A 56,609-nucleotide genomic window follows, 5' to 3' on the forward strand; every position below is an offset into this window, starting at 1 on the left:
ATAGCATAGAGGACACACCTGTTCCCATACCGAACACAGAAGTTAAGCTCTATAGCGCCGAAAGTAGTTGGAGGATCGCTTCCTGCGAGGATAGGACGATGCGGTGCCGTACATAGAAAAGAAGTAGAGAGCAGTAGGAAGATAATCGGAGAGGTGTCCGAGTCTGGCCGAAGGAGCACGGTTGGAAACCGTGTAAGCAGAGGAACTTGCTTCGAGGGTTCGAATCCCTTCCTCTCCATCATGGACGCTTAGCTCAGCTGGGAGAGCACCTGCCTTACAAGCAGGGGGTCACAGGTTCGATCCCTGTAGCGTCCATTGACATTCATGTCAAACTTGCCACGTCGGGATAAGCGATGCCGACTTAGCTCAGTTGGTAGAGCACCGCTCTTGTAAAGCGGGGGTCGAAGGTTCGAGTCCTTTAGTCGGCATAATTTATGCGGAAGTAGTTCAGTGGTAGAACATCACCTTGCCATGGTGGGGGTCGCGGGTTCGAATCCCGTCTTCCGCTTCTATGCCGGCGTGGCGGAATAGGCAGACGCACAGGACTTAAAATCCTGCGATAGAAATATCGTACCGGTTCGATCCCGGTCGCCGGCATATATGCACCTATAGCGCAATTGGATAGAGCGTCTGACTACGAATCAGGAGGTTGCAGGTTCGACTCCTGCTAGGTGCATAGAGGTTGAAGGAATTCAAACTCTTTTTTTAAGTTTAGTGGGGCGATAAGCTCTCGATAGACTAATTCGGGATGTAGCTCAGCTTGGTAGAGCACCTGGTTTGGGACCAGGGGGTCGCAGGTTCGAATCCTGTCATCCCGATTGATTAGGGAAGCTAATCAAGACAGACCGCGGTGTAGCTCAGCTGGCTAGAGCGTTCGGTTCATACCCGAGAGGTCGAGGGTTCGATCCCCCCTGCCGCGATAGGCTCGATTTAGGACCATTAGCTCAGTTGGTTAGAGCAGACGGCTCATAACCGTCCGGTCGTTGGTTCGAGTCCAACATGGTCCATGCAGGACAAGTAAGAAAGATAATGGAGAATTACCCAAGTCTGGCTGAAGGGAACGGTCTTGAAAACCGTCAGGTCGGGAAACCGGCGCGTGGGTTCGAATCCCACATTCTCCTTAGGCATTTGAAGAAGGTGTCATAATATAATCGCGGGATGGAGCAGTCTGGTAGCTCGTCGGGCCCATAACCCGAAGGTCGTAGGTTCAAATCCTGCTCCCGCAATTGGTCGCATGGTCTAGCTGGTTAGGACGCCTGCCTGTCACGCAGGAGATCGCGGGTTCGAGCCCCGCTGTGACCGTTCATTGGGAACAATGAGATGGCTCTGTAGCTCAGTTGGTAGAGCAATGCATTGAAGCTGCATGTGTCGGCGGTTCGATTCCGTCCAGCGCCATAGGGAGAGGATCCCGAAGAAAAGCTTGCGAATGTAGTTCAATGGTAGAATTCCAGCCTTCCAAGCTGGCTATGCGGGTTCGATTCCCGTCATTCGCTTTTGTCTATGTAAGAGTAGGCAAGGGGAATACGGGCCATTAGCTCAGTTGGTTAGAGCGCTGTGTTGATAACGCAGAGGTCCCAGGTTCGAGTCCTGGATGGCCCATTAAGAAGTAGGAGAGGATTACCTCTCCTTTTTTGTTGTGTAAAACCTTTGTATTGTTTTCTTCATATAGAAAAAACTAAGAAATAATTACTGTAAATTACTGAAAGAAAATAAATTTCACAAGAGGAAACAAGCAATTTAATAATATTAAAAGCTTATTTGTCAACTTATTTGACAAGTATATAAGTGAATTAAAAAAATTTTGCAACCTTTGTGAAATCGTGGTAATCTAATATCAACGGCTTAACGCTTACATTATTTTCATGCAAACGCGCGCAGTGTTAAAATGATTGAAGGAACGCGATATGCATGTTTTAAAATCTGATTTCAAGTTTGCACCTACATAGCTACTTTGCTATTGTTAGAGTTGCTAAATAGAATTTGAGATTGGGAAAATGGAAGAAAAATTATTTAATAAAGGCTTTTTAACAATTACTATTATTAACTTTATCGTGTACTTAGTGTATTATCTGATGATGGTTATAATTGCTGTTGTTGCACACAATCAACTACATGCTTCGTTTGGGCAAGCGGGATTGGCCTCTGGGATTTATATCATAGGAACGTTAATAGCTCGGCTAATAGTTGGAAAAGAGTTAGAACTAATCGGACGGAAAAAGATTGTTCGATGGGGCGCTATTCTATATTTAATTACAACAATTGCTTACTTATTTGTACCAACAGTCGCTATATTAGATGCGGTACGTCTCTTTAATGGTTTTGCGTACGGAATGACTTCAACAGCCCTAAATGCTATTGTGACCGAATTTATTCCTGAGAAACGCAAAGGAGAGGGTATAAATTATTATGGGTTGAGTACAAGCTTAGCTGCGGCTATTGGCCCCTTCATTGGTTTATTGTTATTGAATGCAACTAGTTTTCGATTTATCGTGATATTATCGGTTATCTTAATTGGAATTTCAATGGTTGCATTGTTTGCAATTAAAATTAACAATGTGACGCTTTCACCAGAACATTTATCCGAATTGAAGTCTTGGAAGGTTTCTAGTTTCATTGAATTTAAAGTATTATTAATTGCTGGTGTAGGATTTTTGATGGGCTTGTCTTATTCGTCAGTACTATCATTTTTGGCTTCATATGCGGAAACTTTGAACTTGGTTTCAATTAGTTCATTCTTTTTCGTAGTCTATGCCGGTATTGTAACATTGACAAGGCCAATGTCAGGACGTATTTTTGATCGCTTTGGTGAAAATTACGTTATGTATCCGAGCTACTTTTTCTTAGCTCTTGGTTTAGTTGTTTTGGCATTGACTCATAATGGATTTACTTTGTTATTGTCCGGCGCATTCATTGGTTTAGGATATGGAACATTCATGTCAAATGGTCAAGCGGTTTCCTTAAAGTTAGTTTCGAGTCATCGTGTTGGTATTGCTTTATCAACATACTTCATCGGCTTGGACTTGGGGTTAGGTGTCGGACCATACGCTCTTGGTGCTTTACACGCCGTGTTGACATTCCGTGAACTGTATTTGGTTTCAGCTGTTATTCCCTTGATTTCAGCAATACTTTATCTGGTATTTTATCATCCAGATCGCATCAAAAAAAATGTAGCAACCATTCCTAGCGAGGAATTAGCTTAAAAATAAAAGCGGTATGTTTCACGTGAAACATACCGCTTTTATTTTTTAAATTGTCCAATTGTCTAAAGTTTCAACTTCATGGGTTGGCTTTTGAACCATCTGAGAAATTTGCTTAGGTGTAGAAACGCCTGAATATACGAGTAATGTGTCAATTTGTGAATTAATGCCGGCAAGAATGTCAGTATTGTAATTATCACCAACCATAACAACATCTTGTTGATTAATATGAAGCTTGTTTAACGCACCATCCATAATGGGTATTTCTGGTTTAGCTATCACAGTTGGCTCAACCTGTGTTGCAGTTTGGATGGCAGAAATTAATGAACCAGCTCCAGGTAACATGCCACGTTCATTGGGTAAATTAGTATCACGATTTGTTGCAATAAACTGTGCACCTTGTTGGATTGCTAATGTAGCGGTAGTGAGCTTTTCATAGTTGAATGCTCGATCTAGTCCGGCAACAACAAAATCAGCATTTTCGTCACTAGTTATTGTAAAATCAGCATTTATTAATGCATCCCGTAGACCAGATTCGCCTATTATATATACTCTTTTTTTGTCAGGTGAAGCAATCGTTTTAAGAAAATCGGCTGTTGCCATTGAGCTAGTATAAACTTGGTCGGCCGATGTTTCAATATCATGGTTTTTGGTTAAGTTATCAGCCACGTCTTCTGGGTTTTTGGTTGAATTATTGGTTACAAATAGGTAAGGAATATTAGCTGCCTTTAGTCGATCAATGAAACGTTTTCCAGAAGGCATCTTTTTGTTACCTTGATATATTGTGCCATCTAGGTCGATGAAGTAAGCTTTATATTTTGACATGTTTAATCTCCATTTAATATTGAATGTCTATATTATACCCATCAACATTGGTTGATATCAAACAACGAATCAACGGACTTCTCTCCCATCTCAATCTCCCTAAAATAAAATCTCCTAAAATATTTTATAAATATAGTTCGCCCGCAAGTAATTGCGGGTTTTCGTTGGTTATAGGTTAAATCTTTATCCTAATTTGATATAGAAAGGGTAAAATAGAATAACAGGGGAATAAATTATGCCTAAAAAATATCGAACACCACCATTTTTAACACCATCAGCTATTGTTTCCTTAATTGTTGCTATCAGTGCTGCAAATTTAGCAGTAAACGTTGCAACTGGTACAAGTGAAGGTGGGAAAGTATCATCAAGTGCTAGTAGTGCCATGAGCACTTCGATGATAACAAGTAGCACAACAAGTAAATCGACTAGTAGTGATGATAAATCAAGTAGTTCATCAACGTCGAGCAGCGATGACGAGTCAAGTTCAACATCGGATGATACATCAGCTGAGGATACGTCATCGACTGCTACAACTTCGGCCGCAGATACGACAACCTCAAGTGCTGCTACATCATCATCTGGTACATCATCTTCAGCAACATCGTCAAGTGATAATAATGCAACATCAAGTTCATCAAATGCAACACGTACAACAAGTAGTTCGGAGGATACCCAATAATGCTGACAGTTCTTGATTTAATTAATCATTATCTCGGATATTTTACGACAAATTCAAAAACCAAGGGTCGCATATATACTGTTGTTGGGGCCGGTGGTGTTTGGTATCTACTTTATTTAGCCTATCGTTTTTTTGTGAATGGTCGTTGGTTGCGTGGTGCATTAATTGCTGCAGTATTCTTACTATTACTTTACTTCGTCATTTTGAATATAATATATTATTTTACGAAGCATACGAGTAAGTGGGATGTTTCACCTAGGATTGAGAAATTATTAGGGGGACCTCATGAGGAAAAGAGTGAACGTGAATCGGAGACGGTTATCATGCCGGCTAATGGACTATACAGTCGACAGAATGTTATGTCAGGCACAGTGGTAAGTGACGCGCAGCAACAAGCCAATTTAGACACGCTTGCATTAGAGATGCGGCAACTTGATCTAATAGCAAATAATTACGGGCATCTTGGTGAACAAGCGCAACGACAAATTATTGCGCAACAAGGAGTAATTTACGCCAACCATCCTGGGACTTTGTTACCTTATTTTGCAATGCGTGAAAATAATGGTACGCTACAAATATTCGGCGGCATTAACCAATTACAAGCTCGAGAATTGGGTAATGTTTCTATGGTTGGTCTAACACCTACGGCTCAAGCATTGACTAATTATCGCTTGGCAATAGCTTCAGTAGTTCTTATAGGAGGGCCAAGTCATTTAGCGACACGGAGTGAGTTAGTTGATGACGTGCAGCCCTACAAAATAAAAATAGAAATAGCGTATGATCATATATAATAATACTATCGCATAAAAAAAGAGCTAATAATTGATTATAGCTCTTTTTTCATATGTATATGTTGTATTCCAGCTTCAAAGAAAGTCGCTCCAATCGCTGCAAAGCCGAGTGATTCATAAAATCCCCGGGCCTGAACTTGAGCACCAAGGACAAGATTTTGAATACCATAAGATGGTGCTAGGGTTTCAATGTATTCCATAAGTTTTCTACCTAACCCCTGTCCACGAAGAGGAAATAATGTAGCGACACGTTGTATGTGCCAAGTATCATCTGATTCTGCTAATACACGAGCAGTGGCTGCAAGTTTGTTATCAACATAAATAACGATATGGATAGCATTCTCTTCAGCAGCTTGATCATTCAATTCATCTTTAATGTCAACCCCTTGCTCAACAATAAAAACTGCTTTACGTATTGCTAGGGCATCTTCGTGGATAGGTCCGAGGCCTTGTTCATGTTTAATCTGTATTTTCATAGCATTATTATAGCAAGTTAAGTGCAAGAAAAGCAATGGGGATAACAGTGAGACGCTGGTTCAGTAGAAATTATAAACCTAAACCTTGCAAAGTTGGTATAATGATAGTTATGAAAAAATATTTAAAAAATATTTGGCATGAAACTTTGGCGCCAAAAAATTGGATTAAACAGCTGAATACTCGTACAGGTTTTTTTACGTGGACGGTTGTATTATTTACGTTAAAAACAATTTTGGCATATGGTGCTGATTTTTATTGGTTACATGTCTCCGACCCTTTGCAGATATTCTTGATGCTAGTCAATCCAATCGGGTTTACGATAATTATCTTTAGTATTGCGTTATTTATTAAGCCTAAGCAATTATACTATGGTGCATTGATTTTACTTGATGCCGCAATGACCGGCCTACTATATTTAAATGTGATTTATTTTCGTGAGTTTTCTGATTTTATGTCAGTTAACACAATGTTGGGATACAGTTCGGTTAATCAGGGTGGAAAAGCAGCTGGAGCAATTGCGTTTGGGATTCATGATGTATTTTTCTGGATTGATATTATCATCCTGATTGGCTTATTCTTAGCGCGAAAGATTCATTTTGATAGTCGTCCAATGATGCGGTTACAACCATTTAAAATTTTAACCATCGGTGTATTTATTTTTATGGCCAATCTATTGTTGGCTGACTTGAATCGCCCACAATTACTGGTTCGGCAGTTCGATCGAGAGTACATGGTTAAATACCTTGGTATAGGACCGTTTACAATTTATGATGCCATCAATACATATCAAACTAGTCAAATCCGAAAAACGGCTACGCCATCAGAATTGACAGCTGTGCAAAACTACATTAAGAAAAACTATGCTGCGATTAATCCTAAATTTTACGGAAAAGCTAAGGGAAAGAATGTAATCGTCATTCATCTGGAAAGCTTTCAACAAATGTCGATTGATCGAAAAATAAACGGGCAGGAAGTCACACCATTTTTGAATAGTCTTTACCACAGTAAGTCAACCATTGCTTTTGATAATTTTTTCAATCAAGTTGGGCAGGGAAAAACGTCAGATGCAGAAAATATGTTAGAAACGTCTACATTTGGTTTGCCCCAGGGGTCTTTATTTACTAAATTGGGTGATGATCAGACTTTCCAAGCGATGCCAGCAATTTTGAATCAACGGGCCGGCTATTCCAGTGCAGTATTCCATGGTAATATGGGTTCATTCTGGAATCGTAGTACAGTTTATAAACGAATGGGTTATCAAAATTGGGTTTCAGGTGATTATTTCGATATTACTGGAAAAAAGGCAACTTCTTGGGGTCTGAAGGATAAGTTGTTATTTCATAATTCAGTCCCTTATTTGGAACGGCTACAACAACCATTCTATGCTAAATATTTAACAGTAACTAATCACACACCGTTTACTCTAGATAAACAAGATCAAGACCCTAATTTCCAAACGAGCAATACTGGATCAAAATTAGTTGATAATTATTTCATTACTAATCATTATCTTGATCAATCTGTGAAAGAATTTTTTGCTTATCTGAAAAAATCGGGCTTATATAAAAATACAGCTGTTGTTTTGTACGGTGATCACTATGGTATTTCAAACACAGATGCCTCTTATTTAGCTTCACTATTAGGAAAAGACTCTGACGACTGGACTGATCTAGATAATGCAAACCTTCAGCGCGTACCATTTATTGTTCATATTCCTGGAATGAAAAACGGTTATGTTGACCATACTTATGGTGGTGAAATTGATGTGGCCCCAACGATAGAACATTTATTGGGCATTAGTACGAAACGTTACATTCAATTCGGGCAGGATTTATTGAGTAAAAATCATAAGCAAATTGTCGTATTTCGAAATAAAGACTGGATAACGCCAGAATATGCCAGTCTATCGGGAAGAATATGGAATACTAAGACAGGGCAAGAGATTACAACTCCAGGTAAGGCATTGCAGGCCAAGGTTGATAAAATTCAAGCATATGTGAATAAAAAGTTATCCATGTCAGATAACTTAAATCAAAAAAACTTACTTAAATTCTATACACCTGAAGGCTTCAAGACCGTCAAGGCCAATAGTTTTGACTACAGTAAAGAAGCAACCATTAAACGACTGAAGAAACAAAATAAAAAATTGGGAACAAAATCAACAAGTTTGTTTGCTCAAAATGGTAATAAGTCGACATTGAGTGATTATATTACTGATGCACCGGAAGTTGATGATGAAACGACAGATACAACCAGATTATTGCCACGAAATGCGGATGATTGGAGTAACGACGAATAATTTTTTAGAAATCAACCTGTCGTGATGACGGGAATATAAATTTGGAGTAATATATGGCAAAAATTTTAATTGCGCTCGAAAATATTGAACTCGGGGGAATGAAGCGAGCAACAACTGTCGTCGGTAATGCATTGGCAGCAAGCCATGAAGTTACCTATTATAGTTTTTCTGATTTACCACCGTTTTATGGATTGTCAGCACCTTTAGTTGTTGCTTCACCCGCGCTACGTCTAACAAGTGAAGCGCATCCATTTAAAAGATACGCCCAAGCTATTGAAAATTTCTCACTTTTAGCACAGCGCTATGATGTGGTTATTTTAGCAGGTGGACTACTATCCAGTTTTGCAGCTGTTTTGAAACCAAAGTTGCCACATACAAAACTGCTTGGGTGGATGCATAACAACATTACGACTTATAGAGATCAATACTATGCAATGATGCGCGAGGAATTTATAGCTGGCTTACGTGTTTTAGATGCGGTAGTGGTACTAACTGATTTTGATTTAGGTGGCTTTAAAAAATACAATGAACGTACGGTTAAAATTTGGAACCCTTTGACAATTGCACCTAAAGGCCCTTCTAAATTGGAGAAACACATTATATCGTTTACGGCACGTATCGCTATTCAACACAAAGGAATTGATTTTGCTGTACAATTGGCCACTAAATTACCGGATGATTGGCAATTAGCAATTGCCGGGGGTGGGATGCAGGAGGATATGGAAACCTTTGAGCAATTAATCAATGAGTACGGGGCGCATGAAAAAATAATATATCGTGGTCCATTGAAAGATAATGAATTGCGTGACCATTATCGTAACTCAAGTTTATTTCTGCAAACATCACGCTGGGAAGGATTACCGCTTGTCCTAGTTGAGGCAATGAGTTTTGGTTTGCCAATTATCGCTATGAGACAGACAGGGTCCGCAGAAGTATTAAATGAGGGTGAATTTGGGGTTTTGATAGAGAACGGTGACATTGATGGGGCAGCTATAGCGATTCAACGGCTAATCAACAGTCGTCAGCAGCAACTTGATTTAGCAGAAAAGTCCTTAAATCGTGTTCGTGATTTTCAAATCGAACCCATTTTGAAACAATGGGAAGCTTTATTTTAATTATTATATAGATATTTGTTGACAAGTAACTTGACAACTATATAATATTAACTTAGAGGTCTAATTCATGGACAAGCGCAGCCCCATTCATAAAAAAACAGCATTCGATAAGTTACAATTCGGCATTGGTGATCTTGCGCGGATGACAGGCGTGTCTACCCGACAACTGCGTTATTGGGAAAAACAAGGTTACGTTAAGGCACTGGATCGTAATGACGATCAAGAATCCCGCTTATATGGCTTTCGTGCATTCTTAAAGGTTAGCATTATTAAGCAACACATTGATGATGGCGATACCTTGCGTACAGCAGTGATTCATGCTAATGAACACATTGACAGTGCAATGATTACAAAGCATATTATGAAACAAGCATTTCAGGGCCTAGAAGACTTTCAAGGTACTGTGGCAGTAAATATGGGTTACTTTGATGACGACGAGACACAATTGCTATACGTATTTTTAGAGGATGGTAAAGCCAAGTATCGCGTTGTCGATAGTAAAAAATGATTGTCAAACAGACAGTCATTTTTTATTATGTATACTCACATTTCTGTGTTGGGCAACTGAATGAAAATAGAGAATTAGATATATGAAAAAGTGGCAGTATAATTTTATAATAACATCCCAGAATTCTGGCCAAACTGTTAAGGAACTATTGATAAAATGGTACGTGCCACAAAGAATTCGCGGCGCTTTGCGAATTAAAAAGCATTTTAGTGTGAACAATATTATTGTACCTACTAACTATGAATTACAAACAGGGGATCAGTTGCAGCTTAATTTCGATGCAGATGACTTTCGTACTAGTGAATCAAATTATCTACCCAACCATCAGAAGTCGGTAAATATCATTTTTGAAAATAAAGACTTGGTTGTTATTGATAAACCTGCAGGAATGAAAATGCATCCGCATTCGCCAACGGAAACTGATACTTTGTTGAACTATTTAGCAGGTGAGTTTATTCAGCGAAAGGTCAGTGATCAGCCTTATATGGTTCACAGGATAGATCGAGCAACTTCAGGTTTAGTAATTGTAGCAAAGAACCCCGTCGTGGTACCAATTCTAGATAGAATGTTAGCAGATAAACGGATTGTACGAACTTATGTAACGTGGGTTAGTGGCGTCGTGCAAGATAATCATGGTACAATCGCAAAACCGATAGGAATCGACGCTCGAGATGATCGAAAACGTGCCGTTGACGGGAAAGAAGCCCAAGTGGCGATGACACATTGGTGGCGAATGCATACGGTGTTTTGCAGTTCATTACTACGGGTGCAATTAAGTACGGGGCGCATGCATCAGATACGCGTGCACTTAGCTAGTATAGGACACCCTATTGTTGGGGATGAACTATACGGTGGAGTATACAATGGCCGTATGCTGCTACATTCAGCAACCATAAAAATACCATTGCCGTTTGATGAGGGAGTAAGAATGATTACAGGACCACTCCCAAGCGATTTTCCAAGACAGCTACGATAAGCAACACAAAAAGACGAACACTTGAATGAGTGTTCGTCTTTTTATCTGACATCATTATTTGACTAAGATGAAATTATGCTTTTTTAGTTTCTTTAACTTCTGTTGGTGTGCTTGCAACTTCTTCCTTTTTATCAAGGAAGTTAGCGGCAAATGCTGCCAATGCACCACCAAGTAAGTCAGCAACTAGGTAAACCCATACATGAGTAAGTGCTTTACCTTGAACAAAAATTGCTGGGGCTAATGCACGTGCTGGGTTGAATGCACCACCAGTAATTGGTAATACAACAACAATTAATACGGCCAACCAGATACCGATAATAAATGGTGCTGGTACGTTATTCAACTTAGTAACAATTGCGATTACCAAAACGAACAAGAATGTTAATACAAGTTCAAATGCAAATGCATACCAACCTGAACCATCAGAGAAGTTTGTTTGTCCAAGACCAGCTAAGGATACGAATTGTTTTACGGTCATTGATTGACCAGACAAAGCAGTAGTTACAGTTGATGATTTCAGGTAAGCTGTTACACCGCCATAGACAGCAGCAGAAGCAACAATAGCACCAAGTAATTGTGCAATCACATAGCCAATAAATGTCACCCATGGTAAACGCTTTTGAATAGCCATTGCCAATGAAACGGCAGGGTTAAAATGTCCACCTGAGATATGACCAAAGGCATAGATGGCAACGGCTAATGAAAGACCGAATGCCAAACCGACAGTGATGGCCGATTGTGTTGTAGCAGCTGAATAAACAACGCTACCAGTTCCAAAGAACACTAGCATAAATGTTCCAAGGAATTCTGCGATATACTTACGCATGAAATTTCTCCTTATATGTATGTAAAATTACCAATATCTACTATTATACACTCTTAGATTAACTGGTTGTTAAATATTAAGGAAAGGTATAACTAATGCTTTAATAATAATGCATTAATTGCAACAATGATTGTGGACAGTGACATAATTAATGCGGCAATCATTGGGTTTAGCATTATACCAGCAAATGCCAACACACCGGCAGCTAAAGGAATAGCAATAATGTTGTAACTAGCTCCCCACCACAGGTTTTGCACTTGTTTAGTATTGCTACGCTTAGCTAGATTAATAAAGTCAATAATTTTTGATAACTGATCAGCTATTAATATAGCATCAGCGGAAGCATGTGCTACTTCCGTTCCAACACCGATGGCAATACTTAAATTAGCTTGAGCTAAGGCTGGGGCATCATTAATACCATCACCAATCATCATTGTCGTACCATGTTGTTGATACTCTGAAACCAGATTGATTTTGTCTTGAGGGGATACTTGTGAATGGATATCTGTTATTTTTAACTCGTCAGCAATCTGTTTAGCAGCCAATTCGTTGTCACCTGTAATCATAACAGGTGTGATCCCTTGGTTCAATAAGGTGCGAATAAAGGCAGGAGCTGATTCTTTGAGATGGTCCCCCTGTGCTATTGCAGCTATAACGCGTCCCTCTTCCAATAAGTAAGAGATTGAGCCTTCCGTTTGTAGTGGCGTAAAAGTAATATGATTTTGTTTGAGATATTTTGCCGAAGCAAGTGTATATAATTGATCATCTATTTTACCACGTACACCATAACCGGCAATGTTTTCTACGTGTGATGCTTGTATTTTTGGCGCGTGTTGTTCTTTTGCGTAGTTAACAATGGATTGCGCAAGTGGGTGGGTAGATTGCTGGTCTAATGCGCTCATAATTCCTAGTGCTTTACTTTGATCAAAGTCATAGACACTAAAGTGCTGTACAGTAAATTTTCCAGTTGTTAATGTACCAGTTTTATCCATCAAAGCAAACTTTAAATGATTTGCTGCCACTAGTGCTTTACGATTTTTGATTAATATGCCTTCTTGTGCTGCAATCGCCTTTGTTCGATTGATGACCAAAGGTACTGCTAGACCCAAAGCATGGGGGCAGGCAATGACTAACACAGTTGCGGCAATATTAACTGCAAAACCTAGTCCGCGTAGTGGCGTCCAAATAAGTAGAGAACCAATAGCAAATAATAGAGCCACCCAAAACAACCATGCTGCGACTTTGTCTGCTAGTGTTTCAGCGCGTGATTTCTTATCTTGAGAAGATAGTAAGGTTTCTTTTAGCTGGCCAATAAATGAATCATCCCCAACAGTCGTTAATTTGACATCGAGCGTACCATTACCATTAATGGTACCACCAACCACTTGAGAACCTATTTTCTTTTCGACTAGTCGACTTTCACCAGTCATTAAAGATTCATCAACCTGGCTTACACCTTCGACTACAGTACCATCAGCAGGGAAAGATTCACCAGCCAACACACGAACAATCATGTTTGATTTTAGTGTGTCAATAGGCATATCCATCAACATATCATTATGTTTGACATGAGCAATGTTTGGCATTAATTCGCGTAACTTAGCCGTCGCATCTCCGGCTTGCATGGTCACAGACATCTCAATTCGGTGACCTAGAAGCATAATAACATTTAGTGTTGCAAATTCCCAAAAGAAATCCATAACGTGAACATGAAATAGTTGCGTCGATAGAACCGCGTAAATAGAATACCAAAAAGTAACATTCAGCCCGACGGTAATTAAGCTCATCATAGCGGGCTTTTTAGTACGAAATTCAGCGCGCGCACCATCCCAAAAAGGTTTGGAACCAATGAAGTAGAGGAGGGTAGATAATAGCGCAGATACCCAAGAACTGCCAGGAAAAGTAAAAGTAAATGGCAAATGGATACCCATGAAGGGTGTGATAATGATGATTGGAAGCATTAAGAAAAAAGCCCACCAAAAACGGCGTTTCATGTCTGACATATCCATACTGTCCATGCCGGCATGAGAAGTGTGTTCATGACTGGACATCTCCATATGATCGTGGTTCATGCTTGACATGTCATGGTGCTCATGTGATGTATCTTTATTTGTCATATTCATATGATCATGGTTCATAGTCATTTACAATCCTCACAGTTTTCGGGTAGACAGTTACAAGCAATGCTTTCCGGGGCATTTTTCACTTTTTGTGCTAGTAACGCTTGTAGTTTGACAATGTCTGACTGAGATAAGGTCATGTCAGCAAGTACATCCACTAATGTGTGGCCTATACACATGGCACACATATCGTCGATTGTGGCACGTAGTGTTTGGGTCATCGTTTCATGTTCACCTACAGTTGGTGTGTATAATCGATTGCGTGTAGCACCATCTGTACGTAACAATCCTTTTTTTAGTATTCGGTTGATCAACGTTTTAACCGTTGATGGCTGCCAATCTTTCTGGTTGTGCATAATATGAATGATTTGATTGGTGGTAGCTTCACCTAACGTCCATATCACACGCATTATTTCCCATTCACTTGTTGTTAGTAATTTATTCATACTTTTAGTCTACAACTGTAAACTAAAAAACACAACTATTTTGAATGCTTTATAAATAAAAATGATTGACAAGACAAAGTGTACTGTGTATTATAGTACACGTAGTACAGATATCATGGGGAACAATGAAACACACAAAGGAACAGTTATTGATAGGACAATTTATAAAAACCTATCAAAATTTAATAAGGAAGTGCACAGATGGCGCAAATTCAACGCAGTCAACCATTATATGAGCAGTTAATGTGGCGTATTAAAGCGCAAATTGCGTCTGGTGTATTGCATATTGGTGATAAATTACCATCAGTCCGAGAAATGGCTTTAATTGAGGGATTAAATCCAAATACAGTGGCAAAGGCTTATAAGGCTCTTGAAACGCAAAATGTGATTGAAACGGTGACTGGTAAAGGTACTTTTGTTCGCGAAAACGAGGGTATTGTAGATGATAAATTATTAGCACAATTACGTTTAAAAATGACCGAAATTGTTATTGAGGCCAAACGTGCATCTATTGATGCCAAGCAGCTGCATAGTTGGATTGAAGAATTATATGGAGAAATATCATGAGTTTAATTTTAGAAAATATTTCTAAAAAGATACACCATCATGCCATTCTAAATAATGCAAGCTTTGAACTCAAAGAGGGAGAAGTTGTTGGTCTAGTTGGGCGTAATGGTGCGGGGAAAACAACTTTATTTAGAACAATATCTGGGGAGATGCAAGCTGATTTTGGTCGTATTGGTCTAGATAATAAAGATTATATGAAAACAATTGCAGTTCACGACCAATTATTTTATATTGATATGCCAGACAATTGGCTAGCATATTACACACCAAAGCGGATTAAATCAATTTTATCTGTCGCTTATGTGAATTTTGATTCAGAATGGTACGATGAACGTTTGAATCAATTTGGACTAAACAATAATAAACGTGTTCAAAATTACTCAAAAGGGATGAAAGCGTTGTTCACGATTATTGTCAGCTTCGCTAGCCGTGCCCAATATGTTTTATTAGATGAACCGCTTGATGGATTAGACGTATTAGTTCGAGATCAGGTAAAACAGTTAATTATTGACCGTGTTACAAAAAATAATACGACTGTTCTCATTGCGTCACATAATTTGGTTGAACTTGATACTTTAGTTGATCGTATTCTATTGCTAAAAGATGGTACAATTGATCGCGCATTTGCGATTGAAAATAATAAAAACATTAAAAAGTATCAACTGGCTTACGATGGGGATGTGATGCCAGAATTTCTAAGGAACAATGGGACGATCATTGCTCAGGTTGGTCATATTGTAACCATTGTGTTTGATAATTTTGATGAAGATATTGGTATTAGGTTAGCTGGATCGGATTTCAAGTTCATAGAAGAACTACCCATTAGCAGTGAAGACATATTCCGCGCGAGCTTTGCCAACGAAGTATATGCTTGGCAGCAAGAATTAGGGGGTGAACAATGAAACAAGCACTACGGCTATATGGCAGGATTAAATCTAATCAAATTATATTAATAGCGATCCTTGGTGTTCTAGTGACTTGTTTTATTGGGGGCGTGAATACATATTATGGGAGAGCAATAACAAACATAGGAAGTGACAGCGAGTTGGGAGGCGTACTTATGGGTATAATGCTCATAGCAGCAGGCGCCGCTACGTACGCAGATCAAACAAGACACTTGAATACCTGGTTGAGTACGCAAAGTGCCTCTAGAAGGCAGTTCTTCATCAGTAAGGTGGTGTGGATGATTATTGCGCCAATTATATTGGGTGCTGCTATTGACTTATTTATGTCCATTACAATACGCTCTGATAATTTGCACAAAGTGGCGAGTAACAATTTAAACGACGGTGTGGAATTATTTTACGTGGCTAGTGTGGTGGTGTTGGTTAGTACAATTGTTGGACCAATATGGCAAAAAATCGTAGGTAGTTTTTTTGCATTAGTTGTTTGCTCATCACTATCTGTGGGTGTGAACACAATATCTATTGACTTTGGGATGAAAGAACTAGTTCAAAACGCTGAGTTCACAACGTTAGTTACATTTATCGTAGCACTGCTCTTACTGGGTGCTAGCTACTATATTGTGGGCATTATCGGGATAGAAAGTGAACACGACGCAGTACGTGTACCGGCTTTGCGGTGGCCAGTGGTTATATTTGTGTTTATCTCAACACTGTTCTTGCCACTAAATGAGAGTCCACTGACAGCAAGCTCATTCGTATTACCAGTAGTTTTGAGCGTAATCACATTCATCTTCGTATTTAAACCAAAATTATCTTGGCAAAAATAGTTGATTCAATAAAAAGGGGAAAAACATGGCATTATTGGAAGTAAAGAACGTTAATAAAAAGTATGGTAATAGAGCAGCAATGGACGACGTCAGTTTCAACGTTGAAGCTGGTCACATTGTTGGATTGATTGGTCCCAATGGCGCTGGTAAATCAACAACCATGCGTGCTATTACTGGTTTAATGAGCTACTCATCTGGACAAATCACGTTTGATGGGCAACCTGTGACCTTTAATAATCATAGTGCGCTTGATAAAATTGGTAATTTGATTGAATATCCAGCCATTTATCCGAACTTAACCGCGCTAGAACACTTGAAGTTGTATGCAATGGACACAAAAAATCCCGCTGATTTCAAAGAATTAATGCATAAAACGCAAATTGACGGGGACAATTTTGGAAAACGCAAGGCGAAAAACTTTTCATTAGGCATGAAACAGCGCCTTGGTATTGCTATTGCGCTCATCCGAAATCCAAAATTAGTTATTTTGGATGAACCAATGAACGGACTTGACCCACAATCTGTTCACGACTTGCGTGAATTAATTCGCTCATTGGCTGAAGAAGGGGTGGCTTTCTTGATTTCAAGCCATCTATTGGATGAATTGCAAAAACTAGTTGATGATGTTGTAATCATTAATCACGGTAAAATTATTCAAACGGCTACCATAGAAACTTTCTTTATTCATGACCAAGCACGTTGGACATTTGACACTAGTGATAATGAATTAGCTCTACAAATAGCACAAGATAAAAACTGGCAAGCTACAATTGACAACAGTCAGTTGCAAATTAGTGGGGCAGAAAATTTGCAGCAAGTGATCACAGCACTCAATGCGGCCAATATACAAATTCAATCACTTAATACTGCAACTGGCAATCTAGAAAAGTCACTACTTGATATGCTAGCGGCTGATAATCAGGGGGAATAACGCATGTTAACATTAATGAAGCAAGAATATTACAAAGCATTCAAGCAAAATAGATTATACATTTGGTTGATTTTGGGATTTATTTTTCCCATTGCTATCATTGGTATCTTTAAGTCAACAAGAACAGCTGGATCGATTATTAACCTTGGTCAGTCCTTAATTTATGTTGAAATGGCAGGAATCATTATTACTGCTTTGTCTATCTCCCAAGAGTTCGGTTTTGGTACAATTCGTCCATTGCTGTCACGTCGCTTTAGTCGAGGTGAAGTGTTCATCAGTAAGTTGTTATTAAATATTAGTGTTTACATTGGATTGTTTTTATCAGCTTTTATTGGCACTGTTTTGGCTACTGCTATATTTGCCCCTAAATATGATTTCTCACAAAAGTTAGGATATATAGGGAACAGTTGGCAGGGCATGATGATTTCGATTATGGATGTAGCACTTCAAATGATATTTGTGGCTGCATTAGTATTGATGGTTACTAATATGGTCAAGAGCTCAGGAGCTGCTATTGGACTTGGCGTAGTTATGATTGTTGCTACACCAATCATCTCTGTCATTTCGTTAAAATTAATTGATTTAGCACCAATCTTGAAGTGGAATCCATTCAATATTTATTTAGGTATTGCTAGTATTGGACAAGTTAAACCTAGTATAATGGCACAAATAATGGATATGTCACAAGGAGCAATGATATCAGCATACTTGATATATATTGTGTTGATGTACGGTATCGCTTATTTAATCTTTAGAAAACGCAGCGTTTAAAATTAGTAAATAATAAAAAACACGAACTCACATTACGTTCGTGTTTTTTATTTAAAAATCGGCTGAGGAAGCATCAGTATGGAATCCACCCACGCCAGTGAGTGAATCTAATGATTCAATTTCTGCTGATGTTAGAGCAAAGTCGAATACATCGGCATTTGCTTTAATGTATGTTTCATGTGTTGATTTTGGTAAAGGTAAAAATCCCTTATCCAAGGACCAACGAATTAATATTTGCGGTACCGATTTATTGTATTTTTCACTCAGACTAACGACTTGTGGTAAATCAACGAGCTTTCCTGTACCTAGTGGGGAATAGGCTTCGTTAAGCATGCCATGATCTTTATCATAGTCAACTAATTCTTGTTGGTTATCAGAAGGGTTTAAAAAGTTTTGATTAACCATGGGTGCTATGGTTTGTGTTTTAGCTAGCGCTTCTAGATGTTCAATTTGGAAATTTGACACGCCAATGGCTGTCGTTTTTCCTATTTTATATTCGTCTTCCAAAGCACGCCAAGTATCCGCGTTTGCATCAATCCAGGCATCCTTTCCTTGTTTTTGAAGGGCAGCAGGATTTGGCCAATGGATTAAATATAAATCAACGTAATCTAAGCCAAGCTTGCTAAGGGATGTGTCAAGCGCTTGTATAGCTCTTTCATATGTGTGCGCATCGTTCCAAAGTTTAGTCGTCACAAACAATTCATCACGTGGAATACCAGAATCTTTTATGGCACGACCGACAGAATCTTCATTACCATATACAGCCGCTGTATCGATGTGGCGATAACCTGCTTCTAGAGCCCAACGTACAGACTGATAAGCTTCTGTACCGTTTGCACTTTGCCAAGTTCCAAACCCAATTATGGGAATTTCGATGCCGTTGGTTAGCTTATATGTATCTACAAGGGACATGTTATTTACCTCCGTGAGCCTTTTATTATACGGTGTTGTTTTGATAGCACCAGTTACCATCAGTATAACATGTCAGCCTCACTAATTGATTTTTAGTGCACGGAGAAAAATAATTATTTTAACACTGGTTTAATGTTAGTGCAGTACAGTGATTATATTGACAATAATACTTAATTTGTCAAATTAGCGAAGCCCCCTAAAAAAGATACACTCAATCTATTATTATTCTCTCAAATTATAATTCTCTTCTCTCCCCCGTATCTTTGGATGCGGGGGTTTCGTTTTGAGTGATGAAAAAATCTAGCTGTTTCAAAGTAACTAAAAAAGCACCAAAACCTTATCGATTTTGATGCTTTTTTATACTGCTCCACTTGGATTCGAACCAAGGACCTGCGCATTAACAGTGCGTTATTCTACCACTGAACTATGGAGCAATTAGCTGAATTAATCAACTATTAAAGTATATCAACGCTGGCATATCTTGTCAACAGTTTATTGCGAAAGTAACTGCTTAATTTTTTGTAGTGCTGTTGTGAGCTGTGATTCTGATATTGTCAGTGGCGGTAACAAACGAAGCGTATTGTGCCCCGCACCCAAAGTAACAATTTTTTCATCCAATAAGTCAGCAACAACTTGCTTTACAGGTATATTTAATTCAATACCGGCCATCATACCAAGGCCACGTACTTCAACAACGTTCCTTAACTCTTTGAAGGCTGCCAATTCCTGCCAAAAAAGATTAATTTTTTCTGAAATATTAGGCAGAATTAAAGATAATTCGTCTAGCGTTGCACTAGCAGCACTCATAGCCAGTGGATTCCCACCAAATGTTGAACCATGTGCATTATATGAAAATGAACTGGCAAATTCGTTTTTAGCAAGCATTGCACCCACAGGGACACCGTTAGCCAATGCTTTGGCATTCGTAAAAATATCCGGTTGAAAATGATAATTTTCAAATGCAAACTTTTTCCCCGTGCGTCCCATGCCAGTCTGTACTTCATCAATCATGATTAAAGACTCATTATCATGAACTACTTGAATTAGTTCTGTAACAAAATCTTGATGCGCAGGAATGACACCTCCTTCGCCTTGAACAAGCTCAAGCATTACGCCAGCAACGTCTTTATTAAGGAGTTCTTTTAAACTGTTAATGTCATTAAATTCTGCATACTGGAACCCATCTAACATAGGTAATCCATAATGAATGCTATCTTGTCCAGTTGCTGACATAGCACCATAAGTACGACCATGAAAAGAGTTTTTGAAAGTAATGATTGTTTTCCGCTTAGTCACTAAACGGGCTAACTTAATTGCCGCTTCGTTAGCTTCCGCTCCTGAATTAGCAAAATAAGTGGTATAATCTTCACCACCTAATTTTGCTGCCACAGTTTCTTGCAATTCATTTTCGTATAAATTAGGCAAGTGCCAGATTTCTTTAGCTTGAGCAATAAGTGCTAACTCAACAGCATCATTATTTGCGCCAACATTATAGACACCAATACCACTGGATAGGTCGGTGTACTCATTGTTCTTACCGTCAGTCCAGGTGGCATTTTTAGTTTTCTTAAATGTTAGTGGGGCACGTTGATAGTTTGGAAATAGCGTCATGTGATATACCTCAAATTGTGACAATAGTACCGGGATGGGTGACTGTATTTGTAATATGAACAGCGCGCACGCCATGACGTGCTGCAAATAAGGCACTGTTTACTTTTGGAATCATGCCACCGGTAATCATCTGTTTTTTTTGTAATTCTTCCATCGTTTTGGAAGTTAAATTTTGTAAAACGTTTCCCTTAATTTTCACACCAGAAACATCTGTTAATAGATATAATTCGTCAGCCTTTAGATACTTAGCCAGAGCTGTCGCTGCGTGATCCGCATTAACATTTAACCACTGACCACTATTAGTAATTGCCATCGGAGCAATAATAGGAATGAGATTTTTTTCCCAAAGGTTATGAATTAATTTAGTATTCACTTGGTGAATGTTGCCAACGTATCCGAATGTGTCTTGATCAATTGTGTGACCAGTTAACAGTTGATCACTTGCAGCATTTAATCCAATTACAGATAGGCCGTTGACACGGCAAGCTTCAAGTAGCGCAGGTTGTACCTGACCAAGGAGTGCCATTTTTGTGATGTTGATACCATTTTGTGTTGTAAAACGAATACCGTTTATCTTCTGAACAGGTTCATTAAGTTGTGACATTAAGGCAGAAATAGTGTCACCACCGCCATGAACAATTGCAATTTTATAATGTTGTTTTTGCCAAAATTTGATAGTATCAAAAAAGGCAGGTGTAAGTTGAGTGGCGGCGTTGCCACCAATTTTGATGACTATTTTTTTCATTAGACTTTATCTCCCATAAAACGAACAAGATGAGAATGAATTCTCACGTTGTATAAAGTGCATTAATTTTTACATATTCGTATGTTAAATCTGAACCCCAAGCACAACCGGATTCAGTACCGGCATGTAAATCGACATCAATGTGAATGTCATGCTCCTCAAGTTTTTCTGCCATGGTATCGGCATCAAAATCTGCAGGGGCACCATTTACTAATACAGCGATTTTATTAATGCTAATATCAATAAGATTTGGGTTAAGATCGACATTGCTGGCTCCAATAGCAGCGATAATGCGGCCCCAATTAGGATCTTTACCAAAAATAGCTGTTTTTACTAATGAAGAACCGACAATTTTTTTAGCAACCATTCGCGCATCAAGAGCACTTTGCGCATGATTTACAGCAACAGCAATTAATTTAGTGGCGCCTTCACCATCATTAGCAATAGCAATCGAAAGGGCGGTAGTTACGGTGTGTAACATGTCTTTGAATTGCTCATATTCAGCTGTATGATTCTCAATCATTTTATGACCAGCTAAACCGTTTGCCATTACTAAGACAGTGTCATTAGTTGATGTGTCACCATCGATTGTAATTTGATTAAAACTTGTCTCAACATCTTCTGAAAGTGCTTGCTGTAAAAGTTTAGCATCAATGTTAATATCGGTCGTTATAAATCCAAGCATGGTAGCCATATTCGGATGCAACATGCCCGAACCTTTTGCCACACCGCTCATTGTGACAATTTTGCCCTGAATAGTGGATTGAATGGTAATTGATTTTTCCTTAGTATCAGTAGTCATAATGGCGTGCGCAAACCCGTTTGTGTCACCATCAATCTTTAACTTTTTGATGCCGTTGATAATCTTATCGATTGGCAGTACTTTGCCAATAATACCGGTAGAAGCGACGCCAACCAGGCTGGTATCGATGTTTAGTTGTTGTGCAGTAAACTCTTGCATAGATTCCGCATGTGACACACCAATGCTACCGGTGACAGCATTAGCATTTCCAGAATTAACAATAATGGCTTGCAATTGACCATTTCGAATCGTTTTTTTATCCAGTTGAACTGGAGCGGCCTGCACTTGATTCGTTGTAAAAACGCCGGCTACACTAGCTATCACGTCACTGTAAATCCAACCGAGATCTTTTGATTTGTGCTTGAGACCAACGTGTTGGCCATCCGCATGAAATCCTATGGGAGCAGCAATGTCAGCTATTGATAGTGTTGTAATTTGATTTAATAATTCTGTCATAAGGATTTTCCTAAGTATATTTTTAGACGTTAGTATAGTGAATATTATGCGTATTGAGCAATCAAATGAAGTCCTGTGCTTTCCTCTAGATCAAACATATGATTCATGTTTTGGATAGCTTGTCCAGCAGCGCCTTTGATCATATTGTCAAGAACACTAACAATGGTGAGGTATTTGGTATCAGGATTGTATGTTAGTCCGATATCAGTAAAGTTAGTACCGATAACCTGTTTGATGCTTGGTAATTGATTTTTGGGCATGACACGTACAAATTGCTTATTTGCATACGTTGCAGTGTATAATTCCTGAATTTTTTCGGCCTGGCTGTCGTCGTTTATCTTGACATAAGCACTGACAAAAATGCCGCGATTAATTGGTAGTAGGGATGTGGTGAATTGAATATGAGCAATATCGGATTGCCATTGTTGCAGTTGCTGGGTAATTTCAGGAATGTGTTGATGATGGTTGGCCTTATACATGGTGAAGTTTTCATTAACGTTAACAAAATGACTCGCTAACGTCAGGGATTTGCCAGCACCAGATAATCCGCTTTTAGCATCAATGATGATGTTATCTTTATCAAGCAGATGGTTTTGTGCAAGAGGGGCAAGAGCAAGAAGTGTGCCCGTGGCATAACAACCAGGATTGGCAATGTAGGTTACTTTATTGTCATAAAAATCTGCTAAGCTGTAGTGTGCTTGTTGAATCGCTTCGTCAGAGGTTGGTTCGTTTTTGTACCATTTTTTATAAATATCAGCGGGAAGACGAAAATCACCAGATAGATCAATGACGGGAAACTTAGCTTGAATAAAGTCCTGAGCTAAATCTTTGGAAACGCCGCTGGATGTTGCAAAAAATACAAGATCCGCTTCTTGCATAATATGCATTGGGTCGAATGTCGTAGGCGTTAAATTATACATTGATTTTAGATGCGGAAACTGTTCGCTAATGTCAGTGTTTTCTGTTTGGGTATTATGTATGGACACAACCTTAGCATTAGGGTGATTGTAAAGCAGTCGCAATAATTCAAGACCGCCGTATCCTGTAATGCCAACGATAGCAATTTTTATAATTTTGTCTGTCATGGTGTGCCCTCCTTGTGTTTGATGTTTTAAATATTAAACCAATAAGCATTTAAATACAATAAATATGCAAAACGGAATTGGATATTTTAAATTTAATGTATAAAAAAACACTTCATACGAAGTGTTAAGCTCGTGCAGGTAATTCAAGAATTGCTATATCAAGTACGTGTTCCATGCTTTTGGAACGTAATTCATTGAGGAAAAATCCGTTCTGCAGGTCAAATTTAGTATCTAAGGCGAATACAGTTAGTGTGTAGTTATGAGTCTTATCAGGAGGCATTGGGCCAATATAAGATTGATTTATGCTAGCATTGGCTGGGTGTCCTAACTTTTGCACATCATGCCAAGTTGAATTTGTACCAAATGTACCGCGTTTGGTAGCACGAAGATTTTCAGGAATATTAGTTACAGGGAGGTTTGCCGCTAACCAGTGAATCCAAGGGAAACCGCATACAGGAACGGCATCGTAGTCGATTAAACTGACAGACAATGATTGGGTACCAGCCGGCGTGTTGGATATTTCGACTGGGAAATTAGTGGTTGGCATATCATTGGTACGATAATTAGCAGGTGCATATTTTGCATACTTATCTGGTATAAAACCGTTATCAAGTGTGACATCTATTTTCATGATCATTCTCCTATTAAGTTTTTTTTGGCCTGTGCCAAACGTGTGCGAACAGCGATGGGCATTTCAGAATTATATTTACGAATGGATGAAATGGCATCAATAACAATCTTTGTGCGGGTATCTATGTCTTGTATGCCAGCAGTTTTTGAGTGTATTTCCTTTTCGAATCGTTCAATAAAATCAAGCTGGAGTTGTGTTTTATCAGCGCGGAGGGTCTCGGCTGCGGCAACTTCACCGTTAGACTCAAGGGTAGTTATAGCTACATTATACCCCTCAAAAAAGTCAGATGCATTGGTCGTATTTTTCCAAGTAATCGGTTCATTTGCTGCGTCAATATTTTTTTCTGTCGTTTTTTTCTTTTTGAAAATGTTAAAGAAAGACATAATTAGAAATCCTTTCAAGTATAAATATATAGTAATTTTTCATGTTCGTTTAATGGCGAACAAACGTTTTATCTGATACAATAAAAATAGTTTTTGGATCGGGGAAAATTATGGCAGCACATAAAACGGTATTTAATGACAAACAACGTATCTTACGGCTTTATTCAGCATTGATAAGCCATCGAGCGCTCTCAATTGAAGAAATTGAGGACATGTTTTTTATTGGCCGAAAAACTGTCCAACGCGATATCTCCGAAATCCGAACTTTTTTGCATGATTTGCAAATCGGTGAACCAATTAAATCTGAGATTATTTTTGATCGTCATTCAAAGAAATATCGATTGACTGAGATGGAAAACTTATTTAGAGTCTTCGATAAAATCAATAAAATTGATGAAGAGGAATGACGCGGTTTTGGTGTGGACGGTTATTTATTGTTTGTTAGTTGGTCAAAATCGTCTACCATATCTTTAGGACCCACTACCGAGACAATGTCTTTCTCATGTAGTTTGTAGGTTGAATCCGGTGCCACGATAACATCCCCATCATGGCGAACAGCAATAACATTTAATCCAAATTTTTTACGAATATTCAAGTTACTAATTGATCGACCATAAAAGGCGGGGTTTACAATTTGAACCTCTGCCATTGAATAGTCATCAGATAGTTCAATGAAGTTTAACATATTAGGCGCAAGAAGTTTGCGTGCCACTCGTTCGCCCATTTCGCGTTCAGGTTGTACGACGACATCTGCGCCTATTTTTGTGAGCACACGCAGATGGGTGCGATTTTCAGCCTTAGCAATAACATTCTTAGCACCAAGATCTTTGGCGTTGATGGTCGCTAGAATGCTGGCTTGCATATTATGACCAATGGCAATCACAATATGATCAAAACTAGCAATGTCTAGTTTGCGTAACACTTCATCTTCTTGAGCATCTGCAATGACAACTTGTGTTGCGATATCACGATAATCATTAACATGTTCTTCACTAATATCAATGCCTAAAACATCTTGCCCATTGGCAACCAATGTTTCTAAAAGGGCGCCGCCAAAACGTCCGAGGCCTATAATGGCATAGGTTTGTCTCATTTTTATTTCTCCTAACTATGGTTGCAAAACGCTATCCAATGATAACGGATTCTTCTGGGTATCGGAAGGGTGCTTTATCATCATGTACATTTAGAATGGAGAACATGACGGTATAGATTCCGACACGACCAATGAACATTGCAAGCATGATAATAAGTTGTCCAAAGGTTGTTAGATGTGGGGTCAGGCCAAGAGTTAAGCCAGTTGTAGCAAAAGCACTGACCACCTCAAAAATAATGTATTCTAGCCCATAATGTGCAGTGTGCTCTTGAGTAAGCATTAATAGAAATGATAAGATGCCCAAGAATGCTAGCGATACGAAAACTAATAGCAGTGCACGAACAATGTTTTCGTGTGATAAGCGACGATGCGAAAATACAACATCCTTTTTCCCACGTAAAGCAGCGTGTGTTTGTAAAATCAACACACCAAGCGTAGTGGTTTTGATACCACCAGCAGTTGATCCTGGTGTACCACCAATATACATTAACATCATGGTTAATAACACGGTTGCTGAGCTCATTGAATCGAAACCAAATTGTGCGAATCCCGCGGTACGATATGAAATAGACATAAATAATGTATCGAAAATGCGGTTTATAGGTTGAATGTCTTGAGCAGAGTTCATATTACGTTCGGTCAATTCAAACAACAACCAACCACCTACAATTAGAACACCTGTCATAACAAGTGCTAGCTTGGAGTGTAATGTTAGGCGATGTGTTGTCCGATATATGAGCAGATCACGCCAGACTAAGAACCCGAGAGAACCAGCAATAATTAGGAAGGCAATAATTAGTAGAATCCAGGGTTGATTATTATAAGCAGCTGTCCCGTGAGGTAAAATTGAGAAACCTGAATTACCAAATGCTGAAATGGCGTGGAATACAGCATAAAACATACCATGTTTCCAACCAAAGTCATTTATAAAGAAAGGCGCTAGCAACACTGCACCGATACTTTGAATAATAACTGATAGTTTAATAACATACCCAAAGACCACCCGTGTATCATAGAGGCTTTCCAAGTTATAGACTTCTTGAACCATCATTTTACTTCTTAAATCCATTTTTTTTCGGGTGGCCGTAAATAACAGCACTGAAAACGACATGAATCCTAGTGCGCCAATCTCAATCAAAACCATGATGACGATTTGACCAAAGGTGGTCCAGTGGGTTGCTGTGTCGACAACTGTGAGGCCAGTAACTGAGGCTGCTGAAGTTGCTGTAAATAAGCCATCCATGAAGGTGTGACCCACATTACCATGATAACTAAGGGGCAGCATTAGCAATAGCGCACCGACTGTAATGACTGTTAAAAAGCCTAATGACAATCGTTGTGGCATTGATATGCGTGACCAAAAAGTATGGCGTTGCGATTTGTCATGAAATTTTTGCATTTCAGCTGCAGTTGGTAAATCGATTTTTCTAGACATATTTATTTTTGTAGGGTTCTTTCTCAAAATAGATTGTTGTTTAATAGAGAGGTATATTACCTTTGTTCAATTATACACTGTGGGTTGTAAAATCGGATATTTTTGGATGATGAGCTGATTAAGATTGGCTATTTTACAGTATGATTTCACGATAATGATGACGGTTTACAAATGACGTCACTAATGTTAATATAAAATGTTCGAAAATTATGATAAAGTTGTTAGATTATTATAATTGTAACTTATATTTATCATTTCCAGATAAAAAATAAACACGAATGCCATGAATTATTTAAGGGGACATATCAAGTATGATTCGATTAATGCAAAATAAAGATCAGAGGAATAATATTAGTGTACGTATTGCTATTTATTTGACCTATATTGTACAGGGATTTGCTTTAATTATTTTAGCGCAGACCGTGCAACAATTAAGTGAATTGTGGAATGCCTCAATTGCTGGTACAACTGCTGTCGTTTCAGCAATTGGTATTGGAAAGCTAATTGCTTATCCAATTTTGGGAGAATTGTCTGATCACGTTGATAGAAAAAAATTATTAATGATGGCGATGCTCATGTATTTAATATTTTTTTCTATTTTACCATTAACAAAGAATATATTTTTCGCCGTTGTCATAACCACGCTAGCAGGACTAGCCAACGCGGCATTAGATTCTGTGGCCTACCCCACATTATTAGAAATGAATCATGGTAAATCCAGTGGGAATGTACTGATTAAAGCAATGATTTCATTGGGTGAGGGGATATTACCGATTATTTTAGTCATGTTGATTAATCAACATATTTGGTTTGGTTGGTTATTTTGGGTTGCCACGGCTATTCTGGTAGTAAACTTAATTATCATGACCTCAATTAATGCAGCTGGTTTTTACACTATTCGTACCTCAAAAGGGGGCAAGAGAGCTACCAATAAGGGTACATGGCATTGGAATATTACAAAAATATTATTTATGATTTATGGATTCAGTGCAATGTGGGTGATGATTCATTTTACTCAGTGGGTCACGCGATATTTTCACATTGTACAATCATTTTCAACGGTTAGTTCGCATGTACTAATGTCTTTTTACAGTATTGGCTCACTCATGGGCGTGGGTACTTTGTTTTTATTGACCAACCGGGGATGGATCAGCGAAAAGATATTGTTAATGATCACAGCGATAGGAACAATAATTGGATTAGTTATTGTCGTTTTGAGCCAAGAAACAATCAGTGCTAGTTTCGGTTGCTTTATTTTTGGTTTTTCAGCCGCAGGAGGAGCGCTACAGTTGGGATTGAGTCAATTAATAGCCTCAGATCCAAAGTTTTCAGGCCGTTTGACCGGTCTCTATTTTTTCTTTGGTAGTATTGCATTTTTTGTTATGCCAATTGTCACTGGTCATTTTGCCGCACAACACTTGCAAGGTGTGATGTTGAGTTTGTTGGCTGTGGCTGGTTTGAATTTGTTTATTGTAGTCTTTAATTTTTATCATTCGCGACAAGTGCAGAAACAGTAATTTCATAAACAAACACAAAAAAGCAAGACTAACATGTCTTGCTTTTTTTGTGTTTGTTATAAGTTGGACAGATATTTTTTCATCCGGTTCTGAAAATCAACTAGTGGCTCTGGTTCAGGTTGGCTCATCCAGACAGAAATAAACGATGTGAGCATTTCAATTAAGTATTCTGTGGTTAGAATGTCAGCAGCCAATTTAGGATTATATCGTGTAATTAGCGATAAATATTTGGATTTGATAAATGTAATCCAAATATTTCTAATGTATGGGCGCGTATATAAAAGGTGTAATTCTTCTTTCTTTTCGTAGAGCATCGGTGCCATGTCGTTGATGAAAACTGATATAAGATTATCATTAGTTGACAAGCTTGTTTCTACCTTGATTTTAACGTCTTTGTCAATCCGATTGATTACAGCATAAAATAAATCATCATATGAGGGATAATATTGTTTAATTTTTTGGATAGCGATACCAGAAGTTTTTTCTAGTTGTTTGAGACTAGGCTTATCTTCTCTGTTTGAATGCATATTGGCTAAGAAAGATAGTAAAATTAGCTCTTCATCATTGTCTTCACACGGATTAGTCGGTGGAATAATAAAAAAATCTAGAGGTAAATCAAACTTTTCAATAATTAAGAGCATCATTTCTGTTGTAGGGTGCCCTTTGTGACGTTCCCAATTAGAGACAGATTGAAATGAAATATATAGTTTTTCAGCGAATTGCTGTTGTGTTAGTCCGTTTTTTTTACGGAGCGCTTTAATTTTATTACCAATCTCCATAATAGTCTCCAAAATAATTCTTTGATACCATGATATAACATATTTGGAATGAATCCAATATTTTATCATAAAATGTCTGGATAATCACTAAAAAATGTCACTTTTTAAACTGCTAGTTATTGAAATTCATATAAAGCGGTTTTGTTATAATTCTACAGAGGAGGGGAGCATAATGATCGAGAACCATGAGTTTTGCCGATTGAGTGAGGCAGATATAGCCACAGTTATTGGGGGCGAATCAGAAGATATTGCATATAATCTCAGACGATTGAGATTAGAATTAGGGTACAGAAGAGCAGATTTAGCAGATGAGTTGAACATCAGCTTGTCAACAATAGCAAAATATGAGACTGGATCGAGAATACCGGACATTGATACAATAATTCAATTATCTAAAGTATTGCATACAAATGTAAATAATTTAATTTTTAAATGAAAAGATATTGGACGGGAAAGCTAGTTGTATGGACAAAATGTCTCAATTTTTAAGGAACTTATTTTATATAATATGAATATATTACGAAAGGAGGATAACTATTTATGGAAAAGTTGTCAGAACAAGAATTAGCAAAAGTTTCGGGGGGATTTCCACTATTGCCAATTGTAGGTCCAATTATCGCTGGTGGAGCAACTTATGTTGCAAAAGATGCGTGGAACCATTTGGATCAAATTCGGTCAGGATGGAGAAAAGCAGGTAATAGTAAGTGGTAAAGAATTATGTGTATAACGGATTAAGCATAATGATTGGTGTTTTTCTAGCACGTATTGGGTTAAACTTTGTCTCAGAAGAAAGTTTCTTCTACGGATGGTACGATGCAATGAAGTTTACTGGTGTAATATTTTTGTTACAAATTTTATATTTTTATTCAAGGAGAAGTAAAAATGGATTTTAAAACGCAACGTAATGTATTGAACTCGGAAAAGCTAATGATGATTAGTGGAGGTTCAACAGATGATTCTTGGGAGGGCTTTGGCTCAGGACTGCATAAAACAGTGAATACAGTTGTTTATGCTGGAACAACTGTGGCAAGAGCTCATACTAGAAGTCATCAACGATGCTTTACTGGAAACAAGTGGTAATTTTGTCTCAACGAAAAAAATAAGCTTGGTTTTTAGATAAATATCATAGCAAGTTGAGATCCTAACTATAAACATGTTTTTGTGTTTAAATTTAAGATATATCCTGTCAAACTAGTAAATCTTCATATAATTCTTTTGCAAAATCTTGCGTGGACATGATTCAATAATGTTGACTATGTTTTACTGGGGATGTTTGCTGGTATATAATTTGCATTGATGTAGGTAGAGTAATGTTGATCATATGATTGAGTGAAGTAAGGATTAAATAAATTTTAGAGGTTTTGGAACCACCATATTTTACTAAATTGGTAGGGCTGTATATACTTTATCCATTAAGGCTAAGACAATACAGAATATATGCTAGATTACAAGATTTTTTCGGTAATCTTAGTCGATAAGCATTTAAGAATAAGGTTATTCTTCAACCTTCCAAAATATAGGCATTCATCGTATATCATGTGGAATTTTACTTTAATATTTAACAATTTGAGTGTAAACGAACATAGTATTTTAACACTATAAAGGGCCACACTAAAGGGAACTATTATGTTATTTATCCGTGGTGGCCTTGTCATTGACTTAATTTTGTGGATTCATCCAAAACATGCGCATATATAAATTAGACGACAATATGGTACACATGCCCCTACTATCTAAACTGAGTCTGTAGTACTAACTTAACTAATTATTGAAAGGGTAATCAATGATATTTAATCGTGCAATAACTGTCATATCGAAAAAGGTAGGACAACTTATTGAATTAGTTTTAGTAACAGTATTAATTGATATTATTTTAGACATATCTCCGGCCTGTGTATTTATAGATAAGTCTAACGGGTGGTTCGTGTTATTGTCAATTATACTTGGGGGTGTTGTTTCATATTTTGGCTATCGTTACTTAGCATCAAAGACAACTGCTATTTTTGAACGAATTAATCTGAAAAAAATAGGATTTATTATTATCATGTTGGTCCTGACCAGAGTTCTGATGGATTTTATAATACCGGCTATATTTGGACAAAATCAAGATATTAGTTTAAATCAAACAATGATTGAAAGTATGTTTCAGCAAGGTGGGATGGTAGCATTATTATTTAAACTGAATACTGTTATTATTGCGCCAATAATTGAAGAAATTTCCTTTCGTGGCATTATATTTGAAGAGGCAAAGCCTTTAGGGGAAGTTGTACAGTTCATTTGGCCAACGTTTGTTTTTGCGGCAGTCCATGGGCCATCGACACCGGAGCAATGGACGGTTTATTTAACTGCTGGCGCATTGTTGATGGTTGTTCGCTTAGTGACCAAAAAGTTACAATATTCAGTAATGTTTCATATGGCACATAACTTGATGGCAACGGTTGGCTTGTAGAATAAGGAAAAATAATCGTGATAAGTGGGAGTCACCTTAATTTGCTCTAATCAATAGGTAAAATGATTGCAACATCCGTGTTTAGAGAACATGGTATAATATTATTTAAGGAAAATTCCGCGAACAGTTTTTGTCCGCGGAATTTTTACAACCTATATAGAAAGAAGTAGAGAGTATATGACCGAATCAACACCAGTCATTGAAATGCGACATATTATCAAAAAATTTGGTGATTTTGCGGCCAATGATGACATTAACCTACAAGTCCAACAAGGTGAAATTCACGCGTTACTTGGTGAAAACGGTGCAGGAAAATCGACGTTGATGAACATTTTGACAGGATTACTGCAGCCCACTAGCGGTGAAATTCTGATTAATGGCAAAAAAGTATCAGTTGATTCGCCTTCAAAATCTGATGCATTAGGCATCGGAATGGTGCATCAACATTTTATGTTAATTGACGCCTTTACTGTAACAGAAAATATTATTCTCGGTTCAGAAGTAACAAAAGGATTGTCCTTAGACACTAAAACTGCTGCTAAGAAAATACAAGCTTTGTCAGATCAATATGGTTTATCAGTTGATCCAATGGCTAAGATTTCTGATATATCAGTTGGTCAACAACAGCGTGTCGAAATATTAAAGACCCTTTATCGTGGCGCTGATATTTTGATTTTTGATGAACCAACAGCAGTTTTGACACCACAAGAAATCGATGAGTTAATTGTCATCATGCACAATTTAGCACAAGAAGGTAAATCAATTATCTTGATTACGCATAAACTTGACGAAATACGTGCTGCTGCTGATACGGTGACTGTCATTCGTTCCGGTAAATCAATTGATACTTTCCCAGTTGCCGGTGTGTCTTCTCAGGAATTAGCTGACTTGATGGTTGGTCGTGAAGTTAGTTTTAAAACTGAAAAAGAAGTAGCTCAACCTGGTGCAGTGATATTGTCGATTGATAACTTAGAAGTGCAAGATACACGTCGTGTTGCTGCTGTTAAAAACTTTTCGCTAGATGTGAGAGCAGGTGAAATTGTTGGTTTAGCTGGTATCGATGGGAACGGCCAAACAGAACTAATCCAGGGAATTACTGGATTAACAAAGGTACAAGCAGGACATGTTAAGCTAAAAGGAGAGGATATCACCAATAAAAAGCCGCGTCATATTACTGAAGCGGGTGTTGGTCATATTCCTGAAGATAGATTGCGTTTTGGTATGGAAGTTGAAATGACATTGTCTGAAAACTTGTCATTGCAAACGTACTATAAACAACCTATTTCAAAATCAGGTGTCTTGCAACCTGCTGAAATGGATAAATTAGCTGACAAATTAGTTCAGGAATTTGATGTGCGAGCTGCCAGTATTCATGTGACCGCGGGTTCAATGTCGGGTGGAAACCAACAAAAAGCTGTAGTTGCACGTGAATTAAATCGTGATAATGATCTCGTGATTGCTGCCCAGCCAACTCGTGGGTTAGATGTTGGAGCGGTTGAATATATTCATCAACGTTTAATCGCACAACGCACAGCTGGTAAGGCCGTATTGGTCGTTAGCTTTGAGCTAGATGAAATTCTTAATTTATCGGATCGTATTGCTGTTATTAATGACGGTAAAATTGTCGGAATAGTTGACGCTCAAGACACAAACAAACAAGAGCTTGGCTTGTTGATGACAGGTATGAGCTTAACAGAAGCTCGTGCGGCATTGAAAGAAGAGGTGGGGTCCTAATGATTGCACAAAAGAATAACCTTTCTGTGGCAATGTTTTCTGTTTTATTCGGTTTAATTGTCGGCGCATTGATTATGCTAGTATTCGGCTATAACCCAATTTCTGGTTATGTTGCGCTACTTGGTTCGGCATTTGGTTCAATGCAGGATATTGGTGGTGTATTGACGCAAATGACACCTTTAATTTTGACAGCATTAGGGTTTGCAGTGGCTTCGGCTGCAGGATTCTTCAATATTGGTTTATCAGGTCAAGCTTTAGCCGGATGGGTTGGGGCAGTTTGGTATGCTTTGAGTTTTCCTGATATGTCAGCTATCATCATGATACCAAGCGCGTTAATCATTGGAGCTGGTCTGGGTGCCATTGCTGGGTTCATTCCTGGCTGGCTACGCGCACAGTTTGGTGCTAGTGAAGTTATTGTGACGATTATGATGAATTATATTTTCTTATTTTTAGGAAATGATATCTTGCAAAATACGATGTCTAAGAATATTAAGGAGTCTGCAGAAACAACCAAACAAGTTGGTGCCAATGCATCGCTCCAGATGAAATGGTTGACTGATTTGACGCAAGGTTCAAGCATTTCAGCGGGAATATTTATTGCTTTAGCAATGATTGTTGTTGTTTGGTTTGTTATGAAGAAAACAACGCTTGGTTTTGAAATTCGTGCGGTTGGTTTAAACCCTGATGCGGCTAGATATGCTGGTATGTCAGCAAAGCGTAATGCTACAATAGCTATGGCAATATCTGGAGGTTTGGCAGGTTTAGCGGGAACCATTGAGGGACTTGGTAATTATCTGAACTTCTTTACGCAAAATGGGTCACCATCAATTGGCTTTGATGGTATGGCTGTTGCTTTACTTGGCGGTGGGTCTTATCTTGGTATACTTGGTGCTGCTGCAATTTTCTCTATATTAAAAATCGGTGGATTAGGAATGCCAATGTCTTCTGGTGTGCCATTTGAGTTGGTGGATATCGTTACAGCCTCAATTATTTTCTTTGTTGGTGTGCGCTATTTGATTCTATTAATTCAAAAGCGAATTAAAGATATGGACGAAAAAGCGGCGTTAGAGGCAGCCAATAAAAAAGCGGCAAAAGCAAATCAGCAGAAAGGCGGTGAATAAAATGTCACTCATGGCAATGTTATCACTTGTTATATCTAGCACACTAGTTTATTCAGCACCTCTGATATTCACTTCAATTGGTGGCACTTTTTCCGAACGTTCAGGTGTCGTTAACGTCGGCCTGGAAGGAATTATGGGAATGGGCGCTTTTGCAGCAGTCGTCTTTAACCTAACATTTGCTGGACAACTTGGTGCTGCCACACCTTGGTTAGGCTTGCTAGCTGGTGCCATTGTTGGGGTTGTTTTTTCGCTAATTCACGCTGTTGCTACAGTCACACTACGTGCGGATCATATTATTTCTGGAACAGTCATTAACTTGATGGCCCCAGCTTTGGGTGTATTCTTAATTAAAGTTTTATATGGTAAGGGGCAAACGGAGTCCATCGGGCGAGACTTTGGTTATGCCACGGTTCCTGGATTATCAAAAATGCCAGTATTAGGGCAATTATTCTTTGAAAAAACATCTGGGCCAGCTTGGTTAGCAATTCTTGTTGCTGGGATATCATGGTATATTATCTTTAAAACAAAGTTTGGTTTACGTCTGCGCTCGGTTGGTGAGAATCCACAAGCTGCCGATACACTTGGCTTAAATGTTGCACGTTTGCGTTATTCTGGTGTGATGATTTCTGGATTGCTTGGTGGCATTGGTGGTGCAGTTGTAGCACAGTCAATTTCATTAAACTATTCAGCTAGCACAATTGTTGGACAAGGCTTTATGGCGATGGCCGCAATGATTTTTGGTCGTTGGAATCCATTAGGTGCTTTGGGTGCTTCGTTGTTCTTTGGTTTGTCACAATCACTTGCTGTGATTGGGGCACAGTTACCAGGATTGAAAAATGTTCCTTCAATTTGGTTACAAATAGCACCATACGTACTCACAATCATTGTGCTTGTGTTCTTCTTTGGTAAAACACGTCCGCCTAAGGCTGATGGTGTGAACTATATTAAAGCAGCTTAAATCACATAAAAAAGCGAATCTTTTGATTCGCTTTTTTATTTATAAGTAAGCTGCTGTTTTCTCAGCAATTGCATTAGCTGATTTTTGTAGTAGTACCTTTTCTTCATCGGTAAGTTGTAGATCAAATTCAGCAGTTACACCATCACGGCCAATAATGGCTGGCGTAGAAATATATCCTTCAAAACGTTCATCATAGTGAGAAACGATGGCTTCTCTGCGTGCATTGGATAGAACTAATTTTGCAAGAGAAACAGCAGCATGAGCAATGGCAAAATTCGTATATTTTTTACCGGCAAAAACGGTAAAGCCCCCGACACGTGCAGCCTCTGCAACCTTATCTAGATTAATATCGTACAACTTAACTAATTCATCTGCATTTTTTCCTAATGCATTAACGGTAGACCAAGCGGCAAATTGTGAATCGCCGTGTTCTCCAAGCATATAACCACTAATTCCGCGAGGATCAATTGCTAATGTATCACCTAATGCACGTTTTAAGCGTGCAGTATCTAGGTAAGTTCCAGTGCCAAAAACTTGATTCGCTGGGAGGCCAGTTGCTTTTTGATAGATACCAGTAATAACGTCAACAGGATTTGAGATAACAATGAGCACACCATTAAAGCCTGCTTGCTTTAAGTCAGATCCAACCTGTTGTACCTCTGGGGTATTAGCTTTTAGTTCTGTAAAACGATCGCCACCAGGCTTAATCAATTCGATGTGTCCCAGAGCAGAAATAACAACTTCAGCGTCTGCTAAATCTGTTACTGTTCCAGCGTGTACTTCGACATGATGATCTAATAGACTGGCAGCATCACGAAAATCAAGCTCTTCAGATGCAAGTTTTTCTGGATTTTTATCCACTAAAACAATTTCATCTGCTAATCCTTGTGCAATAATGATGTGGGCTACCGTTACACCAACATGTCCAATGCCAACAACACCTATTTTTCTCATGTGAGTACCTCGTTAATATATTATGTGTTACAAATTAGATTATACACATAATTAGTGTAAATGAAAACAGCAGTGGTACTGTCTCAGTGTCACTGCTGTTTTGGTAGGTTAAAAATTAACTGACAAAGTATTTTAAAATTTGCGTCTCATCAAGTGCTTTTTTTTCGTCATCGCGCACATCAAGTACAATATTACCGGCATTTAAAATAATTAACCTGTTACCATATTTCAACGCATCGGCTAAATTGTGTGTAATCATTAGGGCAGTCAGATTATTTGCAGTAACTTGCTCATTTGTTGCAAGCATCAGCTGCTCAGATGTCTTGGGATCAAGTGCAGCAGTATGTTCATCTAACAAAAGTAGCTCTGGTTTAACACGTGTAGCCATTAGAAAACTTAGTGCTTGACGCTGACCACCGGACAAATCACCGGTTGCTGTATTGAGACGACGGTCTAAATTGTTGCCCATGACCTTGGTTAATGCAGCATATTCAGTCAATTTTTTTTGTGTTAATCCACGACTTCGTAATGTACGCTTGCTACCTCGCTTTTCAGCAAGAAGTAGATTTTCAGCGACTGTCATTCTAGGCGCAGTACCCATTTTAGGATCTTGAAAGACACGAGCAATGTAATTTGTACGCTTAACGGCTGTTTCATGAGCAATATTATTACCGTTATGCAAGATTTCACCAGATGCTACTGATAGGTTACCTGCAATAGTGTTAAATAGTGTTGACTTACCAGCACCGTTAGTGCCCAAAACCGTGATGAAATCTCCGTCGTAAATATCGAAATTAATTGACTTTAGTATTTGAATACTATCCCCAACTGTGACAATGACGTCTTTAAGAGAGAAAACTGGTTTAGTCATGTGGTGTAACACCTTTCTTAATTATTTTATCGAGATTCAGCGCATGACGCAGTTGCGGCAAAATCATAGCAGCAGCTAAGACGATAGCTGAAATAAGGTTGATGTCGTTAGTAGAAAAACCAAGTCGTAGGACAGCTAATAAGACTAAACGGTATAGAATAGAACCGACAATAACGGCAACTAAACGCTCATTTAATGTTAATTCACCGAAAACAACTTCGCCGATAATAATTGAAGCTAAAGCAATAACGATAATGCCAATACCCATGTTGATGTCAGCATAACCATTATTTTGTGCGATAACAGCGCCTCCGAAGGCGATAAGACCATTGGACAACATTAGTCCCATGATTGTCATGCGGTCCGTTTGAATCCCAATTGATTGTGCCATGTTAGGGTTGTCACCGGTAGCAATAAAGGCTTGTCCTAATTCGGTTTGCAAGAAAAAAATTAATCCTGCTGTGATGACAGCAATAATAACCAATCCTAAGAAAACAGAGTCAAAATATTTTGGTAAGTGCTGCAATATTTTGATAGAGAAAATCGACTTTTGATTTAGCAATGAGATATTTGCTGAACCCATAATACGGAGATTAATAGATAATGTTGCCGTCATGACTAAGATACCAGATAAAAGAATAGGAATTTTTCCTTTGGTATAAAGTAACCCAGTAATTAACCCAGCAATTGTGCCGACTAAGAAAGCGGCAATGGTCGCGATAAATGGGTCAATTCCGTGAGCAATCATCGCTACTGCTGTTGACGCACCTAAAGGGAAAGAGCCTTCAACGGTCATATCAGGAAAGTTTAAAATTCGAAATGTGAGAAACAACGCGACACCGAGCACGGCCCATAAGAGACCTTGCCCAATACTAGATACAATCATACTCATTTGAAGACTTCTCCTTTAGTTTCAGCTTCCTTAACCATGCTTGCTGGCAAATTGATACCTAGCAGTTTGGCTTGCTTTAAGTTGATGGTCATTTCGCCCTTTGTAATGGTTTTGACAGGGTAGGTTGCGGTGTTCTTACCCTTTAAGACTTGTCCGGCCATGACACCGGCTTGATAACCTATATCATACTGGCTAACGGATACAGTGGCGACGCCACCATCCTTCACCATGGTATCCACGGCAGGGATAACTGGAATTTTTTCTTGGTTGGTGACGTTAATGAGTGTTTTCATAGCACTTGCAACGCCGTTATCTTGTGGTGCATAGACAACATCAACTTGGCTGGCCATTGTTTCGGCAACTTGTTGCATATCGTTAGTTGTTGAAATAGTGTACATTTTAACAGTGTAGCCAGCTTTTTTAGCCAGTTTTTCCATGTTTTTAGCATTATATTCACCACCATGATCTGATGTTGTGTAAATAATACCTAATGTTTTAGCTTTGGGAACGACTTGTTGAACCACATCTAAATGTTGCTGCAAAGGAGAGTCACCAGAAACACCGGTCACATTATTTCCCGGGCGTTGCGTTGTTTTGACTAATCCAGACCCCGCTGGGTCTGTAATTCCGGCTAGGATAACCGGATTATTACCATCAGCTGTTTTGGCTAAGGATAAGGCAGCTGGTGTGGCAATGCCGATTGTTAAATCAGCATTCTCATTGGCAAATTTTTGTGACATTGTTTTGAGATTTGATTGGTCAGCCTGAGCATTTTGATAGTCAATCTTAATCTTTTTACCTGAGTAACCTTGAGATTTTAGTCCCGCAACAATACCATGATGAATTTGATCTAGGGCAGGGTGCGTAACTAGTTGTAAAATGCCAACAGTTGGCACGTAAGTTGATTTTTTTTCTTGTGTGTTTGGTTTGCTAGTAACAATAAATGCTACGGCTAGAAATGCAACAATAATTGTAATTGCCGACAAAAGTCGTTTGTTCATGATATTCTCCAAATCTCTCTGCTCTTCTAAACTAAAATGACCTTGGCTCGCCACGCAGGGCTTTCCAAGGTCAAAAGAAAAGTCTGCATGGCATATTCCCATACAGACCCGATTGTTGCAAAAAATAGTCGGTATGGATAAAACAAATGTTTTAAACATCAGCTTTATCCGTTACCGAAAAGCTGATTTTACCGACGCCACCAGGCGTTATTGAGTTGAACTGCTAAGTTTTGCATAATTATCTCCGAGTTGTTTATGAAATAAGAATACTAAGAATTTGATGAGTTGTCAATAGTTTTTTCAAAATAAAAACGTATCAGTATGTGTCCTTTTAAAACAGTGTAGAATGCCTAAAAAGTTTTTCTCATAAGAAAAACTGAAAGAATAAGCAATATTTATGGATATAATAAAGATAAAAATATTATGTTTATTGTCAACGTAAACATATTAACTAAAAGGGAGTTATATGAATGATTTAGTCAATACTTTTTCAGAAGTCAATAATTTAGGTCGGTTAATTCGTGGCATGCGTGAAGCACGTGGCGTTTCTGTCAATGATTTAGTCCGAGCGACAGGGTTGTCGCGTAGTATGATTTCTAAATTTGAAAGAGGGCAGACAGACATTCAGTTAAGCAGCATGATTAAGATATTTAGTGCTATGTCCTTAACCTTAGATGACTTATGTCATGCGAGACTATTTGACGAATTTTTAATGAATGAATTGTGCGAAAAAGCTTATCAATTTCAAAATGACCACATCGTGTTAAAACAAATTTTAGATGAAATATGTAGCCGTGATTTTTTAATAAGACAAGAAGAAATTTTAAAATTAATTTTGCAGACGTTGCTCAATTCTAATCGTGGTTTGCCAAGTGAAGTTGAGAATTATTTTGATAACCTAGATGGCATTTGGTCTTTCGATACTTATTTGGCATTATTGGCAGAACCTTTCTTAACTCAACGTATTCACTTACGAATTGCTAAGGAATTAGCCCAGTATCAAGGATATCGTCCCAAAATTATTAACACCGCGTATCATGTTTTTGTTCATTAGGAGGTTGTGTTTAGGCTCCGGCATCCTACAGAAAAGATCACTCTAAGGAGAATGTTGATGAAAAATATCGTTATAACGGGTGGTACTTCTGGCGTGGGATTTGCCATTGCCAAAGAAATAGCAAAAGAAGGACACAATATAATTATTGTTGGTCGTCATGAATATAAAGCCCATATAGCTCAGAAGAAGCTAGGAAATAATGTTAAAGTAGCTATCGGAGACCTATCCGACGAAGCTGAACGTGAGGGTGTGATTGATGAAATTAAAAGGTCATTTTCACATATTGACGTGCTAATTCATAGTGCAGGTGTTCTCCCACGCAATGCGAGTGAAAATATCTATGTGAATTTATTACCACATTATTATTTAACGACTAGATTACGTGGCTTATTAGCAAACAGTAGGGTGTTGATTATCACAGGACACCCACAAGCAGTAAATCTTGTACCGATTTGTGAAATACAAAGTAGCGCATTTTCTAGAGCAGCGTGGGTAATCACGCACAAAACGCTCCTAATGATCTTATTAAATCAAATGTTGCGAGATTGCAATACCACAGTTAATAGCTTTTACCCCGGACAAGTGAATAGCAATTTGATGAGATATACCAAAAAAATAGATAACACAGAAGTACCGGTAGGAGCATATTTGGCGCTTAATGCTACTTTAGAGAAAATGTCAGGCATATTTTTTGATGAAAATGGTAAAATAGTACAGCTTGATAATAAGAAGTATAATTTAAAAACAGCAGAAGAAATTTTGGCACCATACTTGAGTAAGATAACTACGTATTAGGAACTATCATATTGTGGATTAATGAATTGGATGTTATTATTCTATTGACTTAAATAGTAATAATTACTATAATTAAAAGTAATTGTTACTATTTATTGAAAAGGAAAAAATAATAATGGCAGAAAAAAATGATTTAAGCAGTGCATACCGACGATTAAAGAGTCCGAACGCGAAGACAAGAGACCGTGCTTTGAAATTATTAAAAGAAATCAAGGCTAAAAAGTCACAAAAAAGTAAATAGCTGTTCAATATGTGAAAAGGCATCGTATGTTATGATGCTTTTTTGATTGGGCGCATATTTTTAACCGTTTAGTGCATTTTTACAACCGTTTATGTTATTGAAGTAGAAAAACTAAAACAAGTGTATATAGTTATTGTTATACAGATTAAAATACAACAAATTTAAAAGGGAGGGTGAAAAACATCAAATTACATCAGAAGAGATAATCATCAAAACTATCTGATGCGTTTGTTTATGTTTTGAAATTTAGATTGATCTTAATCGTGCTAATTATTGTTTATAATTGGGGAATTGTATGAAGTGATTTTGAAAAAAGTCATTTCAGGTGATAATGTGCATGCGCCATAGAACTGTTTTTTATGGTGATTCAGTCTACATACTTGGGACACTTAATTTGAATCATAAAGTGTTCTTGTTATTGAAGTGAGTTAATGGGGAGAAGGATATGAAATGGAATCGTTATTTATTCAAGTTCATTACCTTTGCATGTGTAGTTTTATCTTCAAAATTAATGGAGATGGACAATTTTCGAAAAAGCTAGTATGTTAGATCACAATTTTACATTGATCAGCTTCGGAAAATTTGTTGCACTATAAAAAATTTTTGGAGTAGTATAGGTCCACAATTGAAAAACACAGCAAGGGGGCTGTGTTTTTCAATTGTGGTGGTCTGTGATGATGAAGAACAATTGATATTGGGGCTCATCATGTCACGCTTGTGCTCGTGTCCTATTCCTTCAACCATGCGTATGGGAATCAAAAAAACGTACCACCTTTTTTACTCAAGGGTGATACGTTTTTTTAGGTTGTGCACGCTATTGATGAATCAACGTGTTTTTAATGTGCGAAATCCAAGTGTTTTTCCCCGTGATGATACTAACTGTTCCAGTTTGTCCATAATGAATATTTTGATAGTCTTTTGGACGTAAGTTTAATATTGCACTGACCTGATAAAAATTACCGTCTTTTGTTGTAATAGGATTAGCAGGAATACTTGTAATATTGCCTGGTATCACCATGTGTTTGCTATTTTTTTCTGTTAAATGATAACGTATTGATTGATTCTCCACTATCTCTGAAATTTCATTTGCAGAGATATAAAAACTAACTTTTAAGTCAGGAGTTTTTTTGAGATTTGGATATATTTGTGCAATATTAGTTCCTTGAGGAATGCTAGTTAATTTTGTTTTGTTGATTAATAAATTGACCGTGCCGGATTCAGTAGCGATGATAGTATTTTTGCCACTTGTTTCTGTTGCAGCGTGTTGTATTTTGGTCTGTTCAATTTCTTGATTAAGCGTTTCTAATTCTTTCGTAATAGAGGCTAGTTGTTGTGATTTTAGTTCGTTGAGCTTGTTTGTGAGCGCATCTTCTGCTAAATTTGTGGAAGAAAAACCGGCATATTGTGTCTTATAGCTAGTTAACGCGTCATTTATTGAATCAATTTGTTGTTGAATACTAGTTACAGTTTCTTTTTTTAGTTTATCTACCTGTGAAATGGGCAACTCTTTTGTTTGATGTTGGTAGTCTAAGAAGGTGCTGTAGTAGGCATTTTTAGGTGATAAGCTTGTGTTTTTTATTATGGCATTAATCAGGTCTTGATACTGGCTAAGCTCTGAATTTTTCTTATTTATAGCTTCTGATATAATTATTTTTTGCTGTTTGACGCGATCTTGGTTATTGACTTGTTGCTGATGGTCTGTAGACAGACTGCGACGTTGAGAAAGATAACTTTGGTATGAAGTGGAACAACCAAAGTTATCGTCATCAGTAAATAAATTTTGATTCTGTTTTATGCTGTCTTTATAGATTATTAGTGCTTGTACATGTTCTTGCAGATTTTTAAGCGATGATTTTTGTAATTGTAAATTGGTATCTGATTCAGTATTTTGATACTGAATCAGAATATCTCCAGCAGTGATTTCCTTTTTTGTAAGTAATTCGTTTTTAATGATGGGATTATTACTTGTTGATTGTATCGTTCTAAGTATTTTGATTGGTGCTATCTCTCCAGTGCTTTTAATAACAGTTTCTTTATGAGTAAGGCAAGCAAGCAAAATAAGCAAGACCAAAAGAATAAGTGTTGGAAAAATGATGAGTGTTGTGAAATTTTGATATCTTTTAGTATAGAATTCTGAGCTTTCTAAAAGCCTCTCGTTGAACATAGTTGTACCTCCCATTATTAATGCTTTACAAGATGATAGTATTTTGATTTTTTATGTATAAGTTCAGCATGGCTACCATCTTCACTGATGATCCCTTTTTCAAGCAGAATAACGCGTTGGACTTTTTCAGCAATAGTCAGGCGATGTGCAATAAAAATGATTGTTTTATTTTTAAGCGATAATAAATTATCAATAATCTTTTTTTCAGTTGCGACATCAAGATTACTGGTTGATTCATCCAAAATAAGTATTTGAGAATTACTAAGGAGGGCTCTAGCTAAAGCGATACGCTGCTTTTGGCCTCCAGACATGCCGCCTTCCTCTGAAATTTCGGTTTGATAACTTTGTGGCATATTTTCGATGTCATCTTTAATGTCAGCAAGCTCAACAGAATGTAGGATGTCTTCTTGTGTTGTGTTTTCACGAGCACCTAGTGTTAAATTATCTAATATGCTTCCAGTAAATATGTATGGGTTTTGTGGTAGATAAAGAATATGTTGCCTTAAATTTTGTCGTTGAACGTGTTTAATGTTTTGTTCACCAATAAAAATGTTGCCAGCACTAGGAGATATAAAATGAACAAGTAGTTTGGCTAATGTTGACTTACCGGAACCGCTAACACCGACCAGAGCAATTTTTTCACCAAAGGGGATCTTAATTGAAAAGTGGTGTAATATGTTCTTTTGATAACCATATTGATAGCTGACGTCGTCAACTATAATGTTATGAGGGTTGTTATGATGAAGCTCTTGTGATTCTGATTTTTTAAACTCTGATTTTACAAGATAGACTTCGTTTAATCGTCGGTTAGCAACCGTTGCCGTTTGTAATTTCGCCTGCAAGTTAATAATATTTTGGAAAGGTTCAGTAAAGTAGCCTAGTAATGCATTATAGGTAACTAACTGACCGACACTAATTTGATTACTAATCACTAGCTTGGCACCCAACCATAAAACGAGCACATTGATAATGAGTTGAGTTGCTTGTTTAATACTATTTTGAATGGCTTCGCTTTTTTGATGGGCAAAGGATTTTTTTAAATAATCGACAAATTCACGATCAATTTTTTGGTAGCTCGTCTTCTCGCTTGTCAAAGATTTTATGGTTTCAATACCATTGATGTCTTCAATAATAGATGAGCTCAGCGTTGCATTACTTGCCATCTGTTCTTGATTCAATCGTTCAAATGGCTTCATGAAACAATAGACAATCAAGAAGTAGATAGGAAAAGAGATTAGAGATAGTAGAAAAAGTTTTGTATTTTGAATTGCTAAGACGCTCCCAACAATTATCGTGATACCTAAATCTAAAAAAAGTGAGAGAATTGTATTTGCCATGGCATCAATAATGGTGTTGGCGTCATTAAAACGCGTTACAATTTCACCTGTTCGACGTGTGGCAAAGAAATTAACAGGTAGTTCGAACAAGTGCCGTATGTATGATAGTATGACTTCAATCGATAATCGTTGTCCCATAATAGTTAACAGATAGGTGCGAGCAAAACTAAGTAGCTGTTGTAACACATAGGTGGCAATGAGTCCTAATGAAACAACGGTTAATGTGTTAGACATAGCACTAGGAATATAAGCATCAATCACTAGTTGCATATAATAAGAGCCAGCGATACTAATTAAAGTGACTAGCAAAGAAGCGACGACAATATTAGCAATTAATCCTTTTTGTCGACTAATAATTGGCAGAAAGGATAGGATACTGTTTTTATTTTCTTTAAAAGGTTTATATCTGGGTGAAGGCGACATGAACAATGCTACACCAGTCCACTCTTTAGAGAATTCTTGTAACGTCATTGCGGTTTTAGCAACTGTTGGATCTGGATCTGCAATGATAACTTTGTTTTTAGTGAATCCGTACACTACATAATAATGCAAATATTGACCTTTTTTCTCAACATGAGCGATGAACGGCAGAGGTAAATCTTTCATGTCGAATAAGGTAAGGTCAGCTTGAATAGGACGGACATCCATATTGAATGATTCAGCGGCCTTCACTAATCCTAGCGCCGTTGTACCCGATAAGGATGTTTGACAGCGTTCACGAATGTTAGCTAATGAAACATCTGAGCCGTGTCGCTTTAAAATCATAGCTAGTGCTGCTACGCCACAATCTTTTTCTTCAAGTTGTGATATATAATGAAACTTTCTCATGCTTATGCGCTCCTATAAAATAGCTTTAAAAGTTTATTTTATAGTGAGAATGGCATTTTGTTATTAATTGATCATAATTGGTTGTTATTTTGTGTTGAATGGTGGACTTTTAACCATTCAACATTTCAACATGACCGTTCGTTCCATTTATCTATAAAAACACAGCAAGTTAGTGTATATTTAATTCTATCGTTGCGCAGCGGTTAAATACCAAAATAATAGGGGGAAGTATGATCAACAGTACAGCGGTTAAGGAATTAAATGACATGGAATTAGAAAGCATTAATGGTGGTTGGTCACCACAAGGTTTTGCTATTTCCTTTGTACTTGGAGGGGCAGTGGGTGTTGGTGCCTATTCAATATATCAATTCGGTATGGACCAAGGATATCGAAATAATAAAAAATAGGATTATATTTATTAAGGAGGGTAATTACGTATGGCATTATTTAAAGAATTAAGCAACAAGGAATTGGTAAATGTAAATGGGGGAGTAGTCCCAGTAGCTGTAGTTTTGGGTGTGCCAACATTAGCACTTGGAATATACCAGGCTGGATATGCGGCAGGAAAAGACAGAGCTCAAGCTGGCTTACGTCGATGAAATATCTACTGTTGCTTTTACAGTGTCTAATATTTATCGCTTTATGTTTATTGGTAATATTAATAGGGTTAAGTGATCAACATCGTTTTGGAGCTTTATCATATCATGCTATAAATAATATGTTTGTTTTGTTGATGCTTCTCCAGTTTGTGTTATTTTTAATACCCAATAAATTATTAGGTGCATTCGAAAACAGTTTGTCCGGATATTTGAAAAAAAAATCATTATGGAAAATTGTTGTATGGACAGGAATAAGTGGTGGCATATTGTCGTTGAAGGAAATAGTTTGTAACAAATTTTAAATTTATGGTAGATTGTAAAATTAAACCGAACAATTGTACGTTAACACCAAATATTGAGGTCGTTCTCAATCACCACGAAAGGTCCTTTAGCAATTCTTCGTGTTCTATTAATTCTTGCAATCTACCATGTTTATAAGTAGGAGGGAGAAGATTGGTATGAGTTTGAAAAATAATATTGTTGGATTTAATAAGTTAGATAGTGAAGAGCTTAAAAATATTAATGGTGGGTGTTATCCGTTGTTAATTATTGGTGCACTGGCTGGAATTGCTATTAGAAATAGAATCAAAAAATAGAAAAGGATAAAATTATGCATAAAAATGACCTAATTAATTTTTCTAATTTTAGTCAACTTGATGAATATCAATTGGCTAGTGTCGATGGTGGATTTATTCCGGTTGCCGTTTGGGCATTGTGGGCTGGTGCGGGTGCTGCAGGGTTCAGTGGGGGAATCGCAGTTGGATTGAATAGAGTCAATAGAAATAACTAGAACAAATGTTTGAAGGGTGGTTGTGACAATGCTTAAAGAATTATATGAGTATAGATATTGGATATTGTTTTTGTTTGTGGGATGTATTGGATTTTTTTGTGGAATTGCAGTAGGTCTTCAACACGTTAATTCTATAGTTTAATGATCGAAAGGGTTTTAATATGACTGAATTAAATAAAAAATTGCAAAATAGTTTACACGGTTATGATATTTTGGATGCACAACAATTGTCAGAAGTGGATGGTGGTATTGCGCCACTTTTGATAGCCGGTGGAATTGTTTTGGCTGGCGGTGGAGGTTTTGCTGCAGGATATGGTTTATCTAGATGGTTAGGCTGATTTAAAAAAATTTAAATTAGCCTAACGAACTACTCTTATACAAAAAACGGACTAGTTTTATTCAGTGCGAAAATAGTATGGGAGTATTTTTTTATGTTAATTCGTTATTAACAAGATTTTAAGAGCTTTTGCAAAAAGCACTGTTGCACGTTTTAAAACATATATTTTCTTTTAGAATATTATAGTTATAGGGACAAGGTACTTTCTTATTGTGGGAATTAGCCGGATAAAGTGCAATTTAAGATGATTTAAATTTACCTGAGTGCCTATTTTATTAAGTAATTTTAAAAAGTTGAATTCTGAAGAATTACTAGAGTCAGAAGGAATAGCTCCTCTGATTGTGGCTGGTTTATGGATCGCTGGAGCAGTTGGTGGCGCCTTTGTGTGGGGATATGATAAAGGATATCAATTTGGGAAGGATTTGGCTAAATAATAATTATGACAGATGACACGAGCGCTGCAATAGCATTAGGAGCATTTATATTATATTTTGTCATTGCAGCACTGCGTTTTTTTACAGATGTAGGTATCTTAAATATTATTTCTGCAAGAGACTTAGAGCAAGCATCTCATTTTTTGCTAATAATAACTTTTGTTAATTTGATTGTATGGCCATTAAAAAAAGACAGTAAATTTTCTCTTCTTCGGTAAATAGTATTATATCGTTGTCTTTTATTACATAAAATACTATTTTATATAATTCAATTGTAAAAAAACAATCACATTACTTATTCAAATTAGACAGATGGCAAGAAAGTATATGGTTATTATAGGGGAAAACATATCAAAAGTTCTCAGGTTACTGCATTATTGTTAGTGATGTACTGTTGGGAAACTATTAATTCTAGCTATTGCAGATCATACACAAAAAAATAAAAAAGTCGGGTTCACTAAGATGGTAACAGTGAACCCGACTTTTTTAGTCACAGGAGGTTTCTTAATGCTTTTATTTTTCTTCGGGAAATTAGACAAGTTAGTTGATTATGAAGGATAATTTCATTATTGACTTTATCAATTTGTTCAATTTTATTAATATTTACAAGATAGGAACGATGGCTACGGAATAATCGATCATCCATCGCTTCGATATCTTGTAATCGACCTGTGAACTGGATACGTTTATTTTTACTCACTAAAGCGATTTGTCGTGTACCAGATATTGTTTCAAAGAATAGAATATCATTGAAGGGTATCTGAAAATGGCATTGTGAGGTATTGTAGTGAAATAAGTCTAGAGGCTTATCTTGATGCTTTTTTTCTACAAGATGAGTTAAGCATTCTTTTAATTGCTGCTTAAAATCACTTGATGATTGCGTTTTATCTATAAAGTCCAGTGCAGAAATATGATATTGGAAAGTAAGTGGCAAGAATTCAGAATGAGTCGTGACAAAAATAATAGCAGCATATGGATCATGTTTTCTAATTTCTTTAGCGACCTGAAACCCTTTTTTATCCGATCCTTTGATTTCAATATCGAGAAAGTATATGTGATGCGTTCCATTACTAAGTAAGTGCTGTGATAATTGTTCTGGCTTTGAGTAAGTGTTAATCTGTTGGCATGACCAATTGTTTTCCTGGACTAATTCGTTTAAGTAGCGTCGCAATTTTTGTTGCTGTATGATATCATCTTCTAAAATGTTGATGTGCATAAAATTTATCCTTGTGTAATCAATGTCTGTCGGAATCGATAATTGCTGTATTCGGTTTCTATGTGTGCTTGTTCATAATTACTTAAGATATGTTGCATATTGCTCAATCCAATGCCACGATTAGCTCCTTTACTAGTTACGCCATCTTGAAAAATATGGCCGATATTAATAAATTCTTGGTTAGTGGAATTTTCAATAATGAGACGGTGCTCCTGCTTAATATTATCTGTAATAAACGCAATATTAATAAACGCCACTGAGCATGCTTCGCTGGCTTCAATAGCGTTGTCTAATAAAATACCCAGCATACGAATATAATCAAAAACATCAACGTGACAAGTGGACCATTTTTGTTCAATTTCGAATTCTATATGAATACCTTTTTCTAGTGCTAAAATAATTTTATTTGATAGAATACTTTTGATTGCGGGGATGTCGATTTTTGTTAATGATCCTAAGGTGTGATTCCCATGATTTAATACATTCGGGGAGTTTTTTAATACATCTTCATATATAGAGCGAATCTGATTGATATCACCGGCTTGTATACTTGTTTCTAAACTGACAATTAGGTTGGCATAATCATGACGAAAACCATTGATACTTTTATAGAGATCTTCGATTTGTGTTGTATAGGTTGTTAAATGATCTAATTGCTGTTGCTTTTGCTGCGCTAATTGAAAGTTGAAATAATTTTGGGTAGTATTCTTAAGATAAACCAATAATGATATTAAACTAATAACAAAGAACATATTAACAGCATTTTTATATGAAGTATTGTTAAATTGGTACGTCAATAAATAAAGTATTAGGCTAATAGACAATAGTGAGTTGATAAATTTCAAACGATTGCTTTTCTGTAAATGTTGGTTTTTTCGTATAATTTCTAGATTCGGTGCAATCAGTTTGATTACACCAAACTGTATAATGCCTATGAGTATTGGCGTAGCAATGCTGTCATAGAGAGTCACAACATCGTCTACAAAAAAGTGCGAAGGCAAAAATAGTTCGCCAAATGATTGAAGTATGGTTCCTAAAGCAGATACCGTTAAAATGGCGTATAGTCCATAAAAACAGATGAGATGAATATTTTGAGTTTGTCTATTGGGAAGTACCCCCAACAGGACTAAGTACAATACTTGTACAGAGTGCCCCAGTATACTCAATGAGTGTGTTGTTACTAGAATCACTATTACAAATAAAACAAAATAGCGTAGGCTGTACTTTGTTTTACTCATCGCACAGAATATAATATATTTTATGCCTGATAAAAATAGAAAACCAAACATAACGTTAATCATTACTAATATATACATAACAAGTTCCCCCTAACTCTAGTTACATTTTACATTAAAAGATAAACGTTTACCATTAAAATCAGCTCAGTCAATTAAGTAAACCAAAAACCATTAACGTAATGTTGTTGACCGTTCAATGAGACAATATTGAAGTTTTATAGAATAGTAGAGATAATGGTTATACAAATATAATTTGAGGGGGTTAAAAGTAATGGAATTAGAACAATTCAAAAAATTAAATCAGGAAACGTTAACTAAAGTTAATGGGGGAGATTTGCTGCGTGGTATGTGCAGGATAATGAACAACGCACATTTTTTTTGAACTAAGTAGTAACTTATAAAAATATTTAGAAGGCCGCTAGTCTTTGAAAATTAGTGGCTTTTTATAATACATTAATTAGTATCAAAAATTTTCTGTTTGATATCACCCAGTAAACTAGTATAATAGCATTTATAATTACAACTTGACAAAATTTAAATGGGAGAATTATGAATAAAATATTATCTATCGGTGGGTCAGATACAAGTGGTGGCGGTGGTATAGAGGCGGACATTAGAACTTTCGAAAAATACAACATATTTAATTTGGTTGCTATTGAAAATATTGTGACTATGGCACCACAAACATGGGCAGTGACACAATATACAGTGCCAAATCATCTGTTTGCGTCTCAATTACAAACAGCAGTGGCGGTTGATCTAGCTGGCATTAAAGTTGGTATGGTTTCAGATGTTGATAATTTCAATACACTGGTTGGCTATCTAGAAAGCGTGAAGCCTAGTGCATTGTTAGTGGATCCCGTCATGGCTACAAAATTGTCAATCGATAATGATCGTACGGTTGATCTAGAGACTTATAAAGAAAAGTTATTAGCCAAAGCGGACATTATTACGCCCAATATTTTGGAAGCAGCGATGTTAACGGGAGTGGAGTCTATTAACAACGTGTCCGAAATGAAAGTAGCCGCTGAAAAGCTATCTAGCTACGGCATCAAATATGTTGTCATTAAATCAGGTAGTAGGTTTGATAATAATCTAGCTACAGACATGCTGTATGATGGTACTACTTTTGAAATATTCCAACGAGAATTGATAGCAACTGATTACAATCATGGTGCAGGCTGTACTTTTTCTGCAGCTATATTGGCGAACATTGTGAAGGGGATGCCGATACACGAGGCGGTTCTTGATGCCAAAAATTTTACATTTCAGTCGATAGAAAATGCAGTTAGAGTCAATCAATTTGTAGGCCATGTTTGGCAAGGAGAAAATGGTCATGAGACAACAAAATAGGATAGTCATAGACATTGTGTTAGTTGCTTTATTTACTAGTATTACATTTGTAGCGACCAGTATACAGGTTCCAATGCCGGCACTGATAGGAAAACCATTTGTACATTTGGGCAACTCAGCAGTGCTCCTTTCAGTACTCTTATTAGGCTATAAACGGGGTGCATTGGCTGGTGGCTTTGGATTAGCATTATTCGATGTGATGCATGGTTATGCCATGGAAGCGCCTTATTATTTTGTTGAGTGCTTCATTGTTGGTGGTGTTGCGGCCTATGTGTTTTCATTAGTAAACTATAAACAACATGGAACCAATTTAAAATTAATTCTTGTTATTCTTTCAGCTGTTTTTGCTAAATTAGTAATGACAACGGGGCATAATTTTGTGATGAGCTTATTTAAGGGGATGACACTGCAACCGGCAATAATAGCTACTATTTCATCTCTTTTTCCTACTATAATTAATTGCATTACGACATTAGTTGTTGTCTTTGTGATATATCGAGTACTAGCTGAACAGTTTAAACGATTATTTGTAAGAAATAATTTTAGTTAAACTTCGACTTAACGGTAAAAGCTATTATCTTATTATTTATAGGATAGTAGCTTTTTTGCTCATAACAGTTGTGATTAACGAACACTATTTTTTCTGACGGTGGTTTCTGAATTAACTCTAAAACGACTGAAGTATAGTAAGATAAAGATATATTTTATTAAGCATGGTGATTGCCATAAAATGAGGGGAGCAAATATGGGTAAATTTAATTTTTCATGTACCAATATTGATAATTTGAAAAGTTCATATGATTTTGTAGTTATTGGGTCGGGCGCGACGGGCATGACTGCTGCCATTCAGTCGCAAGAATTAGGGCTGGATGTGGTTATATTTGAAAAGTTAAATAGCCTAGGGGGTAATTCAATGCGCGCGTCTACTGGTATGAATGCTGTTGAAACGATGACACAATTAAAGTATCAGATAATTGACTCGCAGGAATCATTTTATGAAGAGACGCTTAAGGGTGGAAAAGGTAGTAATAATAAGGAATTATTGTCATATTTTGTGAGACATACTGAATCTGCAATTGAATGGTTGTCTTATCATAATATTGAATTAAATGAGATTGTATCGACAGGTGGTATGTCAAAAAAACGCGCTCATCAACCAACCGGTGCCACTGCAATTGGCGGTTATCTTGTAAAGGGGCTGCAACAGCAGTTAGCGGAGAAGCGCATCCCTGTCTTTAATCAGACAAAAGTCTTATCTTTAGTTAAGAATGATGGTCATATCTCGGGGGTTGAGATTGAGCACCCGCAAGCAGGGAAAAAGATTATTAATGCCAAAACAGTTCTGATTGCTAGTGGTGGGTTCGCACAGAATCGTGCCATGATGTCAGTATATGCTCCTGATTTATTAAGGTTAGGCACGACAAATCACCCCGGTGCGACCGGTGACGGTATTAAGCTTGCAACAACTGCCGGTGGTGCACTGGTAGATATGAACAAAGTACAAGTTCACCCAACTGCCCAGCAGGAAACGGATCATATTTATTTAATAGGCGAGGGATTGCGCGGTGCTGGTGCTATTTTGATCAATCATTTAGGCAAACGCTTTACTAATGAAATGGCTACACGTGATCAGGTGACTAAGGCCATTAATGACCTGCATCAGGATGGAGCGACACTGGTATTTGATCAGGGCATTTGCGAGGCATTTAAAGCAGCCGACTTTTATGTTGCCATGGGGTTAGCTGTTTCAGGAAATACAATATATGAGCTAGCGGAAAAAATAGGTGTAAACCCTAATAACTTGGAAAAAACAGTAAGTAGTTGGAACATGTATCAAAAGGCCTTTGAGGATATAGCATTTGATCGCCAGACAGGCATGGATCGTGGTATTGAGAAGTCGCCTTATTATGCAATTCACATTAAACCGGCCGTTCATTACACAATGGGCGGAATAAAGACTAATCGTTTAACTGAAGTTTTAAATGAGATAGGTGAGGCAGTACCAGGATTATTTGCTGCTGGTGAGGTGGCTGGTGGATTACATGGAGATAATCGCATTGGTGGTAATTCAATTGCCGAAACAATTGTTTTTGGTCGACAGGCGGGCCAGCAAGCTGCAAAACATGTTTTGAGTTTGTCATAAATTAAATTTTTGAGAGAAACGTGGAAAGACTATTGGTGAGGCAATAGTCTTTTTAGTATGCAACTACTAGTTGCGACCAGCGCAGCTAAAGGGATACAGAGATATTGCGCTTTTGATGGTCAAGTGAAATCTTTTACGTATAATAAAACCTGTGCACAACAAAGTGAAGGGAATTAAAATATGGAAAATATATTCAGTTATCAGCTCAATATGTTACGGGAAAAGAAAAGTTTATCGCAGGAGATTATTGCTCAAAAGTTATATGTTTCGCGTCAATCCGTTTCAAAATGGGAGCGTGGGGATGCTGAACCAGACATTGATAAACTTATTGCGTTAGCGGACATCTTTGGAGTTGATTTAAATTATTTATTGGCCGGACAACAGAGCCCAGAAGAATTATTATTGAAGTTGACGGCCGTTCGTAAAGGCTTTAAAAAACCAGTATTAAATGATGTGAATTTAGAAATTTATGGTAAGGATCGCATTGCATTATTAGGGAGCAATGGTTCGGGTAAGTCTACTATTGTAAATATTATTGCGGGCATGCTACGACCAGATGCAGGTCACATCGAAAGATTATTTGATCCCAAAGAGGATTTAAATGTTATGCCCCAAGAAAATACTTTAATAGAAACGCTTCGATTGGCAGAACATATAGCTCTTTCTGCCGGCATTCATCGCATTTATTCAACGCAATTTGTTAGTGGGTTATTACAAAAGTTTCATTTGGAAGAACAAGCTAATGTCAGAATTAGTGATCTATCTGGCGGTCAAAAAAGAAGACTTGCATTATTGTTAAGTGTAATGAGTTCTTCAAAGCTTTTGATTCTAGATGAACCGACAGTTGGCATGGATTTAGAATCTATTGATTTCTTTTGGAATTATATGGATCATGTTGCTGGTAGTGTTTTGACTATTACACATGATTTTAATCAAATTGATCGGTATTTTAATCGTATTTTGTTATTAAAAGACGGCGTGATTGTACAAGATGAAAAAGTGACGGAAATACATTCTAATAATCAGACAATTGAAGAATGGTACCGTAAGTATAATAATAACGAGGGGTGATACAGGATGATTACATATATAGAATTAAAGGAAACGTTTCGAAATAGACGCTTCATTTTATTTACACTTATTTCACCAGTAATGTGGTACATATTCATGGTTAATATAGCAAAGTCTGCCGGGTTCTTTACTCATCGTTATTCGAGTATTTGGTTTGTTGCTTCTTGCGTAATGGGTATTACAGGCAACTCGGTTGTTACGTTTGGAAAAACCATTAATCGTAGTCAAAATTTTTACTTTTTACAGGCTAAAACCTCGCGTTATGGTATAAAAAATTGGGTGTTGGATCAAATGATGATTCAGTTGATTTTAAATGTCCTCATTGCGTTAACTGTAACCATTTGTGGTGTTGTTATGCAGACAATACAAGTAGACATTAATTTCATTTTTGAGGTCTTGTTGTGTCAGATCTTGGGAGTATACTTTTGTTTAATAGGATTTGCGATGGGCATCGTAGCCGATAACAAAGTGTTGGATGCGTTATCCTTTCCAATTATGATGGTTTGGGCATTATTGATTATACCTTTTGATACGTGGACCACAGGAAGATTCGTCACGATTATCAGTGCTGTTCAAAAGTTGTTTCCTGGGTATTATTTATTTACGATAATACAGCATTTGATTGATAGTAGCAGTCTTGGATATAGTTTATTGCGTTTTGTAGCAACGATTGTTATGACTGCTGTCCCTATAGGGGTATTTACTTACCTGCATATTCGACGGATGACGAGTTAATCACATTTAATAAATGGGGTTGTGTTTGGATAGAAAATACTGAGGGAAAATAGAAAGCATAAGGTGCATATTTGCATGTTATGCTTTCTATTTTTATGCATTAAGTCAATGTAAAAATGCATTGATTTAATGTTGAATTAATTTTTGTTTAACTTACATATATTAATCCACTCTTACAATAAATTTATCTGAATAAGGAGGTAGCAGTTTTGCAATTAAAAAGAATGCAAAAAACAGATTGGTATTTAGTCGGTATTTTAATACTAAGTGCCTTTTTGTATGGTTGGGGTATATGGGATGCTGGTAGTGCTAATAGCTACTATACGGCGGCTATTACCTCGATGACAAAAAGTTGGTCGAATTTTTGGTACGGCGCTTTTGATCCAGCAGGATTTATTACTGTTGACAAACCGCCAGTTGCATTATGGCTAATGGCCATATCAGCTAAAATATTTGGTGTACATGGCTGGTCGGTTGTTTTACCAAGTGTTTTGTCGGGTATAGGATCTGTTTACTTAATGTATAAATTATTAGCACCAAAGTTTGGTTTATGGGCCGGACGAATTGGGTCCTTGATTTTAACAT

At 37.3% G+C, this 56,609-nt stretch carries 60 protein-coding genes, 16 tRNA genes and 1 rRNA gene (2 of these 77 cut by a window edge); 53 read left to right on the forward strand and 24 right to left on the reverse strand.

Translation table 11 applies throughout. From position 1 onward, the window contains the following. The 17 genes from rrf to RHP64_RS00190 all read left to right on the forward strand — a co-directional run. Positions 1–107 (forward strand): 5S ribosomal RNA (rrf, locus tag RHP64_RS00110) (it extends 10 nt beyond the left edge of the window). A 40-nt stretch (positions 108–147) separates the two neighbouring features. Continuing rightward, positions 148–238, forward strand: a tRNA-Ser gene (locus RHP64_RS00115). Positions 239–242: 4 nt separating this feature from the next. Further along, positions 243–315: transfer RNA gene (locus RHP64_RS00120), tRNA-Val, on the forward strand. Positions 316–355: 40 nt separating this feature from the next. After that, a tRNA-Thr gene (locus tag RHP64_RS00125) sits at positions 356–428 on the forward strand. Positions 429–436: 8 nt separating this feature from the next. Beyond that, positions 437–508 (forward strand) — tRNA-Gly (locus tag RHP64_RS00130). A 5-nt stretch (positions 509–513) separates the two neighbouring features. Beyond that, positions 514–597 (forward strand) — tRNA-Leu (locus RHP64_RS00135). Positions 598–602: 5 nt separating this feature from the next. Then, positions 603–676: transfer RNA gene (locus tag RHP64_RS00140), tRNA-Arg, on the forward strand. Between the two features lie 68 nt (positions 677–744). Then, positions 745–818, forward strand: a tRNA-Pro gene (locus tag RHP64_RS00145). Positions 819–846: 28 nt separating this feature from the next. Further along, positions 847–920: transfer RNA gene (locus RHP64_RS00150), tRNA-Met, on the forward strand. 13 nt (positions 921–933) lie between these two features. After that, positions 934–1,007 (forward strand) — tRNA-Ile (locus tag RHP64_RS00155). Positions 1,008–1,031: 24 nt separating this feature from the next. Beyond that, positions 1,032–1,121, forward strand: a tRNA-Ser gene (locus tag RHP64_RS00160). 31 nt (positions 1,122–1,152) lie between these two features. Next, positions 1,153–1,226 (forward strand) — tRNA-Met (locus RHP64_RS00165). Positions 1,227–1,228: 2 nt separating this feature from the next. Beyond that, positions 1,229–1,302 (forward strand) — tRNA-Asp (locus RHP64_RS00170). Between the two features lie 20 nt (positions 1,303–1,322). Then, a tRNA-Phe gene (locus RHP64_RS00175) sits at positions 1,323–1,395 on the forward strand. Positions 1,396–1,422: 27 nt separating this feature from the next. After that, positions 1,423–1,493, forward strand: a tRNA-Gly gene (locus tag RHP64_RS00180). 32 nt (positions 1,494–1,525) lie between these two features. Next, positions 1,526–1,599: transfer RNA gene (locus RHP64_RS00185), tRNA-Ile, on the forward strand. A gap of 395 nt (positions 1,600–1,994) precedes the next feature. After that, on the forward strand, positions 1,995–3,200 hold the full coding sequence (locus tag RHP64_RS00190) for an MFS transporter (RefSeq protein ID WP_025267637.1): 1,206 nt from the start codon (positions 1,995–1,997) through the stop codon (positions 3,198–3,200). A gap of 45 nt (positions 3,201–3,245) precedes the next feature. On the opposite strand, the gene RHP64_RS00195 is transcribed toward RHP64_RS00190, so the two are convergent. Further along, positions 3,246–4,022 (reverse strand): TIGR01457 family HAD-type hydrolase, encoded by a 777-nt coding sequence (locus RHP64_RS00195; protein WP_011679035.1) that lies wholly within the window; start codon positions 4,020–4,022, stop codon positions 3,246–3,248. Between the two features lie 235 nt (positions 4,023–4,257). On the opposite strand from RHP64_RS00195, the gene RHP64_RS00200 reads away from it, so the two are divergent. Together RHP64_RS00200 and RHP64_RS00205 are read left to right on the forward strand one after the other, a co-directional pair. Further along, positions 4,258–4,701 carry a hypothetical protein gene (locus RHP64_RS00200; protein ID WP_025267638.1) on the forward strand — a complete coding sequence of 148 codons (444 nt, stop codon included), beginning with the start codon at positions 4,258–4,260 and terminating at the stop codon, positions 4,699–4,701. After that, complete coding sequence (locus RHP64_RS00205) at positions 4,701–5,492, forward strand: DUF6681 family protein (RefSeq protein WP_014324131.1); 792 nt, start codon at positions 4,701–4,703, stop codon at positions 5,490–5,492. Before RHP64_RS00200 ends, RHP64_RS00205 begins: the two co-directional genes overlap by 1 nt. A 35-nt stretch (positions 5,493–5,527) precedes the next feature. Here the strand turns inward: RHP64_RS00205 and RHP64_RS00210 are convergent, their stop codons facing one another. After that, entirely contained in the window at positions 5,528–5,968 is a 441-nt protein-coding gene (locus tag RHP64_RS00210; protein WP_010287964.1) for a GNAT family N-acetyltransferase, read from the reverse strand. 101 nt (positions 5,969–6,069) lie between these two features. Between RHP64_RS00210 and RHP64_RS00215 the strand changes: the two genes are divergently transcribed. The 4 genes from RHP64_RS00215 to RHP64_RS00230 all read left to right on the forward strand — a co-directional run bounded on the left by RHP64_RS00215 (position 6,070) and on the right by RHP64_RS00230 (position 10,867). Beyond that, entirely contained in the window at positions 6,070–8,268 is a 2,199-nt protein-coding gene (locus RHP64_RS00215) for an LTA synthase family protein (RefSeq protein ID WP_014324132.1), read from the forward strand. Between the two features lie 53 nt (positions 8,269–8,321). Next, on the forward strand, positions 8,322–9,383 hold the full coding sequence (locus RHP64_RS00220) for a glycosyltransferase (RefSeq protein ID WP_014324133.1): 1,062 nt from the start codon (positions 8,322–8,324) through the stop codon (positions 9,381–9,383). Between the two features lie 67 nt (positions 9,384–9,450). Beyond that, positions 9,451–9,891: a MerR family transcriptional regulator gene (locus tag RHP64_RS00225; protein ID WP_025267639.1), complete on the forward strand. Its 441-nt coding sequence runs from the start codon at positions 9,451–9,453 to the stop codon at positions 9,889–9,891. Positions 9,892–9,973: 82 nt separating this feature from the next. Then, positions 9,974–10,867 carry an RluA family pseudouridine synthase gene (locus RHP64_RS00230; protein ID WP_025267640.1) on the forward strand — a complete coding sequence of 298 codons (894 nt, stop codon included), beginning with the start codon at positions 9,974–9,976 and terminating at the stop codon, positions 10,865–10,867. Positions 10,868–10,940: 73 nt separating this feature from the next. Here RHP64_RS00230 and RHP64_RS00235 read toward each other — a convergent pair whose 3' ends face one another. The 3 genes from RHP64_RS00235 to RHP64_RS00245 all read right to left on the reverse strand — a co-directional run bounded on the left by RHP64_RS00235 (position 10,941) and on the right by RHP64_RS00245 (position 14,259). Further along, entirely contained in the window at positions 10,941–11,693 is a 753-nt protein-coding gene (locus RHP64_RS00235; protein WP_025267641.1) for an MIP/aquaporin family protein, read from the reverse strand. 92 nt (positions 11,694–11,785) lie between these two features. Further along, positions 11,786–13,837, reverse strand: a complete 2,052-nt coding sequence (locus RHP64_RS00240) for a copper-translocating P-type ATPase (RefSeq protein WP_025267642.1) — start codon at positions 13,835–13,837, stop codon at positions 11,786–11,788. Next, complete coding sequence (locus RHP64_RS00245) at positions 13,834–14,259, reverse strand: CopY/TcrY family copper transport repressor (RefSeq protein WP_011679041.1); 426 nt, start codon at positions 14,257–14,259, stop codon at positions 13,834–13,836. Before RHP64_RS00245 ends, RHP64_RS00240 begins: the two co-directional genes overlap by 4 nt. A gap of 201 nt (positions 14,260–14,460) precedes the next feature. Here RHP64_RS00245 and RHP64_RS00250 point away from each other — a divergent pair, with 201 nt between their 5' ends. The 5 genes from RHP64_RS00250 to RHP64_RS00270 are packed head-to-tail and all read left to right on the forward strand — an operon-like array spanning position 14,461 to position 18,260. Further along, positions 14,461–14,826 (forward strand): GntR family transcriptional regulator, encoded by a 366-nt coding sequence (locus RHP64_RS00250; protein WP_010289471.1) that lies wholly within the window; start codon positions 14,461–14,463, stop codon positions 14,824–14,826. Further along, complete coding sequence (locus RHP64_RS00255; protein ID WP_014324137.1) at positions 14,823–15,728, forward strand: ATP-binding cassette domain-containing protein; 906 nt, start codon at positions 14,823–14,825, stop codon at positions 15,726–15,728. The genes RHP64_RS00250 and RHP64_RS00255 overlap by 4 nt, the downstream gene beginning before the upstream one ends. After that, positions 15,725–16,558: an MFS transporter gene (locus RHP64_RS00260; protein ID WP_025267643.1), complete on the forward strand. Its 834-nt coding sequence runs from the start codon at positions 15,725–15,727 to the stop codon at positions 16,556–16,558. The genes RHP64_RS00255 and RHP64_RS00260 overlap by 4 nt, the downstream gene beginning before the upstream one ends. A gap of 25 nt (positions 16,559–16,583) precedes the next feature. Further along, positions 16,584–17,489, forward strand: a complete 906-nt coding sequence (locus tag RHP64_RS00265) for an ABC transporter ATP-binding protein (RefSeq protein ID WP_011679044.1) — start codon at positions 16,584–16,586, stop codon at positions 17,487–17,489. Positions 17,490–17,492: 3 nt separating this feature from the next. After that, positions 17,493–18,260, forward strand: coding sequence for an ABC transporter permease (locus RHP64_RS00270; protein ID WP_011679045.1), 768 nt, complete (start codon positions 17,493–17,495; stop codon positions 18,258–18,260). 51 nt (positions 18,261–18,311) lie between these two features. Here RHP64_RS00270 and RHP64_RS00275 read toward each other — a convergent pair whose 3' ends face one another. The 8 genes from RHP64_RS00275 to RHP64_RS00310 all read right to left on the reverse strand — a co-directional run bounded on the left by RHP64_RS00275 (position 18,312) and on the right by RHP64_RS00310 (position 24,885). Then, entirely contained in the window at positions 18,312–19,172 is an 861-nt protein-coding gene (locus RHP64_RS00275; protein WP_011679046.1) for an aldo/keto reductase, read from the reverse strand. A 362-nt stretch (positions 19,173–19,534) separates the two neighbouring features. After that, positions 19,535–19,606 (reverse strand) — tRNA-Asn (locus tag RHP64_RS00280). 58 nt (positions 19,607–19,664) lie between these two features. Further along, the gene (locus RHP64_RS00285) at positions 19,665–20,783 is read right to left on the reverse strand and encodes an aminotransferase class III-fold pyridoxal phosphate-dependent enzyme (RefSeq protein ID WP_014324139.1); all 1,119 of its coding nucleotides are present in this window, start codon (positions 20,781–20,783) and stop codon (positions 19,665–19,667) included. Positions 20,784–20,793: 10 nt separating this feature from the next. After that, positions 20,794–21,528, reverse strand: coding sequence for an acetylglutamate kinase (argB, locus tag RHP64_RS00290; RefSeq protein ID WP_014324140.1), 735 nt, complete (start codon positions 21,526–21,528; stop codon positions 20,794–20,796). Between the two features lie 43 nt (positions 21,529–21,571). Next, a complete protein-coding gene (gene argJ / locus RHP64_RS00295) occupies positions 21,572–22,786 on the reverse strand; it encodes a bifunctional glutamate N-acetyltransferase/amino-acid acetyltransferase ArgJ (protein WP_025267644.1) in 1,215 nt (404 codons plus the stop codon). A 44-nt stretch (positions 22,787–22,830) separates the two neighbouring features. Continuing rightward, a complete protein-coding gene (argC, locus tag RHP64_RS00300; RefSeq protein ID WP_025267645.1) occupies positions 22,831–23,871 on the reverse strand; it encodes an N-acetyl-gamma-glutamyl-phosphate reductase in 1,041 nt (346 codons plus the stop codon). Positions 23,872–23,995: 124 nt separating this feature from the next. Then, positions 23,996–24,502, reverse strand: coding sequence for a YbhB/YbcL family Raf kinase inhibitor-like protein (locus RHP64_RS00305; protein WP_025267646.1), 507 nt, complete (start codon positions 24,500–24,502; stop codon positions 23,996–23,998). Between the two features lie 2 nt (positions 24,503–24,504). Next, positions 24,505–24,885, reverse strand: a complete 381-nt coding sequence (locus RHP64_RS00310; RefSeq protein ID WP_025267647.1) for a hypothetical protein — start codon at positions 24,883–24,885, stop codon at positions 24,505–24,507. 110 nt (positions 24,886–24,995) lie between these two features. Here RHP64_RS00310 and RHP64_RS00315 point away from each other — a divergent pair, with 110 nt between their 5' ends. Further along, complete coding sequence (locus tag RHP64_RS00315) at positions 24,996–25,292, forward strand: helix-turn-helix domain-containing protein (protein WP_002815450.1); 297 nt, start codon at positions 24,996–24,998, stop codon at positions 25,290–25,292. A gap of 20 nt (positions 25,293–25,312) precedes the next feature. Here RHP64_RS00315 and RHP64_RS00320 read toward each other — a convergent pair whose 3' ends face one another. After that, positions 25,313–25,978 (reverse strand): potassium channel family protein, encoded by a 666-nt coding sequence (locus tag RHP64_RS00320; protein WP_010286784.1) that lies wholly within the window; start codon positions 25,976–25,978, stop codon positions 25,313–25,315. Between the two features lie 31 nt (positions 25,979–26,009). After that, the gene (locus RHP64_RS00325) at positions 26,010–27,413 is read right to left on the reverse strand and encodes a TrkH family potassium uptake protein (RefSeq protein ID WP_011679052.1); all 1,404 of its coding nucleotides are present in this window, start codon (positions 27,411–27,413) and stop codon (positions 26,010–26,012) included. A 311-nt stretch (positions 27,414–27,724) separates the two neighbouring features. On the opposite strand from RHP64_RS00325, the gene RHP64_RS00330 reads away from it, so the two are divergent. Continuing rightward, complete coding sequence (locus tag RHP64_RS00330) at positions 27,725–28,930, forward strand: MFS transporter (RefSeq protein ID WP_025267648.1); 1,206 nt, start codon at positions 27,725–27,727, stop codon at positions 28,928–28,930. Between the two features lie 56 nt (positions 28,931–28,986). Here the strand turns inward: RHP64_RS00330 and RHP64_RS00335 are convergent, their stop codons facing one another. After that, positions 28,987–29,709 carry a helix-turn-helix domain-containing protein gene (locus tag RHP64_RS00335; RefSeq protein ID WP_014324146.1) on the reverse strand — a complete coding sequence of 241 codons (723 nt, stop codon included), beginning with the start codon at positions 29,707–29,709 and terminating at the stop codon, positions 28,987–28,989. Positions 29,710–29,881: 172 nt separating this feature from the next. Here RHP64_RS00335 and RHP64_RS00340 point away from each other — a divergent pair, with 172 nt between their 5' ends. From RHP64_RS00340 to RHP64_RS00370, 7 genes are all read left to right on the forward strand, one after another. Then, entirely contained in the window at positions 29,882–30,145 is a 264-nt protein-coding gene (locus RHP64_RS00340; RefSeq protein WP_010288464.1) for a helix-turn-helix domain-containing protein, read from the forward strand. Positions 30,146–30,249: 104 nt separating this feature from the next. Then, positions 30,250–30,420 carry a bacteriocin gene (locus tag RHP64_RS00345; RefSeq protein WP_111303334.1) on the forward strand — a complete coding sequence of 57 codons (171 nt, stop codon included), beginning with the start codon at positions 30,250–30,252 and terminating at the stop codon, positions 30,418–30,420. A 171-nt stretch (positions 30,421–30,591) separates the two neighbouring features. After that, on the forward strand, positions 30,592–30,789 hold the full coding sequence (locus tag RHP64_RS00350; RefSeq protein WP_011679054.1) for a hypothetical protein: 198 nt from the start codon (positions 30,592–30,594) through the stop codon (positions 30,787–30,789). Positions 30,790–31,492: 703 nt separating this feature from the next. Continuing rightward, positions 31,493–32,158: a CPBP family intramembrane glutamic endopeptidase gene (locus RHP64_RS00355; protein ID WP_025267650.1), complete on the forward strand. Its 666-nt coding sequence runs from the start codon at positions 31,493–31,495 to the stop codon at positions 32,156–32,158. Between the two features lie 177 nt (positions 32,159–32,335). Further along, positions 32,336–33,892, forward strand: coding sequence for an ABC transporter ATP-binding protein (locus RHP64_RS00360; RefSeq protein WP_011679055.1), 1,557 nt, complete (start codon positions 32,336–32,338; stop codon positions 33,890–33,892). Further along, entirely contained in the window at positions 33,892–35,013 is a 1,122-nt protein-coding gene (locus RHP64_RS00365; RefSeq protein ID WP_025267651.1) for an ABC transporter permease, read from the forward strand. Before RHP64_RS00360 ends, RHP64_RS00365 begins: the two co-directional genes overlap by 1 nt. A gap of 1 nt (position 35,014) precedes the next feature. Next, the gene (locus tag RHP64_RS00370; RefSeq protein WP_025267652.1) at positions 35,015–35,971 is read left to right on the forward strand and encodes an ABC transporter permease; all 957 of its coding nucleotides are present in this window, start codon (positions 35,015–35,017) and stop codon (positions 35,969–35,971) included. Positions 35,972–36,010: 39 nt separating this feature from the next. Here RHP64_RS00370 and RHP64_RS00375 read toward each other — a convergent pair whose 3' ends face one another. From RHP64_RS00375 to trpX, 4 genes are all read right to left on the reverse strand, one after another. After that, positions 36,011–36,925, reverse strand: a complete 915-nt coding sequence (locus RHP64_RS00375) for a lactate/malate family dehydrogenase (RefSeq protein WP_025267653.1) — start codon at positions 36,923–36,925, stop codon at positions 36,011–36,013. Positions 36,926–37,040: 115 nt separating this feature from the next. Further along, a complete protein-coding gene (locus RHP64_RS00380; RefSeq protein ID WP_014324152.1) occupies positions 37,041–37,796 on the reverse strand; it encodes an ABC transporter ATP-binding protein in 756 nt (251 codons plus the stop codon). Further along, entirely contained in the window at positions 37,789–38,688 is a 900-nt protein-coding gene (locus RHP64_RS00385) for an ABC transporter permease (protein WP_002815468.1), read from the reverse strand. The genes RHP64_RS00380 and RHP64_RS00385 overlap by 8 nt, the downstream gene beginning before the upstream one ends. After that, positions 38,685–39,689: a tryptophan ABC transporter substrate-binding protein gene (trpX, locus tag RHP64_RS00390; RefSeq protein WP_011679060.1), complete on the reverse strand. Its 1,005-nt coding sequence runs from the start codon at positions 39,687–39,689 to the stop codon at positions 38,685–38,687. The genes RHP64_RS00385 and trpX overlap by 4 nt, the downstream gene beginning before the upstream one ends. A 466-nt stretch (positions 39,690–40,155) precedes the next feature. Between trpX and RHP64_RS00395 the strand changes: the two genes are divergently transcribed. From RHP64_RS00395 to RHP64_RS00405, 3 genes are all read left to right on the forward strand, one after another. Beyond that, on the forward strand, positions 40,156–40,743 hold the full coding sequence (locus tag RHP64_RS00395; protein WP_002815470.1) for a helix-turn-helix domain-containing protein: 588 nt from the start codon (positions 40,156–40,158) through the stop codon (positions 40,741–40,743). A 57-nt stretch (positions 40,744–40,800) separates the two neighbouring features. Further along, on the forward strand, positions 40,801–41,538 hold the full coding sequence (locus RHP64_RS00400; protein WP_002815471.1) for an SDR family NAD(P)-dependent oxidoreductase: 738 nt from the start codon (positions 40,801–40,803) through the stop codon (positions 41,536–41,538). A gap of 115 nt (positions 41,539–41,653) precedes the next feature. Beyond that, a complete protein-coding gene (locus tag RHP64_RS00405) occupies positions 41,654–41,779 on the forward strand; it encodes a putative metal homeostasis protein (protein WP_011679061.1) in 126 nt (41 codons plus the stop codon). Between the two features lie 814 nt (positions 41,780–42,593). Here the strand turns inward: RHP64_RS00405 and RHP64_RS00410 are convergent. Then, the gene (locus RHP64_RS00410) at positions 42,594–43,943 is read right to left on the reverse strand and encodes a bacteriocin secretion accessory protein (protein ID WP_025267654.1); all 1,350 of its coding nucleotides are present in this window, start codon (positions 43,941–43,943) and stop codon (positions 42,594–42,596) included. 17 nt (positions 43,944–43,960) lie between these two features. After that, complete coding sequence (locus tag RHP64_RS00415) at positions 43,961–46,108, reverse strand: peptide cleavage/export ABC transporter (protein WP_038534111.1); 2,148 nt, start codon at positions 46,106–46,108, stop codon at positions 43,961–43,963. Between the two features lie 230 nt (positions 46,109–46,338). On the opposite strand from RHP64_RS00415, the gene RHP64_RS00420 reads away from it, so the two are divergent. The 7 genes from RHP64_RS00420 (at position 46,339) to RHP64_RS00450 (ending at position 48,486) form a co-directional block, all read left to right on the forward strand. Next, positions 46,339–46,515 (forward strand): class IIb bacteriocin, lactobin A/cerein 7B family, encoded by a 177-nt coding sequence (locus RHP64_RS00420; protein WP_010287032.1) that lies wholly within the window; start codon positions 46,339–46,341, stop codon positions 46,513–46,515. A gap of 30 nt (positions 46,516–46,545) precedes the next feature. Continuing rightward, positions 46,546–46,707 (forward strand): class IIb bacteriocin, lactobin A/cerein 7B family, encoded by a 162-nt coding sequence (locus tag RHP64_RS00425; RefSeq protein WP_010287029.1) that lies wholly within the window; start codon positions 46,546–46,548, stop codon positions 46,705–46,707. 458 nt (positions 46,708–47,165) lie between these two features. Beyond that, positions 47,166–47,303: a class IIb bacteriocin, lactobin A/cerein 7B family gene (locus RHP64_RS00430; protein WP_071951754.1), complete on the forward strand. Its 138-nt coding sequence runs from the start codon at positions 47,166–47,168 to the stop codon at positions 47,301–47,303. 14 nt (positions 47,304–47,317) lie between these two features. Beyond that, the gene (locus tag RHP64_RS00435) at positions 47,318–47,497 is read left to right on the forward strand and encodes a class IIb bacteriocin, lactobin A/cerein 7B family (protein ID WP_010287277.1); all 180 of its coding nucleotides are present in this window, start codon (positions 47,318–47,320) and stop codon (positions 47,495–47,497) included. Between the two features lie 161 nt (positions 47,498–47,658). Next, positions 47,659–47,835 carry a class IIb bacteriocin, lactobin A/cerein 7B family gene (locus RHP64_RS00440; RefSeq protein ID WP_010287275.1) on the forward strand — a complete coding sequence of 59 codons (177 nt, stop codon included), beginning with the start codon at positions 47,659–47,661 and terminating at the stop codon, positions 47,833–47,835. 262 nt (positions 47,836–48,097) lie between these two features. Further along, positions 48,098–48,268 carry a hypothetical protein gene (locus tag RHP64_RS00445; RefSeq protein ID WP_011679066.1) on the forward strand — a complete coding sequence of 57 codons (171 nt, stop codon included), beginning with the start codon at positions 48,098–48,100 and terminating at the stop codon, positions 48,266–48,268. A gap of 5 nt (positions 48,269–48,273) precedes the next feature. Next, entirely contained in the window at positions 48,274–48,486 is a 213-nt protein-coding gene (locus tag RHP64_RS00450) for a hypothetical protein (RefSeq protein ID WP_025267657.1), read from the forward strand. A 272-nt stretch (positions 48,487–48,758) separates the two neighbouring features. Here the strand turns inward: RHP64_RS00450 and RHP64_RS00455 are convergent, their stop codons facing one another. Further along, positions 48,759–49,484, reverse strand: coding sequence for a response regulator transcription factor (locus RHP64_RS00455; protein ID WP_011679068.1), 726 nt, complete (start codon positions 49,482–49,484; stop codon positions 48,759–48,761). A 5-nt stretch (positions 49,485–49,489) separates the two neighbouring features. Beyond that, positions 49,490–50,800, reverse strand: coding sequence for a sensor histidine kinase (locus tag RHP64_RS00460; protein WP_061514751.1), 1,311 nt, complete (start codon positions 50,798–50,800; stop codon positions 49,490–49,492). 471 nt (positions 50,801–51,271) lie between these two features. Here RHP64_RS00460 and RHP64_RS00465 point away from each other — a divergent pair, with 471 nt between their 5' ends. The 6 genes from RHP64_RS00465 to RHP64_RS00490 all read left to right on the forward strand — a co-directional run. Then, on the forward strand, positions 51,272–52,075 hold the full coding sequence (locus RHP64_RS00465; RefSeq protein WP_014324160.1) for a hydroxymethylpyrimidine/phosphomethylpyrimidine kinase: 804 nt from the start codon (positions 51,272–51,274) through the stop codon (positions 52,073–52,075). After that, a complete protein-coding gene (locus RHP64_RS00470) occupies positions 52,059–52,625 on the forward strand; it encodes an ECF transporter S component (RefSeq protein WP_011679072.1) in 567 nt (188 codons plus the stop codon). The genes RHP64_RS00465 and RHP64_RS00470 overlap by 17 nt, the downstream gene beginning before the upstream one ends. A 195-nt stretch (positions 52,626–52,820) precedes the next feature. After that, positions 52,821–54,218, forward strand: coding sequence for a flavocytochrome c (locus RHP64_RS00475; RefSeq protein WP_025267659.1), 1,398 nt, complete (start codon positions 52,821–52,823; stop codon positions 54,216–54,218). Between the two features lie 180 nt (positions 54,219–54,398). Then, complete coding sequence (locus RHP64_RS00480) at positions 54,399–55,289, forward strand: XRE family transcriptional regulator (RefSeq protein WP_025267660.1); 891 nt, start codon at positions 54,399–54,401, stop codon at positions 55,287–55,289. A 96-nt stretch (positions 55,290–55,385) separates the two neighbouring features. Continuing rightward, the gene (locus RHP64_RS00485; protein WP_223318546.1) at positions 55,386–56,024 is read left to right on the forward strand and encodes a hypothetical protein; all 639 of its coding nucleotides are present in this window, start codon (positions 55,386–55,388) and stop codon (positions 56,022–56,024) included. A gap of 209 nt (positions 56,025–56,233) precedes the next feature. Then, positions 56,234–56,609: the 5' end (the start) of an ArnT family glycosyltransferase gene (locus RHP64_RS00490; protein ID WP_111303335.1), read on the forward strand. Its footprint extends 1,727 nt past the window's final position; only the first 376 of its 2,103 coding nucleotides appear in the window; its start codon is at positions 56,234–56,236; its stop codon lies beyond the right edge, outside the window.

It is taken from the genome of Leuconostoc sp. XM4, assembly GCF_055698815.1.

Bases quoted from the DNA above. Each gene is read 5' to 3' on its own strand.
- RHP64_RS00190 (WP_025267637.1), top strand. From the start codon at position 1,995: ATGGAAGAAAAATTATTTAATAAAGGCTTTTTAACAATTACTATTATT.
- RHP64_RS00195 (WP_011679035.1), bottom strand. From the start codon at position 4,022: ATGTCAAAATATAAAGCTTACTTCATCGACCTAGATGGCACAATATAT.
- RHP64_RS00200 (WP_025267638.1), top strand. From the start codon at position 4,258: ATGCCTAAAAAATATCGAACACCACCATTTTTAACACCATCAGCTATT.
- RHP64_RS00205 (WP_014324131.1), top strand. From the start codon at position 4,701: ATGCTGACAGTTCTTGATTTAATTAATCATTATCTCGGATATTTTACG.
- RHP64_RS00210 (WP_010287964.1), bottom strand. From the start codon at position 5,968: ATGAAAATACAGATTAAACATGAACAAGGCCTCGGACCTATCCACGAA.
- RHP64_RS00215 (WP_014324132.1), top strand. From the start codon at position 6,070: ATGATAGTTATGAAAAAATATTTAAAAAATATTTGGCATGAAACTTTG.
- RHP64_RS00220 (WP_014324133.1), top strand. From the start codon at position 8,322: ATGGCAAAAATTTTAATTGCGCTCGAAAATATTGAACTCGGGGGAATG.
- RHP64_RS00225 (WP_025267639.1), top strand. From the start codon at position 9,451: ATGGACAAGCGCAGCCCCATTCATAAAAAAACAGCATTCGATAAGTTA.
- RHP64_RS00230 (WP_025267640.1), top strand. From the start codon at position 9,974: ATGAAAAAGTGGCAGTATAATTTTATAATAACATCCCAGAATTCTGGC.
- RHP64_RS00235 (WP_025267641.1), bottom strand. From the start codon at position 11,693: ATGCGTAAGTATATCGCAGAATTCCTTGGAACATTTATGCTAGTGTTC.
- RHP64_RS00240 (WP_025267642.1), bottom strand. From the start codon at position 13,837: ATGACTATGAACCATGATCATATGAATATGACAAATAAAGATACATCA.
- RHP64_RS00245 (WP_011679041.1), bottom strand. From the start codon at position 14,259: ATGAATAAATTACTAACAACAAGTGAATGGGAAATAATGCGTGTGATA.
- RHP64_RS00250 (WP_010289471.1), top strand. From the start codon at position 14,461: ATGGCGCAAATTCAACGCAGTCAACCATTATATGAGCAGTTAATGTGG.
- RHP64_RS00255 (WP_014324137.1), top strand. From the start codon at position 14,823: ATGAGTTTAATTTTAGAAAATATTTCTAAAAAGATACACCATCATGCC.
- RHP64_RS00260 (WP_025267643.1), top strand. From the start codon at position 15,725: ATGAAACAAGCACTACGGCTATATGGCAGGATTAAATCTAATCAAATT.
- RHP64_RS00265 (WP_011679044.1), top strand. From the start codon at position 16,584: ATGGCATTATTGGAAGTAAAGAACGTTAATAAAAAGTATGGTAATAGA.
- RHP64_RS00270 (WP_011679045.1), top strand. From the start codon at position 17,493: ATGTTAACATTAATGAAGCAAGAATATTACAAAGCATTCAAGCAAAAT.
- RHP64_RS00275 (WP_011679046.1), bottom strand. From the start codon at position 19,172: ATGTCCCTTGTAGATACATATAAGCTAACCAACGGCATCGAAATTCCC.
- RHP64_RS00285 (WP_014324139.1), bottom strand. From the start codon at position 20,783: ATGACGCTATTTCCAAACTATCAACGTGCCCCACTAACATTTAAGAAA.
- argB (WP_014324140.1), bottom strand. From the start codon at position 21,528: ATGAAAAAAATAGTCATCAAAATTGGTGGCAACGCCGCCACTCAACTT.
- argJ (WP_025267644.1), bottom strand. From the start codon at position 22,786: ATGACAGAATTATTAAATCAAATTACAACACTATCAATAGCTGACATT.
- argC (WP_025267645.1), bottom strand. From the start codon at position 23,871: ATGACAGACAAAATTATAAAAATTGCTATCGTTGGCATTACAGGATAC.
- RHP64_RS00305 (WP_025267646.1), bottom strand. From the start codon at position 24,502: ATGAAAATAGATGTCACACTTGATAACGGTTTTATACCAGATAAGTAT.
- RHP64_RS00310 (WP_025267647.1), bottom strand. From the start codon at position 24,885: ATGTCTTTCTTTAACATTTTCAAAAAGAAAAAAACGACAGAAAAAAAT.
- RHP64_RS00315 (WP_002815450.1), top strand. From the start codon at position 24,996: ATGGCAGCACATAAAACGGTATTTAATGACAAACAACGTATCTTACGG.
- RHP64_RS00320 (WP_010286784.1), bottom strand. From the start codon at position 25,978: ATGAGACAAACCTATGCCATTATAGGCCTCGGACGTTTTGGCGGCGCC.
- RHP64_RS00325 (WP_011679052.1), bottom strand. From the start codon at position 27,413: ATGTCTAGAAAAATCGATTTACCAACTGCAGCTGAAATGCAAAAATTT.
- RHP64_RS00330 (WP_025267648.1), top strand. From the start codon at position 27,725: ATGATTCGATTAATGCAAAATAAAGATCAGAGGAATAATATTAGTGTA.
- RHP64_RS00335 (WP_014324146.1), bottom strand. From the start codon at position 29,709: ATGGAGATTGGTAATAAAATTAAAGCGCTCCGTAAAAAAAACGGACTA.
- RHP64_RS00340 (WP_010288464.1), top strand. From the start codon at position 29,882: ATGATCGAGAACCATGAGTTTTGCCGATTGAGTGAGGCAGATATAGCC.
- RHP64_RS00345 (WP_111303334.1), top strand. From the start codon at position 30,250: ATGGAAAAGTTGTCAGAACAAGAATTAGCAAAAGTTTCGGGGGGATTT.
- RHP64_RS00350 (WP_011679054.1), top strand. From the start codon at position 30,592: ATGGATTTTAAAACGCAACGTAATGTATTGAACTCGGAAAAGCTAATG.
- RHP64_RS00355 (WP_025267650.1), top strand. From the start codon at position 31,493: ATGATATTTAATCGTGCAATAACTGTCATATCGAAAAAGGTAGGACAA.
- RHP64_RS00360 (WP_011679055.1), top strand. From the start codon at position 32,336: ATGACCGAATCAACACCAGTCATTGAAATGCGACATATTATCAAAAAA.
- RHP64_RS00365 (WP_025267651.1), top strand. From the start codon at position 33,892: ATGATTGCACAAAAGAATAACCTTTCTGTGGCAATGTTTTCTGTTTTA.
- RHP64_RS00370 (WP_025267652.1), top strand. From the start codon at position 35,015: ATGTCACTCATGGCAATGTTATCACTTGTTATATCTAGCACACTAGTT.
- RHP64_RS00375 (WP_025267653.1), bottom strand. From the start codon at position 36,925: ATGAGAAAAATAGGTGTTGTTGGCATTGGACATGTTGGTGTAACGGTA.
- RHP64_RS00380 (WP_014324152.1), bottom strand. From the start codon at position 37,796: ATGACTAAACCAGTTTTCTCTCTTAAAGACGTCATTGTCACAGTTGGG.
- RHP64_RS00385 (WP_002815468.1), bottom strand. From the start codon at position 38,688: ATGAGTATGATTGTATCTAGTATTGGGCAAGGTCTCTTATGGGCCGTG.
- trpX (WP_011679060.1), bottom strand. From the start codon at position 39,689: ATGAACAAACGACTTTTGTCGGCAATTACAATTATTGTTGCATTTCTA.
- RHP64_RS00395 (WP_002815470.1), top strand. From the start codon at position 40,156: ATGAATGATTTAGTCAATACTTTTTCAGAAGTCAATAATTTAGGTCGG.
- RHP64_RS00400 (WP_002815471.1), top strand. From the start codon at position 40,801: ATGAAAAATATCGTTATAACGGGTGGTACTTCTGGCGTGGGATTTGCC.
- RHP64_RS00405 (WP_011679061.1), top strand. From the start codon at position 41,654: ATGGCAGAAAAAAATGATTTAAGCAGTGCATACCGACGATTAAAGAGT.
- RHP64_RS00410 (WP_025267654.1), bottom strand. From the start codon at position 43,943: ATGTTCAACGAGAGGCTTTTAGAAAGCTCAGAATTCTATACTAAAAGA.
- RHP64_RS00415 (WP_038534111.1), bottom strand. From the start codon at position 46,108: ATGAGAAAGTTTCATTATATATCACAACTTGAAGAAAAAGATTGTGGC.
- RHP64_RS00420 (WP_010287032.1), top strand. From the start codon at position 46,339: ATGATCAACAGTACAGCGGTTAAGGAATTAAATGACATGGAATTAGAA.
- RHP64_RS00425 (WP_010287029.1), top strand. From the start codon at position 46,546: ATGGCATTATTTAAAGAATTAAGCAACAAGGAATTGGTAAATGTAAAT.
- RHP64_RS00430 (WP_071951754.1), top strand. From the start codon at position 47,166: ATGAGTTTGAAAAATAATATTGTTGGATTTAATAAGTTAGATAGTGAA.
- RHP64_RS00435 (WP_010287277.1), top strand. From the start codon at position 47,318: ATGCATAAAAATGACCTAATTAATTTTTCTAATTTTAGTCAACTTGAT.
- RHP64_RS00440 (WP_010287275.1), top strand. From the start codon at position 47,659: ATGACTGAATTAAATAAAAAATTGCAAAATAGTTTACACGGTTATGAT.
- RHP64_RS00450 (WP_025267657.1), top strand. From the start codon at position 48,274: ATGACAGATGACACGAGCGCTGCAATAGCATTAGGAGCATTTATATTA.
- RHP64_RS00455 (WP_011679068.1), bottom strand. From the start codon at position 49,484: ATGCACATCAACATTTTAGAAGATGATATCATACAGCAACAAAAATTG.
- RHP64_RS00460 (WP_061514751.1), bottom strand. From the start codon at position 50,800: ATGTATATATTAGTAATGATTAACGTTATGTTTGGTTTTCTATTTTTA.
- RHP64_RS00465 (WP_014324160.1), top strand. From the start codon at position 51,272: ATGAATAAAATATTATCTATCGGTGGGTCAGATACAAGTGGTGGCGGT.
- RHP64_RS00470 (WP_011679072.1), top strand. From the start codon at position 52,059: ATGAGACAACAAAATAGGATAGTCATAGACATTGTGTTAGTTGCTTTA.
- RHP64_RS00475 (WP_025267659.1), top strand. From the start codon at position 52,821: ATGGGTAAATTTAATTTTTCATGTACCAATATTGATAATTTGAAAAGT.
- RHP64_RS00480 (WP_025267660.1), top strand. From the start codon at position 54,399: ATGGAAAATATATTCAGTTATCAGCTCAATATGTTACGGGAAAAGAAA.
- RHP64_RS00485 (WP_223318546.1), top strand. From the start codon at position 55,386: ATGGTTAATATAGCAAAGTCTGCCGGGTTCTTTACTCATCGTTATTCG.